Annotated in this window: 63 protein-coding genes (2 of these 63 only partly in view); 39 read left to right on the forward strand and 24 right to left on the reverse strand. The window is 63.8% G+C overall.

The features are described from left to right. A protein-coding gene (addB, locus tag EDE12_RS05285; RefSeq protein ID WP_026599455.1) for a double-strand break repair protein AddB crosses the window boundary here: on the reverse strand, window positions 1–2,258 show its 5' portion. It extends 859 nt beyond the left edge of the window; 2,258 of the gene's 3,117 nt are visible here — the first part of the coding sequence; its start codon is at window positions 2,256–2,258; its stop codon lies beyond the left edge, outside the window. Window positions 2,259–2,538: 280 nt separating this feature from the next. Between addB and EDE12_RS05290 the strand changes: the two genes are divergently transcribed. Together EDE12_RS05290 and EDE12_RS05295 are read left to right on the forward strand one after the other, a co-directional pair. Next, window positions 2,539–3,594, forward strand: a complete 1,056-nt coding sequence (locus EDE12_RS05290; protein WP_245275810.1) for an ATP-binding protein — start codon at window positions 2,539–2,541, stop codon at window positions 3,592–3,594. Next, window positions 3,591–4,277 carry a response regulator gene (locus EDE12_RS05295; RefSeq protein ID WP_024881179.1) on the forward strand — a complete coding sequence of 229 codons (687 nt, stop codon included), beginning with the start codon at window positions 3,591–3,593 and terminating at the stop codon, window positions 4,275–4,277. Before EDE12_RS05290 ends, EDE12_RS05295 begins: the two co-directional genes overlap by 4 nt. Here EDE12_RS05295 and fabI read toward each other — a convergent pair. The 3 genes from fabI to fabA all read right to left on the reverse strand — a co-directional run bounded on the left by fabI (window position 4,222) and on the right by fabA (window position 6,897). After that, window positions 4,222–5,043, reverse strand: a complete 822-nt coding sequence (gene fabI, locus EDE12_RS05300) for an enoyl-ACP reductase FabI (RefSeq protein ID WP_024881178.1) — start codon at window positions 5,041–5,043, stop codon at window positions 4,222–4,224. The genes EDE12_RS05295 and fabI overlap by 56 nt on opposite strands. Window positions 5,044–5,064: 21 nt before the next feature. Continuing rightward, window positions 5,065–6,288 (reverse strand): beta-ketoacyl-ACP synthase I, encoded by a 1,224-nt coding sequence (gene fabB / locus EDE12_RS05305; RefSeq protein ID WP_026599453.1) that lies wholly within the window; start codon window positions 6,286–6,288, stop codon window positions 5,065–5,067. A 93-nt stretch (window positions 6,289–6,381) separates the two neighbouring features. Continuing rightward, complete coding sequence (gene fabA / locus EDE12_RS05310) at window positions 6,382–6,897, reverse strand: 3-hydroxyacyl-[acyl-carrier-protein] dehydratase FabA (protein WP_018267877.1); 516 nt, start codon at window positions 6,895–6,897, stop codon at window positions 6,382–6,384. A 285-nt stretch (window positions 6,898–7,182) separates the two neighbouring features. On the opposite strand from fabA, the gene irrA reads away from it, so the two are divergent. Further along, on the forward strand, window positions 7,183–7,584 hold the full coding sequence (irrA, locus tag EDE12_RS05315) for an iron response transcriptional regulator IrrA (protein WP_051592680.1): 402 nt from the start codon (window positions 7,183–7,185) through the stop codon (window positions 7,582–7,584). Between the two features lie 296 nt (window positions 7,585–7,880). Here the strand turns inward: irrA and EDE12_RS05320 are convergent, their stop codons facing one another. Then, complete coding sequence (locus EDE12_RS05320; RefSeq protein ID WP_051592567.1) at window positions 7,881–8,429, reverse strand: SH3 domain-containing protein; 549 nt, start codon at window positions 8,427–8,429, stop codon at window positions 7,881–7,883. Between the two features lie 245 nt (window positions 8,430–8,674). Here EDE12_RS05320 and EDE12_RS05325 point away from each other — a divergent pair, with 245 nt between their 5' ends. From EDE12_RS05325 to EDE12_RS05335, 3 genes are all read left to right on the forward strand, one after another. Continuing rightward, entirely contained in the window at window positions 8,675–9,670 is a 996-nt protein-coding gene (locus EDE12_RS05325) for a D-glycerate dehydrogenase (RefSeq protein ID WP_018267880.1), read from the forward strand. 133 nt (window positions 9,671–9,803) lie between these two features. Then, complete coding sequence (locus tag EDE12_RS05330; protein WP_024881172.1) at window positions 9,804–10,265, forward strand: META domain-containing protein; 462 nt, start codon at window positions 9,804–9,806, stop codon at window positions 10,263–10,265. 26 nt (window positions 10,266–10,291) lie between these two features. Next, complete coding sequence (locus EDE12_RS05335; RefSeq protein WP_026599451.1) at window positions 10,292–11,455, forward strand: AAA family ATPase; 1,164 nt, start codon at window positions 10,292–10,294, stop codon at window positions 11,453–11,455. Between the two features lie 6 nt (window positions 11,456–11,461). Here EDE12_RS05335 and EDE12_RS05340 read toward each other — a convergent pair whose 3' ends face one another. The 4 genes from EDE12_RS05340 to EDE12_RS05355 all read right to left on the reverse strand — a co-directional run bounded on the left by EDE12_RS05340 (window position 11,462) and on the right by EDE12_RS05355 (window position 14,754). Then, window positions 11,462–12,793, reverse strand: a complete 1,332-nt coding sequence (locus tag EDE12_RS05340; RefSeq protein WP_026599450.1) for a DUF3422 domain-containing protein — start codon at window positions 12,791–12,793, stop codon at window positions 11,462–11,464. A gap of 148 nt (window positions 12,794–12,941) precedes the next feature. After that, complete coding sequence (locus EDE12_RS22075) at window positions 12,942–13,571, reverse strand: hypothetical protein (protein WP_198029888.1); 630 nt, start codon at window positions 13,569–13,571, stop codon at window positions 12,942–12,944. A gap of 51 nt (window positions 13,572–13,622) precedes the next feature. Then, the gene (locus EDE12_RS05350; protein ID WP_026599448.1) at window positions 13,623–14,060 is read right to left on the reverse strand and encodes a cyclic nucleotide-binding domain-containing protein; all 438 of its coding nucleotides are present in this window, start codon (window positions 14,058–14,060) and stop codon (window positions 13,623–13,625) included. Window positions 14,061–14,097: 37 nt separating this feature from the next. Then, complete coding sequence (locus EDE12_RS05355; protein WP_026599447.1) at window positions 14,098–14,754, reverse strand: response regulator transcription factor; 657 nt, start codon at window positions 14,752–14,754, stop codon at window positions 14,098–14,100. Window positions 14,755–14,839: 85 nt separating this feature from the next. Between EDE12_RS05355 and EDE12_RS05360 the strand changes: the two genes are divergently transcribed. Further along, the gene (locus EDE12_RS05360; protein ID WP_024881166.1) at window positions 14,840–15,388 is read left to right on the forward strand and encodes a L,D-transpeptidase family protein; all 549 of its coding nucleotides are present in this window, start codon (window positions 14,840–14,842) and stop codon (window positions 15,386–15,388) included. Here the strand turns inward: EDE12_RS05360 and EDE12_RS05365 are convergent. Both EDE12_RS05365 and EDE12_RS05370 read right to left on the reverse strand, forming a co-directional pair. Next, on the reverse strand, window positions 15,385–16,059 hold the full coding sequence (locus EDE12_RS05365) for a YggS family pyridoxal phosphate-dependent enzyme (protein WP_024881165.1): 675 nt from the start codon (window positions 16,057–16,059) through the stop codon (window positions 15,385–15,387). The two genes, EDE12_RS05360 and EDE12_RS05365, sit on opposite strands and share 4 nt — an antisense overlap. A 13-nt stretch (window positions 16,060–16,072) precedes the next feature. Beyond that, entirely contained in the window at window positions 16,073–16,369 is a 297-nt protein-coding gene (locus tag EDE12_RS05370; protein WP_134187997.1) for a hypothetical protein, read from the reverse strand. A gap of 124 nt (window positions 16,370–16,493) precedes the next feature. Here EDE12_RS05370 and leuS point away from each other — a divergent pair, with 124 nt between their 5' ends. From leuS to holA, 3 genes are all read left to right on the forward strand, one after another. After that, complete coding sequence (leuS, locus tag EDE12_RS05375; protein ID WP_024881163.1) at window positions 16,494–19,109, forward strand: leucine--tRNA ligase; 2,616 nt, start codon at window positions 16,494–16,496, stop codon at window positions 19,107–19,109. Window positions 19,110–19,278: 169 nt separating this feature from the next. Further along, window positions 19,279–19,785: an LPS assembly lipoprotein LptE gene (gene lptE, locus EDE12_RS05380; protein ID WP_026599446.1), complete on the forward strand. Its 507-nt coding sequence runs from the start codon at window positions 19,279–19,281 to the stop codon at window positions 19,783–19,785. Window positions 19,786–19,835: 50 nt separating this feature from the next. Further along, entirely contained in the window at window positions 19,836–20,864 is a 1,029-nt protein-coding gene (holA, locus tag EDE12_RS05385) for a DNA polymerase III subunit delta (RefSeq protein ID WP_024881161.1), read from the forward strand. A 120-nt stretch (window positions 20,865–20,984) separates the two neighbouring features. On the opposite strand, the gene EDE12_RS05390 is transcribed toward holA, so the two are convergent. The 9 genes from EDE12_RS05390 to groES form a co-directional block, all read right to left on the reverse strand. Then, window positions 20,985–22,382, reverse strand: a complete 1,398-nt coding sequence (locus tag EDE12_RS05390; RefSeq protein WP_024881160.1) for an NAD(P)(+) transhydrogenase (Re/Si-specific) subunit beta — start codon at window positions 22,380–22,382, stop codon at window positions 20,985–20,987. 3 nt (window positions 22,383–22,385) lie between these two features. Beyond that, entirely contained in the window at window positions 22,386–22,835 is a 450-nt protein-coding gene (locus tag EDE12_RS05395; RefSeq protein ID WP_024881159.1) for an NAD(P) transhydrogenase subunit alpha, read from the reverse strand. A gap of 45 nt (window positions 22,836–22,880) precedes the next feature. Further along, window positions 22,881–24,011: a Re/Si-specific NAD(P)(+) transhydrogenase subunit alpha gene (locus tag EDE12_RS05400; protein ID WP_024881158.1), complete on the reverse strand. Its 1,131-nt coding sequence runs from the start codon at window positions 24,009–24,011 to the stop codon at window positions 22,881–22,883. Window positions 24,012–24,135: 124 nt separating this feature from the next. Beyond that, window positions 24,136–24,333 carry an aa3-type cytochrome c oxidase subunit IV gene (locus tag EDE12_RS05405; protein ID WP_245267397.1) on the reverse strand — a complete coding sequence of 66 codons (198 nt, stop codon included), beginning with the start codon at window positions 24,331–24,333 and terminating at the stop codon, window positions 24,136–24,138. Between the two features lie 103 nt (window positions 24,334–24,436). After that, a complete protein-coding gene (locus tag EDE12_RS05410) occupies window positions 24,437–25,186 on the reverse strand; it encodes an ADYC domain-containing protein (RefSeq protein ID WP_026599445.1) in 750 nt (249 codons plus the stop codon). Window positions 25,187–25,331: 145 nt separating this feature from the next. Beyond that, the gene (locus tag EDE12_RS21755; protein WP_157198952.1) at window positions 25,332–25,499 is read right to left on the reverse strand and encodes a hypothetical protein; all 168 of its coding nucleotides are present in this window, start codon (window positions 25,497–25,499) and stop codon (window positions 25,332–25,334) included. A 71-nt stretch (window positions 25,500–25,570) separates the two neighbouring features. Further along, window positions 25,571–25,876, reverse strand: a complete 306-nt coding sequence (locus EDE12_RS05415) for a hypothetical protein (RefSeq protein WP_026599444.1) — start codon at window positions 25,874–25,876, stop codon at window positions 25,571–25,573. A gap of 188 nt (window positions 25,877–26,064) precedes the next feature. Continuing rightward, on the reverse strand, window positions 26,065–27,702 hold the full coding sequence (groL, locus tag EDE12_RS05420) for a chaperonin GroEL (RefSeq protein ID WP_026599443.1): 1,638 nt from the start codon (window positions 27,700–27,702) through the stop codon (window positions 26,065–26,067). Between the two features lie 47 nt (window positions 27,703–27,749). Further along, a complete protein-coding gene (groES, locus tag EDE12_RS05425; RefSeq protein WP_018267899.1) occupies window positions 27,750–28,037 on the reverse strand; it encodes a co-chaperone GroES in 288 nt (95 codons plus the stop codon). Window positions 28,038–28,362: 325 nt separating this feature from the next. Here groES and EDE12_RS05430 point away from each other — a divergent pair, with 325 nt between their 5' ends. Together EDE12_RS05430 and EDE12_RS05435 are read left to right on the forward strand one after the other, a co-directional pair. Beyond that, the gene (locus EDE12_RS05430) at window positions 28,363–28,782 is read left to right on the forward strand and encodes a group II truncated hemoglobin (protein WP_036291197.1); all 420 of its coding nucleotides are present in this window, start codon (window positions 28,363–28,365) and stop codon (window positions 28,780–28,782) included. After that, window positions 28,766–29,356 (forward strand): hypothetical protein, encoded by a 591-nt coding sequence (locus tag EDE12_RS05435; RefSeq protein WP_024881151.1) that lies wholly within the window; start codon window positions 28,766–28,768, stop codon window positions 29,354–29,356. Before EDE12_RS05430 ends, EDE12_RS05435 begins: the two co-directional genes overlap by 17 nt. 165 nt (window positions 29,357–29,521) lie before the next feature. Here the strand turns inward: EDE12_RS05435 and EDE12_RS05440 are convergent, their stop codons facing one another. From EDE12_RS05440 to EDE12_RS05450, 3 genes are all read right to left on the reverse strand, one after another. Then, window positions 29,522–30,280 carry a 4Fe4S-binding leucine-rich repeat protein gene (locus EDE12_RS05440; protein WP_026599440.1) on the reverse strand — a complete coding sequence of 253 codons (759 nt, stop codon included), beginning with the start codon at window positions 30,278–30,280 and terminating at the stop codon, window positions 29,522–29,524. A gap of 25 nt (window positions 30,281–30,305) precedes the next feature. Then, the gene (nifA, locus tag EDE12_RS05445) at window positions 30,306–32,069 is read right to left on the reverse strand and encodes a nif-specific transcriptional activator NifA (protein WP_026599439.1); all 1,764 of its coding nucleotides are present in this window, start codon (window positions 32,067–32,069) and stop codon (window positions 30,306–30,308) included. Window positions 32,070–32,208: 139 nt separating this feature from the next. Further along, on the reverse strand, window positions 32,209–32,688 hold the full coding sequence (locus tag EDE12_RS05450; RefSeq protein WP_024881148.1) for a hypothetical protein: 480 nt from the start codon (window positions 32,686–32,688) through the stop codon (window positions 32,209–32,211). Window positions 32,689–33,090: 402 nt separating this feature from the next. On the opposite strand from EDE12_RS05450, the gene nifB reads away from it, so the two are divergent. The 14 genes from nifB (at window position 33,091) to EDE12_RS05520 (ending at window position 41,075) form a co-directional block, all read left to right on the forward strand. Then, window positions 33,091–34,650 carry a nitrogenase cofactor biosynthesis protein NifB gene (gene nifB / locus EDE12_RS05455; RefSeq protein ID WP_024881147.1) on the forward strand — a complete coding sequence of 520 codons (1,560 nt, stop codon included), beginning with the start codon at window positions 33,091–33,093 and terminating at the stop codon, window positions 34,648–34,650. An 85-nt stretch (window positions 34,651–34,735) separates the two neighbouring features. Further along, on the forward strand, window positions 34,736–35,032 hold the full coding sequence (locus tag EDE12_RS05460) for a 4Fe-4S dicluster domain-containing protein (protein WP_348625823.1): 297 nt from the start codon (window positions 34,736–34,738) through the stop codon (window positions 35,030–35,032). Next, window positions 35,029–35,382: an iron-sulfur cluster assembly accessory protein gene (locus EDE12_RS05465; protein ID WP_024881146.1), complete on the forward strand. Its 354-nt coding sequence runs from the start codon at window positions 35,029–35,031 to the stop codon at window positions 35,380–35,382. The genes EDE12_RS05460 and EDE12_RS05465 overlap by 4 nt, the downstream gene beginning before the upstream one ends. Before the next feature lie 17 nt (window positions 35,383–35,399). After that, on the forward strand, window positions 35,400–35,942 hold the full coding sequence (locus tag EDE12_RS05470; RefSeq protein WP_024881145.1) for a hypothetical protein: 543 nt from the start codon (window positions 35,400–35,402) through the stop codon (window positions 35,940–35,942). Next, window positions 35,932–36,741: a 4Fe4S-binding leucine-rich repeat protein gene (locus EDE12_RS05475; protein ID WP_026599438.1), complete on the forward strand. Its 810-nt coding sequence runs from the start codon at window positions 35,932–35,934 to the stop codon at window positions 36,739–36,741. The genes EDE12_RS05470 and EDE12_RS05475 overlap by 11 nt, the downstream gene beginning before the upstream one ends. Beyond that, window positions 36,738–37,034 (forward strand): nitrogen fixation protein NifZ, encoded by a 297-nt coding sequence (locus EDE12_RS05480; protein WP_024881143.1) that lies wholly within the window; start codon window positions 36,738–36,740, stop codon window positions 37,032–37,034. Before EDE12_RS05475 ends, EDE12_RS05480 begins: the two co-directional genes overlap by 4 nt. Then, the gene (locus tag EDE12_RS05485; protein ID WP_024881142.1) at window positions 37,031–37,255 is read left to right on the forward strand and encodes a nitrogen fixation protein NifZ; all 225 of its coding nucleotides are present in this window, start codon (window positions 37,031–37,033) and stop codon (window positions 37,253–37,255) included. The genes EDE12_RS05480 and EDE12_RS05485 overlap by 4 nt, the downstream gene beginning before the upstream one ends. Window positions 37,256–37,339: 84 nt before the next feature. Continuing rightward, a complete protein-coding gene (gene nifT / locus EDE12_RS05490) occupies window positions 37,340–37,543 on the forward strand; it encodes a putative nitrogen fixation protein NifT (protein WP_026599437.1) in 204 nt (67 codons plus the stop codon). A gap of 3 nt (window positions 37,544–37,546) precedes the next feature. After that, on the forward strand, window positions 37,547–37,810 hold the full coding sequence (locus tag EDE12_RS05495; protein ID WP_024881140.1) for a hypothetical protein: 264 nt from the start codon (window positions 37,547–37,549) through the stop codon (window positions 37,808–37,810). 6 nt (window positions 37,811–37,816) lie between these two features. Next, a complete protein-coding gene (locus EDE12_RS05500; RefSeq protein WP_024881139.1) occupies window positions 37,817–38,968 on the forward strand; it encodes a DegT/DnrJ/EryC1/StrS family aminotransferase in 1,152 nt (383 codons plus the stop codon). A gap of 247 nt (window positions 38,969–39,215) precedes the next feature. After that, window positions 39,216–39,521, forward strand: coding sequence for a 2Fe-2S iron-sulfur cluster-binding protein (locus EDE12_RS05505; protein ID WP_024881138.1), 306 nt, complete (start codon window positions 39,216–39,218; stop codon window positions 39,519–39,521). 20 nt (window positions 39,522–39,541) lie between these two features. Beyond that, window positions 39,542–39,757, forward strand: a complete 216-nt coding sequence (locus EDE12_RS05510; protein ID WP_024881137.1) for a hypothetical protein — start codon at window positions 39,542–39,544, stop codon at window positions 39,755–39,757. A 79-nt stretch (window positions 39,758–39,836) separates the two neighbouring features. Beyond that, window positions 39,837–40,697: an SIR2 family protein gene (locus tag EDE12_RS05515; protein WP_245267395.1), complete on the forward strand. Its 861-nt coding sequence runs from the start codon at window positions 39,837–39,839 to the stop codon at window positions 40,695–40,697. Between the two features lie 45 nt (window positions 40,698–40,742). Continuing rightward, entirely contained in the window at window positions 40,743–41,075 is a 333-nt protein-coding gene (locus EDE12_RS05520; protein ID WP_024881135.1) for a (2Fe-2S) ferredoxin domain-containing protein, read from the forward strand. A 135-nt stretch (window positions 41,076–41,210) separates the two neighbouring features. On the opposite strand, the gene EDE12_RS05525 is transcribed toward EDE12_RS05520, so the two are convergent. Further along, window positions 41,211–41,636, reverse strand: coding sequence for a response regulator (locus tag EDE12_RS05525; RefSeq protein ID WP_024881134.1), 426 nt, complete (start codon window positions 41,634–41,636; stop codon window positions 41,211–41,213). A 408-nt stretch (window positions 41,637–42,044) separates the two neighbouring features. On the opposite strand from EDE12_RS05525, the gene nifH reads away from it, so the two are divergent. From nifH to nifS, 13 genes are all read left to right on the forward strand, one after another. Further along, complete coding sequence (gene nifH, locus EDE12_RS05530; RefSeq protein WP_024881133.1) at window positions 42,045–42,932, forward strand: nitrogenase iron protein; 888 nt, start codon at window positions 42,045–42,047, stop codon at window positions 42,930–42,932. An 81-nt stretch (window positions 42,933–43,013) separates the two neighbouring features. Further along, window positions 43,014–44,480: a nitrogenase molybdenum-iron protein alpha chain gene (nifD, locus tag EDE12_RS05535; protein ID WP_024881132.1), complete on the forward strand. Its 1,467-nt coding sequence runs from the start codon at window positions 43,014–43,016 to the stop codon at window positions 44,478–44,480. A 125-nt stretch (window positions 44,481–44,605) separates the two neighbouring features. Continuing rightward, window positions 44,606–46,165, forward strand: a complete 1,560-nt coding sequence (gene nifK / locus EDE12_RS05540; RefSeq protein WP_024881131.1) for a nitrogenase molybdenum-iron protein subunit beta — start codon at window positions 44,606–44,608, stop codon at window positions 46,163–46,165. Between the two features lie 129 nt (window positions 46,166–46,294). Then, on the forward strand, window positions 46,295–47,965 hold the full coding sequence (gene nifE, locus EDE12_RS05545; RefSeq protein ID WP_026599435.1) for a nitrogenase iron-molybdenum cofactor biosynthesis protein NifE: 1,671 nt from the start codon (window positions 46,295–46,297) through the stop codon (window positions 47,963–47,965). 9 nt (window positions 47,966–47,974) lie between these two features. Further along, the gene (gene nifN, locus EDE12_RS05550) at window positions 47,975–49,372 is read left to right on the forward strand and encodes a nitrogenase iron-molybdenum cofactor biosynthesis protein NifN (RefSeq protein WP_026599434.1); all 1,398 of its coding nucleotides are present in this window, start codon (window positions 47,975–47,977) and stop codon (window positions 49,370–49,372) included. A gap of 15 nt (window positions 49,373–49,387) precedes the next feature. Then, window positions 49,388–49,798, forward strand: coding sequence for a nitrogen fixation protein NifX (gene nifX / locus EDE12_RS05555; RefSeq protein ID WP_024881128.1), 411 nt, complete (start codon window positions 49,388–49,390; stop codon window positions 49,796–49,798). Continuing rightward, window positions 49,791–50,258: a NifX-associated nitrogen fixation protein gene (locus EDE12_RS05560; protein WP_024881127.1), complete on the forward strand. Its 468-nt coding sequence runs from the start codon at window positions 49,791–49,793 to the stop codon at window positions 50,256–50,258. The genes nifX and EDE12_RS05560 overlap by 8 nt, the downstream gene beginning before the upstream one ends. Window positions 50,259–50,277: 19 nt before the next feature. Next, window positions 50,278–50,478: a CCE_0567 family metalloprotein gene (locus tag EDE12_RS05565; protein ID WP_024881126.1), complete on the forward strand. Its 201-nt coding sequence runs from the start codon at window positions 50,278–50,280 to the stop codon at window positions 50,476–50,478. Continuing rightward, on the forward strand, window positions 50,478–50,798 hold the full coding sequence (gene fdxB / locus EDE12_RS05570; RefSeq protein WP_083967343.1) for a ferredoxin III, nif-specific: 321 nt from the start codon (window positions 50,478–50,480) through the stop codon (window positions 50,796–50,798). The genes EDE12_RS05565 and fdxB overlap by 1 nt, the downstream gene beginning before the upstream one ends. A 4-nt stretch (window positions 50,799–50,802) precedes the next feature. Then, window positions 50,803–51,480 carry a nitrogen fixation protein NifQ gene (locus tag EDE12_RS05575; protein ID WP_024881124.1) on the forward strand — a complete coding sequence of 226 codons (678 nt, stop codon included), beginning with the start codon at window positions 50,803–50,805 and terminating at the stop codon, window positions 51,478–51,480. A gap of 222 nt (window positions 51,481–51,702) precedes the next feature. Further along, the gene (locus tag EDE12_RS05580; RefSeq protein ID WP_024881123.1) at window positions 51,703–52,023 is read left to right on the forward strand and encodes an iron-sulfur cluster assembly accessory protein; all 321 of its coding nucleotides are present in this window, start codon (window positions 51,703–51,705) and stop codon (window positions 52,021–52,023) included. Window positions 52,024–52,045: 22 nt separating this feature from the next. After that, window positions 52,046–53,098 (forward strand): Fe-S cluster assembly protein NifU, encoded by a 1,053-nt coding sequence (gene nifU / locus EDE12_RS05585; protein WP_026599433.1) that lies wholly within the window; start codon window positions 52,046–52,048, stop codon window positions 53,096–53,098. 10 nt (window positions 53,099–53,108) lie between these two features. After that, window positions 53,109–53,954: the 5' portion of a cysteine desulfurase NifS gene (gene nifS / locus EDE12_RS05590; protein ID WP_024881121.1), read on the forward strand. It continues 357 nt past the right edge of the window; the window shows 846 of its 1,203 coding nt (coding positions 1–846); it begins with the start codon at window positions 53,109–53,111; its stop codon lies off the right edge, out of view.

Consider the following 53,954-nt stretch of genomic DNA (forward strand, 5'->3'; position numbering starts at 1 on the left):
CGCGGCAGCGGGCGCGAGATGGCGCGAATCTCTTGCGGGCGATCCAGTGCGGCGGCGAGCGCGCATTTTTCATCGCCGCGCGCCTTGCAGGCGGCAAAGGCCTCGCCAGAAAGCGCCGCCAATCGCGCGATGAGGCGCGACACCACGGTCGGCGCGCCGTCGCGCTTTTTCGCGCGGCTCACGACGACCTCCGGGGCGCCGAAGGCCATGGCGAAATCATGCGCCGTCTGGCCGATGCGGCGCTCCGGCGGCGAGAGGCCCAATTGCCGGCGCATGGCGCGATTGAGAAAGGCGCCGGATTCGGCCTGCGGCGGCCAGATCGTCTCGTCGAGCCCGGCGAGCAGGACGAGATCGGCGTCGAGCAGGCGCGCTTCCAGCAGGCCGAGAATTTTGAGACGCGGATGCGCGCGGCGCGGGCTGGGCGCGCTCGCCTCGAAGGTGAGGCGATCGAAGAAGGAGGCGTAGCCGCCGGCGTCGAAGACGAGCGCGCTGTCCGAGGCCTCGAGCGCGTCGAAGAGCTGCAGCAATTGCTCGACGCCCTCGCCCGCGGGCTCCTCGCCGGCGATTTTCTCCAGCGCCAGCGCATGGGCGCGCGCCCGCTCGCCGAGGCGCGCCTCCGGCGTGAGCGCGGCGAATGGGAGAAGCGCCTCGTCGAGGCGGGCGAGGAGGTCGTCGATCGCGCGCCAGTCTTCCTCGGAAATACGTTTCAGCGCCGGATGGGCGTGCGTCTCTTCGGCGAGCCGGCGCGCCGGCGCGGCCATGGCGGCGAAGGAGCCGCCGCTTTCGACATTGCGCAGCACGGCGATTTCGACCAGCGGAGCGAGGCGCTCGATCTCTGCGCGCTCGAGGCCGAGGCGCGTCAGCGGATGGGCGAGCAGCGCCGCCGCGTCTATGGCTGAGGCGCCGTCCTCCGCGGTGGCGGCGACGAGCCGCGCCAGCGCGCCGATCGGCGTCGCGCCGAGCGGGCGGCCGGCCGAATCGTCGACCTCCACGCCCCAGCGCGCCAGCTCGGCGCAGACGCGGCGGGCGATGTCGCGATCGGGCGTGATGAGCGCCGCCGTGCGGCCCGGCGTTTCCAGCGCCTCGCGCATGGAAAGGGCGAGGGCCAGCGCCTCCTCGCGCTCGTCCGCCGCCTCGACGAAGGAGACGCCGGCGAGCGCATCCCTGAAGCCCTCGGCCGCAGCGGCGCGGAACTCGCGCCAATAATCGGTGCAATCGGCGGGGCGCAGCGCCTCGGCCAGCAGCCGCACCCGCGCCTGTAGCACGGGCGGAGCGGAGCCGAGGGGGCGGACCTCCTCGCGCGTGACGCCCAGGGTGGAGAGGAGGCGCTTCAGCAAAGTCTGCGGATGGGTGAAGCTCGGCTCGTCGCGCTCATTCTCGCCATCGTCGCCGACGCGGCGCCAGGCGGCTTCGTCCAGCTCGAGATCGAGGCCGGGCAGAATCACCGCGCCGCGCTCCAGCCGGGCGATCGCCGCCAAAAGGCGCGCCGTCGCCGGATGCGCGCCGGTGGAGCCGAGCGCGATCACCGGGCCGCGCGCGCCGCCGCGCTCGAGATGCGCGATCTGCGCCTCGATCAGAGCCGTTTGCCGCGCGGCGCGGTCGATGAGGCCGCGGGCGGCGAGCATGTTCGGCCAATCCTCGAGCGCGATTTTCAGAAAATTGGCGGTGATCGCGAAGAAGCGGTCATAGGCCTCCTCCGCGAGACCGGCGAGCGCGCCGGCGCTGAGCTTCTCAATCGCGAATTCGTCGATGAGTCGCGCCAGCTCGCCGGAGAGCGCATAGGCGCTGGTCGGCGAGGGGGCGATCAGCAGCATTTCGCGCGGGTCGTGCTCGATCGCGCCGGTCGGGTCGATGGAGACGATCGCATGGCGCAGCGCGCGTGCCCATTGCAGCACAAGCTCGGCCAGAATCAGCCGACGGTCTAGCTCCTCTATCGCCGGCGCCAGCGCCAGTTCCAGAGCCGCCTCGCCGGAATCGAGATCGGCGTGGAACAGCGCCGAGGCCTCCTGCTCGTCGAGATCGCCGAGCGGCAATATGCGCGGCAGCAGCGCCGCCGGCGCCTCGATCGCGGTGGCGAATTGCGCCGCCAGCGCCCGCGCGGCGCGCTGAGTCGGCACATAGATCGTGGTGGCGGCCAGAGCCAGCGGGCCGCTCTCGCGCGAGAGGCCGGGGATGATCGCGCCATCCAGCAGCGCTCGCGTGAAGGCGCCGAGAAAGGAGGCGCCAGGAGCTATGGAAAATACGTAGCGAGGCGCCATTTTTTCTACTCGGCGGGTGAAAAGAAAGCACAAGCGGAGCAATTCACATCTGAATTCTGTGTATTGCGCGTGATTGCGGAATTGAAACCCGCTGGCAGAGGAGAATACTCCGGGGCGGCGACCGTGGCGATGGTTTGGCGGCGCGCCGGCTTTTTCGAGAGCGAATAGGTTTCGAGGGAACTCGCCGATGGACCGATCGTCGAGCGATTCGCACGCCGAGCTCCGAGAGACTTCTGCGTCGACGCGGCCTTCGCGCCGCGCCGCGGGGAGCGGGGACGATTTGCGCCATGCCGAGGCGGCGCGGCTGGAGGCCGTCCTCGCATGTCTGTCGGACGCTGTCTTGTCGATCGACCACAAGGGCGTGGTGGTCGGCGTCAATGGCGCCGCGGGCGCGCTGTTTCACTGCTCCGCCGAGGCGCTGCTCGGCCGGGAGGCCGCGCTTCTGCTGCCCCAGAGCCGTATCGTGGCGGGGGAGCGGCGGTCGGATGGTCTCGCTCGCCGCGACGACGGCTCGACCTTCCCGATCTCGCTCGCCGTCAATGAGACGCGCGGCCCCGTTCGCCAACGCATCGCCGTGATTCGCGATCTCACCGAGGAGCGCGCCGCCGAGGCGCTGCTCTGCGAGCTGCGCTCGGAGCTCGCCTATGCCGGGCGGCTCGCCGCAATGGGCGAACTGGCCGCCGCGCTTGCGCATGAGATCAACCAGCCCTTTTCCGCCATCGCCACCTATGTCCGCACCGCGCGCTGGCTGTTGCAGCGTAAACCCAAGCAGAGCGGCGAGGTCGAGGATATTCTCGACAAGGCCGGGGCGCAGGCGATGCGCGCCGGCGATATCGTGCGCCGCTTGCGCGAGTTCGTCACCCGCGGCGAATCGGTGAAGACGGTTCAGAGCCTCAGCGCTCTGGTCGAGGAGGCGAAATCGCTGGGCGTCGCCAGCGCTCGCCAGGTCGGCGCGCAGATCAGCGTCGCCGCCAAGGCCGAGAATGACGAGGTTCTCGCCGATCGCGTGCAGATCCAGCAGGTCATCGTCAATCTCATGCGCAACGCCGTCGAGGCGATGGAGGGCGCGCCGCGGCGCGAGCTGTCGCTCTCCACCTCCGCCGCCGACGGCTATGCGCGGCTCGACGTGGCCGACACTGGCCATGGTCTGAAGGACGGCGCCGGCGCGCTGTTTCAGCCCTTCCGCAGCAGCAAGGTGAGCGGAATGGGCATAGGGCTTTCGATTTCCCGCTCGATTGTCGAGGCGCATGGCGGACGCATTTGGGCCGAGCCCAATCCGCGCGGCGGCGCGATTTTCAGCTTCACACTTCCTCTCGCGGAAAGGGCCAGCCTATGAGACCAGCGCCGCTCGTGCACCTCGTGGACGATGATCCGGCGATCCGCGACGCGCTGACGCTGATGTTCCGCTCGCGAGGCTTTCGCTCGCGCGCCTATCGCGCGGCGGAGGAATGTCTCGCCGAGGCGGGGCCGAAGACAACGGGCTGCATCGTCGCCGATATGCGGCTGCCGGATATGTCCGGCGTCGAGCTGACGCGGCGCCTGCGCGCCTCCGGGGCGACGCCTCCCGTCGTCATCATCACCGCTTGCGCCGGGGCTTCTCTCGCGGTGGAGGCGATGGCGGCCGGCGCCAGCGATCTTTTGGAAAAGCCCTTCGACGACGAGGCGCTGCTCGCCTCCGTGCGGCGCGCGCTGGCGGCGCGGCGCGGCGAGGGCGACATCGACGCCGAGACTCGCGCCGCGCTCGCGCGATTCGGCGGGCTGAGCGAGGATGAGCGGCGCGTGCTGGCCGGCGTCGCCAAAGGCCGGCCGAGCCGCGACATAGCGGAAGGGCTCGGCCTCGAATTGCGCGCGGTGGAGCTGCACCGCGCCAATATCATGGCCAAGGCCAATATCGGCACGCTGGTCGAGCTGGCGCGGCTCTCGGTGATCGCCGCCAGCGTCAAGGCGAGCGAAGGGCGCGAGCCTAATCCGCCGATGCGGCGCCGCCGTTCAAATCTTCGGGGCGCGGCTGCAGCATGATGTTGTAGCCGGCGTCGACGACGTGAATCTCGCCGGTCACGCCGCCCGACAGCTCCGACAGGAAATAGAGCGCCGAGCCGCCGATCTCGTCCAGCGTGATCATGCGGCGCAAAGGCGCATGCGCCTTTTGGAAGGCGCCCATCGCGCGCGCGCCGGTGATGCCGGCGCCGGCCATGGTGCGGACAGGGCCGGGCGAGATGGCGTTCACGCGAATGCCGCGCGCGCCATAATCGGCCGCGAGATAGCGCACGGAGGAATCGAGCGCCGCCTTGGCGACGCCCATGACGTTATAATTGGGCATCACATGCGTGCCGCCGCCGAAGGAGACGGTCAGCATGGTCCCACCATTCTTCATCATCGCCGCGGCGCGTTTCGCCGCCTCGGTGAAGGAGAAGCAGGAGATGACCATGGTGCGGATGAAATTCTCGCGCGATGTGTCGGCGTAGAGGCCTTTCAGCTCGCTCTTGTCGGAATAGGCGAGCGAATGGACCAGAAAATCCAGCTCGCCCCATTCCTCCTGCAGCCGCGCGAAGACGGAATCGAGGGACGCGATATCTTCCACATCGCAGGGGATCACCAGATTGGAGCCGAGCTCCTCGGCGATCGGGCGGACGCGCTTGCCGAGCGCCTCGCCCTGATAGGTGAAGGCGAGCGAGGCGCCGTGCCGCGCCAGCGCTCGCGCTATGCCATAGGCGATGGAATGATCATTCGCGACTCCCATGACAAGGCCGCGTTTGCCCTGCATGAGGCCCGTTGAAACCGTCATCTTTGATTGGTCCTATTCTCGTCAGGCGTCGGGGTGCTTGAACACCAGCGACGCATTGGTGCCGCCGAAACCGAAGGAGTTGGAGAGCACGGCGCGCAGAGCGACATTGTCGCGCCGCTGGCGCAGGATCGGCATATCGGCGAATTCGGGATCGAGCTCCTCGATATTGGCGCTCTCGCAGATAAAGCCGTTCTGCATCATCAGCAGCGAATAGATCGCCTCCTGCACGCCGGTCGCGCCGAGCGAATGGCCGGTCAGCGATTTCGTCGCCGAGATCGGCGGGCATTTGTCGCCGCGGCCGAAGACCTCGCGGATCGCCTCGATCTCTTTCTGATCGCCGACGGGCGTCGAGGTGGCGTGCGGATTGATGTAGTCGATCGGCGTCTTCACGCCAGCGAGCGCCTGGCGCATGCAACGCATCGCGCCTTCGCCGGAAGGGGCGACCATGTCATGGCCGTCCGAGGTCGCGCCATAGCCGGCGATCTCGGCGTAGATTTTCGCGCCGCGCGCCTTGGCCCGCTCATATTCCTCCAGCACCAGCACGCCGGCGCCGCCGGCAATGACGAAGCCGTCGCGGTTCTTGTCATAGGCGCGCGAGGCCGTGGCCGGGCGGTCGTTATAGGAGGAGGACATGGCGCCCATGGCGTCGAACAGCACGGAGAGCTCCCATTCGAGCTCCTCGCAGCCGCCGGCGAACATAATGTCCTGCTTGCCCCATTGGATCATCTCATAGGCGTTGCCGACGCAATGATTCGACGTCGCGCAGGCCGAGGAGATGGAATAGTTCACGCCTTTGATCTTGAACCAGGTGGCGAGCGTCGCCGAGGCGGTGGAGGACATGGCCTTGGGCACGGCGAAGGGGCCGACCTTCTTGGGTCCCTTGGTGCGGGCGATATCGGCGGATTCGACGACCACTTTGGTCGAAGGGCCGCCCGAGCCCATGATGATGCCGGTGCGCTCATTGGAGATCTCGTCCGGCGCGAGGCCGGAGTCGAGGATCGCCTGATCCATGGCGACATGATTCCAGGCCGTGCCCATGGCGTGGAAGCGCATGGCGCGGCGGTCGAGGATCGTCGACGGGTCGAGAGTCGGCGCGCCATGCACCTGGCAGCGGAAGCCGAGCTCGGCATATTTGTCCGCCTTGACGATGCCCGACTTCGCCTCATGCAGAGAGGCGACGACTTCCTGCGTATTGTTGCCGATGGACGAAACGACGCCCATGCCGGTCACGACCACTCTTCTCATGTCCGAACTCCCTCGCGCCGGCGGGCTCTTTGTCTGTCCCGTCTGGATTTGGCGATTGTCTCGCGCGCCCTCGATCGGCGTTCCGTCAGGCCGTCACGCGGCTTCGGGCTTGGCGAGACCGACCTTCAGGTCTTTCGCTTCGTAAATACGTTCGCCGTCCACCTCCACCCAGCCGTCGGCGATGCCGAGGACGAGCTTGGATTTGAACACGCGCTTGAAATCGACGCCGTAGCGGACGAGCTTATTGTGCGGCCGCACCTGGCCGCTGAATTTCACCTCGCCGACGCCGAGCGCCATGCCGCGGCCGGGCAGATCCAGCCAGCCCAGAAAAAAGCCGGTGAGCTGCCACAGCGAATCGACTCCGAGGCACCCCGGCATCACCGGATTGCCCTTGAAATGGCAGTCGAAGAACCAGAGGCTCGGATTGATGTCGAGCTCGGCGCGCACATAGCCTTTGCCATGGGCGCCGCCCTCTTCGAAAATTTCCGTGATTCGGTCGAACATGAGCATGGGCGGCAGCGGAAGCTGGGCGTTGCCCGGGCCGAAAAGCTCTTCCCGCGCGCAGGCGAGCAGATCCTCATATCCGAAAGACGAGCGCCGTTCGCTCATGATGTTCCTTCTTGCGTCTCTGACGTGACGATTTCCGGCCGCGTCGTGGGCCGGAAGCCGCATTCGTTAACATAGGCGCCGGCCGGGTCAAAGGGGGCGCGCGGCTCCAAGAGCGCTTTCAAGAGCGCTTTCATCGGTCCACAGCGGCCCGCGGAGGAAAAGATTGTCTCTGCCGCCGAGCTTCCCTATTGTAACGAAAGAGACAAGATGCGGGGCGGGAAGCACGGGCGAATGACGGTCGAGCAATTCACGATCGAAACCTCCGAGCGGGCGCCGAGCGACGCCATGCGGCGGCTGCGCAGCCGCTTGATGGCGGCCGGCATGCGGCCGACGCGTCAGCGCGTGGCGCTGGGCGGGCTGCTGTTCGGCAAGGGCGATCGCCATGTGACGGCCGAGAAGCTCTTCGAGGAGGCGCTGGCCGCCGATCTGCCGGTCTCGCTCGCCACCGTCTACAACACGCTGCATCAATTCACCGATGTCGGCCTGCTGCGCGAGATCGCGGTGGACGGCGCGCGCGTCTATTTCGACACCAATGTGTCGGAGCATCATCATTTCCTGGTCGAGGGCGAGGGGCTCGTCGATATCCCCGGCGCCCATGTCGACGTCGCCAGCCTGCCGGCGCCGCCGCCGGGCATGAGAATCGCCCGCGTCGATGTGGTGGTCCGCCTGTGCAAGGACGAGGGCTGACGGTCGGATTCGCACATCGCGAGACGCTGCGGCCGTCATGGCCGGGCTCGTCCCGGCCATCCACGCCAATCAGCTGAGAAACCAAAGGAAAGCGGCCCGCCCTCGACGGATTTCATCCCACGTCGGGCGCCGCCGGAGCTTCGGCGTCACACCAAGCTTCTAAGACGCCTCGACGTGACGGCGTGGATGGCCGGGACAAGCCCGGCCATGACGTCGCGGTGGCGAGGAGGATGTGCGCCCCTCGTGGGGGAGGTAGAAATCGCCCATCCGAGTCGGCCTGATCGGAGCGACAAGCCTCACTCGATCTTCTCCCCCGGATAGACGCCCCAAAGGCCCTCCTGCTTCACATAAGCGTCGAAACCCTCACCAGAGACGCGGCACCAGGCTCCGTCGCAGCGGCGTAGGCTGGCGACGACGCCGGGCGAGAGTTTCGCCACCGCCGTCGCATGATCGCTGGCGTAGGCGAGGACCGGCTCTTTCTTCCAGGGTGCGACGAGGGCGGTGCGGCGGCCGGAGAGCAGCGAATGCAGCACCCAGCCCTCGGTTCCCTCCGAATCGCGAATTTTTCGCCAGGTCTCGAATTCGGCGGTGATTTCAACCGGCAGGCCGGCGCGCTCGAAGACCCAGAGCGTCGGATGCTCCTTGCTCGGTCCCTCGTGCAGATTGACGCGGTCCGATTTGAGGCTGACATAACGCGGCAAGGGAAGGCCGGACGCCGAGCCGACCTGCTGCTGCGCGTCGGCGCTCGCCGGCGCGATGGCGAGCAGCGTCAAGACGGCGAGCAGATCGACGGCGAGGCGGATCGCGGCGGCCGTGCGTCGGCTCAAAAGGGGCTTTGCGTCCATTTCTACTCTTCTCCCGGAGCGCGCCCTTCGCAGTTGCGAACGACGCCTCGTCTTGTCTTTGTCCCGCCATCTGCTAGGAAGTCCGATGGGAAAGGGGCGCGGGCGGCGAAAAGCTCTTTTCATCCATCGTCGTTAAGACCTGGTTGAAGAGACGTTGAAACCGCTCCGAAGGCTCGATCCGGCGGAACGTGCCTGCGGGCGCGCCGGAGAGCTTAGTCGCGCGAGGCGGGAGGACGAAGGGGAAGATGGCGAAAAAGAAGCCGCTCGTCGTGGTGACACGTCGGCTCCCCGAGGTGATCGAAACCCGCATGTGCGAGCTTTTCGACACGCGCCTCAATGTGAGCGACCGGCCGGCGACCCATGAGGAGCTCGTCGAGGCCGTCCGCACGGCGGATGTGCTGGTGCCGACGATCACCGACCGCATCGATTCCGGCCTCATCGGCCAGGCCGGCGACCAGTTGAAGCTCATCGCCAATTTCGGCAATGGCGTCGACCACATAGACGTCGCCTCGGCGCTGCGCCGCTCCATCACCGTCACCAATACGCCCGGCGTCCTCACCGAGGACACGGCCGATCTCACAATGGGCCTCATCCTGGCCGTGGCGCGCCGCCTCGTCGAGGGAGCCCGCACGATTCCGGACGGCTCCTGGGGCGGCTGGTCGCCCACTTGGATGCTCGGCCATCGCATCACCGGTAAGCGCCTCGGCATTGTCGGCATGGGCCGCATCGGCCAGGCGCTGGCCCGCCGCGCCAGCGCTTTCGGCCTCTCCATCCATTATCACAATCGCCGCCGCCTGCCGGTCGAGATCGAGGATCAGCTCGAGGCGACCTATTGGGAATCGCTGGACCAGATGCTGGCGCGCATCGACATTCTGTCGATCCACTGCCCGCATACGCCGGCGACCTATCATCTGCTCTCGGCCCGGCGGCTGAAGCAGCTGCGCCCGCACGCCATCATCGTGAACACCGCCCGCGGCGAGATCGTGGACGAGAATGCGCTGATCCGCATGCTGGAGGCGGAGGAGATTTCCGGCGCCGGCCTCGACGTCTTCGAGCATGAGCCGGCCGTCTCGCCCAAGCTCGTCAAGCTCGCCAAGGCCGGCAAGGTCACGCTGCTGCCGCATATGGGCTCGGCCACCAATGAGGGCCGCGTCGACATGGGCGAGAAAGTCATCATCAACATCAAGACTTTCATGGACGGGCACCGCCCGCCCGATCGCGTTCTGCCCAGCATGTTGTGAGGGCGCGTTTCCGCTTCTCGCCCGCGCGCGTCGGAGTTTTTCCGGCGCTTTTCCGTTCGGAAAAAAACCACAAGACGCGCGCCATTCTCCTGATGCGATTCGCTCGAGAGTCGCTCTCAACAAGGATCGAAGGATGAGACGATTTCTGACCGTGCTTCTGGTCGGCCTCGCCGCCTGCGGCCCCGCGCTGGCCAAGGGCAAGCCGGCGCAAAAGGAGAAGGATCAGCAGGAGGCGACCGCGCAGGAGCCGCCGCCGAACTACAAGCCGTTCCCGCATAATTATATTTTCAATCTCAAGGACATAAACGGCAAGGCGCCGCCGGCCGACATTTGGATTCGCATCGACACGACGATGCGCGGCACGGGTTTTTCGGGCTGCAAGTCATGGTCCGGCGTTTTCGTCGTCGGCGGCAATCGGCTCGGACCCAAGGCCATGCCCGCCGTCGCCGACGCCAAATGCGATCCGGCGCTGCAGGCGATCGAGCGCGATTTCTGGCAGGTGATGCTGTCCGGCCCCTTCTGGGACCTGCAGGGCTCCGACCTCATTCTCAAGGGCGCCAAGGGCGGCGTGCTGCGCTTTACGCGCTCGCTCTGACGAGCGGCTGACGTGAGGATCGCGCAATGCTCGAGATCCTCGCGGTCTCCGGCTATCGCTCGCTGAGGGATCTCACCCTTCCGCTCGCGCGGCTCAATGTCGTGACGGGCGCCAACGGTAGCGGAAAGTCCAGCCTCTACCGTGCTTTGCGCCTTCTCGCCGACACAGCCCGCGGCCGGCTGGTGAGTTCTCTGGCGCGGGAGGGCGGCATTCAGTCCACCCTCTGGGCCGGGCCGGAGCAGATCGGTCGGGCGGTGCGCGCCGGCAGCCATCCGGTGCAAGGGCTGGTGCGCAAGAGGTCGGTGCATTTGCGGCTCGGCTTCGGCGCCGCCGATCTCTCCTACGCCGTCGATCTCGGCTTCCCGCCGCCCGGCCTCAGCACATCGGCCTTTCTGCTCGATCCGGCGATCAAGCGCGAATGCGTCTGGTCCGGGCCTTTGTTCCGCCCTTCCGCCCTGCTGGTCGATCGCCATGGGCCGGGGCTGCGCGCCGTGGACGACAGCGGCGCTTGGCGCGTTATCCCGACGCCGATCGCGGATTTCGAGAGCATGATGACGGAATTTTCCGATCCGCGCGCCGCGCCGGAGATGATTTCCGTGCGCCGAAAGCTGCAGTCCTGGCGCTTCTATGATTGCCTGCGGACCGATGTTGAGGCGCCCTGCCGAAGGCCGCAGGTCGGCACGCATACGCCCATCCTCGCCGACGACGGCGCGGATATCGCCGCAGCGTTGCAGACCATTCTCGAAATCGGCGATGAGGCGGGGCTCGCGCGGGCCGTGGACGACGCTTTTCCCGGCGCCGCCATAGAAATCGAGACGCGCGACGGCTGGTTCGAGCTCTCCATGCGCCAGCATGGGCTGCTGCGGCCGTTGAAAGCGGCGGAGCTTTCCGATGGAACCTTGCGCTATCTGATGCTGGTGGCGGCGCTGCTGACGCCCCGCCCGCCCGAGTTGCTGGCGCTGGACGAGCCCGAGGCGAGCCTGCATCCCGATCTCATTCCCGCCCTGGCGCGGCTCATCGCCGCCGCGGCGCAGCGATCGCAAATCGTCGTGGTGACGCATTGCCGCGAGCTGGCCGATCTGCTCGTAAGCGAGCCGGACTCGCGCGCGATCGAGCTGACCAAGGATTTCGGCGAGACGCGCCTCGCCGGCGAGGCCTTCCGGCCGCGCTGGGAATGGCCGAAGCGTTGACGCGCGTCAGCTCACCTTCTCTTCTTCCTGCGCCTTGGCGGAGAGGCGCTTCACGCGCTGCCAGAAGGCCCAGGCGCCGAAAATGACGAAGGGCATGGCGGCGGCCGCCGCTTCCTCGCCGGTGAAGCCGAAGGGCAGGGCGCCGGCGTCCTTCATGCCCTTGAAGAAATAGAGCGAGAGGCCGGCGACATAATAACTGAGGGCCGCGATGGAGAGGCCGCCGACCAGCTTTTGCAGACGCATCTGCAAGCGCGCTCGGCGGTTCATATCGTCGAGCAGGTCGCGGTTCTGCTGCTCCATCTCGAAGGTGATGCCGGTGCGCATCAGATCGGTGGCGCGCTCCACCTGGCGGGCGAGGCGCGCCTGCCTCGTTTCAAAGGCGTTGCAGGTCTCGATCGCCGGATCGAGCCGCGCGCTGAAGAAGGCCGATATGGTCGTATATTGGCTCTCCTTCGCCTCCTGCAGGAGGTTGAGGCGGTTCTTGACGATGGCGTGATAGGCGCGGCTCGCGCCGAAGCGAAAGGCCGTGCGCGTCGACAGCGCCTCGCTCTGCGCCAGAAGATCGCTCAGGCGCTTCAGCAGCTCGCGGCTGGTGCGCATGTCCTGCGTCTGGCTCAGCGCCTGGGTGATGTCGGAGATCTCGCGCTCCATGGCGCGCAGCTCCGGCCCGGCGCTGCGCGCCTCCGGCAGGCCGAGCAGCGCCATCGTCCGATAGGTCTCGATCTCCAGCACACGCTGGATCAGCCGTCCCGTCTCCAGCGCGCCAATGGCGCTCTCCTTCACCAAAAGTCGCGTGAAGCCGAAAGGATCGACCGCGAAATCGGTCATCACATGGGCCGCGCCCTTGGCGGCGCGGATCACGCAGAGGCTCTGCGAGTTGAACAGCCCCACATAGGGCTCGTGCGAATGGCCGCTCTCGAGCGCGCAGAGATGGGTGGCGACGATCAGCCGGCCCGGCGCGCGAAAGGCGATTTCCCCGGTCCCGAGCGGATCGGGATGGGTGAAGGGCTCGCCGGAGTCCTTGTCTGTCGACCAAGTGTATGTGGTGAACTCCGTATGCTGCTCCCAGCGCAGCCGCCAATCGCCGATCGAGAGGCGCTGGAATTTGGCGTCTCCGGGGCGCGGAACCAGCATATGGGCGCGGCAGAGATCGGCGAGGGCGGCGCGGTCGGCGCGCGCCTCCTCCTCATTGGTGGCGAAGGCGAAATGATAGACGCGCTGCGGCAGCGTGATCGGCAGGAAAGGCCGCGCATGCAGCTCGGCGAGGACGGCGGCGCGGGCTTCGTGCTCGGCGAAGCGCCCGGCGACGGGCGCGTCGCTCTCCTGGTCTGACGCCATTTCTCTCTCTTTCGTTTCGTTTCGCTTTTCCTCGGCGGGCGCGGGCCTCGCCGAATCGCTTTCGAGAATAGCGAGGGAGCCTGCCGCGGGAATGCGACAAAACGAACGAAAAGGCGAGGCGTCGCCGCCTCGCCGTCAGCGGCGCCGGTCAGCGATGATGGAAGCCGCCGCCATGGAAGCCCCCGCCGAAGCCGCCATGATGGAAGCCGCCGCCGCCCCATCCGCCATGACCGAAGCCGCCATGACCAAAGCCGCCATGACCGAATCCGCCGTGGTGGAAGCCGCCATGGCCCCATCCGCCGCCCCATCCGCCGACATGATGGACGCCGCCGCCCCAGCCGCCGTAACGAGGGCGATAGCCCCAGCCGCCGCCATAGACGACCGGCCCGCCGCCCCATCCATAGCCGTAAGAGGGATAGCGATAGCCATAGCCATAGCCATAGCCGCCGTAGGGATAGGCGTAGTAGGGCGAATAGGCTCCGGCGGCGATGACGCCGGCGGCCGCCGAGGTGATCACCGCGGCCGCGGGATCATAGCCATAGCGGTAGTAGCGCAGCGCATGGTGCCGGCGAATCGGCCGACGATGATTCGCGTAGCGCACATAGTGACGATGCTGGCGGCTGCTGTAATGCGCCGCCTCGACTGCGGACGGCGGCGAGACGACCGATTTGCTCGCGACGCTGGTGACGCCGGCGAGCGCATCGTCCGGAGACAGCAGAACGAGGGAGATCGTCACGCCGATCGCGGCGAAAACGCCGGATTTCAACGGATTTTGCATTTTCTCCTCCTTACGACGACACACGAGACAGATTTTTTCGCAGCGGCCGGCTCAAGCCTCGAATTTCAGCTCCTGCGCCAGCTGCGTCAGGCGCGTGGCGACGCGGGCGCGCACGCGCGTCGCCGTGGTGGGGAACTCCTCCAATATGCGCAGGAAGAGCGCGCGGGTGATCTTGAGGATGGTCGCCGGCTCGCGCGCTATGGCCGTGACCGGGCGCGTCGTCTCGGTGATCAGCGCTGTCTCGCCGATCAGCGCGAAGGGCCGCAGCACTTTAGCGGCGGGGCGTCCGTCATCGTGCTTCTCCAGCGCGATGGAGCCATTGGTCAGAATATAGCCGCCGTCGGAAGGCTCGCCGCGGCGGAACAGCGCGTCGCCGGCGCGCAGCAATTTCGTCTCGGCGCTGAAGGTCAGAAGGCGCAGCGCCTCGACCTCGAAATCCTCGAACAGAGGAATGCGCCTCAGATTGGCGATATCGTCGTCGAGAGCCATGTCCCGGCTGCTTTCCTCGGGGCGTCTCGCCGCGCGGTCAGCGCGCGGGGGAGAAGACCAGCCGATAGCCGTTCTTTTCGGTGAGAAGAAGGCGGGCCTCGGCGGGGTCGGTTTCGATCTTGCGGCGCAGCCGGCTGACATGCGTCTCCAGCGTGCGCGTCGTCACTGTGGGATGATAGCCCCAAACCTCGCGCAGCAACATGTCTTTCGTCACTACCGCGCCGCGCGCCGCGGCGAGGCGCGTCAATATCTCGGCCTCCTTCTCGGTGAGCGGCAGGCGCCTTTGCGCGGCGTCGGTCAGCTCGAAGGCGCCGGGCCGGTAGCGGAAGTCGCCGATCGCGACAATGGGCGGCTCGCGCTCGTCCGTCGCCCGCAGCCGTGCGAGAAGATGGGCGAAACGAAACGGCCGCGCGATATAGTCGCAGGCGTCGGGGATGCTCGGCGCGCCGATGAGAAGCACCGGACCATGGAAGCGCTGGCTCGCCGCGCGGGCGAAGGCCTCGCCGATCTCTGCCTCGGCGAGCACTATGTCACAGCCGCCCTCGGCCAAGAGGCGCGTCGCCTCCTGCGCGGAAGCGGCGGGCGCGACCGCGAATTCGGGATAGCGGGCGAGCTGCTCCGTGAGAGAAGCGCGTAATCCCGCGCCGGCGAGGAGCAATATGTTGCGCTTGCGCGGCGTCGGCGCTTCCGTCATTGGCGCTTCCGGGACTGGGTTCTCGCGCCCATGATCGGCCAAGGACGAGCGCCATTCAAGGCGCGCGCGGCGACGGAGGAGGTTCATGACGCAGGGGGCTTCCCGCCATCACGGCGGCGTGTCGATGCTGAGGGTCGCGCGGCGGATCGGCGGCCGCCCACATGAGGGTCGGCTGATCGCCGGCGATCTCGTCCTTGCCTGCGCGCTCGGCCGCTCTGGGATTACGCGCCGCAAGCGCGAGGGCGATGGCGCGACGCCGGCCGGGAGCTTCACGCTGCTCTCTATCTATCTGCGACGCGGCCGGGCGGAAAAGCCCCGCTCCGTCGCAGCGCGTTTCGTTCGCCCGGACGATCTCTGGTGCGACGATGCGCGGTCCTTTCTCTATAATCGTCCCTTGCGCGGGAAAACGCCGCTCAGTCATGAGCGGCTCTGGCGGGCGGATCGGCTCTATGACGTCGTCGGCGTGCTCGACTACAATATCCGTCCGCGCGTGCTGGGGCGCGGCAGCGCCATTTTCTTCCATATAGCGACGCAGACGCTGGGGCCGACCGCGGGCTGCGTGGCGCTGCGGGCGCGCGATATGGCGCGGCTGCTGCCGCGTCTCGCCGCCGGCGTCCGCATTGTCGTCGATTAAGGCTTCGAATAGTCGCGCTCGCCCATAATGGCCGAGCCGATGCGGACATGCGTGGCGCCCAGCTGAATGGCGAGCTCGTAATCCGAGCTCATGCCCATGGAAAGCTCTTTCAGCCCGTTGCGGGCGGCGATCTCGGCGAGCAGGGCGAAATGCGGCGAGGCCTGCTCGCCGACCGGCGGAACGCACATCAGCCCGGCGATCTCCAGCCCATGCTTCTCGCGGCACTCCGCGATGAAGGCGTCGGCCTCCTGCGGCAAGACGCCGGCCTTTTGCGGCTCGGCGCCGGTGTTGACCTGCACGAGCAGGCGCAAGCGCTTGCCCTGGCGGCGCATTTCTTCGGCGAGGGCCTCGGCGATCTTGGGGCGGTCGACGCTTTCTATGACGTCGAAGGTCTCGACCGCCTCGCGCGTCTTATTGGATTGCAGCGGGCCGATGAGATGCAGCTCGACGCCGGAAAAGCGCTGGCGCAGCTCGCCCCATTTGGCGCGCGCCTCCTGCACTTTGTTCTCCCCATAGACGCGATGCCCGGCCTCGAGCAGCGGAACCGCCGCCTCGGCCGGAAAGGTCTTGGTGACGCAGACGAGGGTGATCTCGGCCGGATCGCGGCCGCAATCGCGGGCGCGAGTGGAGATGGCGTCCTTGGCGGCGTTCAGCCGATCGACGACGGTCATGGGAGTTTCGGCCTCAGCGGACGAATTTCAAAATAGTGAAAATAGCGCCGATGAGAACCAGATTGAAGCCGAACACCCACCGGAGAATATCCGTCTTGGACTGAGAGATTTCCAGCTTTAGCCGTCCTTCCACCTCGGCGAGGTCGCGCTTCAGCAATTCCATGTCGTGCCGAACATCCCCGACGTCCGCCTTTGTGGCCACGCTCTCGGAGAAAGCCGTCTCCAACGCCTCGGCGGAGGCGCGCGCCTGCTCGGGCGAGAAGCCGCCGCGGGTGAGACGGTCGATATAGGCGAGGGGGTTGAAGAGCACTTGCGCCGACATGGCCCGGATATAGCACGCGCCCTGCTTCCCGGCGAGAGGCGCCTTTGACAAGCCCCGCCCCGCCCGGCATTACAGGCGAAACTCCACAATTCGATCAGGACCGCTCGGACCCATGAGACCAGAACGCTACGACTTCGCCGCGGCCGAGCCCAAATGGCGAAAGATTTGGGACGAGCGGCAGGTTTTCACCTCCGGGGATGCGGCGAAGCCGAAATATTACGTGCTCGAAATGTTCCCCTATCCGTCGGGGCGCATTCATGTCGGCCATGTGCGCAACTACTCCATGGGCGACGTCATCGCCCGCTATAAGCGCGCCATGGGCTTCGACGTGCTGCATCCCATGGGTTGGGACGCTTTCGGCCTGCCGGCGGAGAACGCCGCCCAGCAGAGCGGCTCGCATCCGGCGACCTGGACCTACGCCAATATCGCCTCGATGCGGACGCAGCTCAAATCCATGGGGCTGTCGCTCGACTGGTCGCGCGAGATCGCCACTTGCGATCCGGCCTATTACAAGCATCAGCAGAAGCTGTTCCTGGATTTCCTCGCCGGCGGCCTCGTCGATCGCAAGCAGTCCAAGGTGAATTGGGATCCGGTCGACCATACGGTGCTCGCCAATGAGCAGGTGGTGGAGGGCCGTGGCTGGCGCTCTGGCGCGCTGGTGGAGCAGCGCGAGCTGACGCAATGGTTCCTGCGCATCGGCAAATACGCCGACGATCTTCTCACCTCGTTGGACACGCTCGATCGCTGGCCGGAGAAGGTGCGGCTGATGCAGCGCAATTGGATCGGCCGCTCGGAAGGGCTGCTGGCGCGCTTCGCCATCGCCGGCGATCCGACAGGCGAGATCGAGGTCTTCACCACGCGGCCGGACACTTTGTTCGGCGCGAAATTCGTCGCGCTGGCGCCGGACCATCCGGTTGCCCGCGCCGCGGCTTCCAGCGACCCGGCGCTCGCCGCCTTTGCGGAAGAGTGCCGCCATATCGGCACGTCGGTGGCGGCGATCGAGACCGCCGAGAAGAAGGGCTATGACACGGGCCTGCGCGTCGTGCATCCCTTCGATCCCTCTTGGGTGCTGCCCGTCTATGTCGCCAATTTCATCCTGATGGATTACGGCACGGGCGCGATCTTCGGTTGCCCGGCGCATGACCAGCGCGATCTCGATTTCGCCAATGCTTACGGCCTCGGCGCGACGCCGGTCGTCTGCCCGGAGGGCGTCGATCCTGCGACTCTCATCGTCAGTGAGACGGCTTTCGACGGCGAGGGGCGGCTCGTCAATTCGCGCTTCCTCGACGGGCTCACCGTCGCCGAGGCGAAGGAGGAGGTCGCCAAGCGCCTCGAGACCGCGCAGCTGCACGGCCGTCCGCAGGGCGAGCGCAAGATCAATTACAAGCTGCGCGATTGGGGCATTTCGCGGCAGCGCTATTGGGGCTGTCCGATCCCCATTATCCATTGCCCGGATTGCGGCGTCGTGCCCGTGCCGGACGCCGATCTTCCCGTGAAGCTGCCGGAGGATGTGACCTTCGACAAGCCGGGCAATCCGCTCGACCATCATCCGACATGGAAGAATGTCGCCTGTCCGAAATGCGGAGCCGCCGCGCGGCGCGAAACCGACACGATGGACACTTTCGTCGATTCGTCCTGGTATTACGCGCGCTTCACCGATCCGCACAATGAGTCGGCGCCCGCCGCGCCGGAGCAGCTCTCACGCTGGCTGCCGGTGGATCAATATATCGGCGGCATTGAGCACGCGATTCTGCATCTGCTCTATTCGCGCTTCTTCTCGCGCGCCATTCGCGACACCGGCCATGGCGGCGTCGCCGAGCCCTTCGCCGGCCTCTTCACCCAGGGCATGGTGGTGCATGAGACCTATCGCGCCGCCTCCGGCAAATGGGTCGCGCCCAGCGAGCTGCGTTTCGAGACCGGCGACAAGGGCCGTCGCGCCTTCCTCATCGAGGGGGGCGAGGAGGTCGCGATCGGCGCGATCGAGAAAATGTCCAAGTCGAAGCGCAATACGGTCGACCCAGACGACATTATCGCCAGCTATGGCGCCGACACCGCGCGGCTCTTCGTGCTCTCCGATTCGCCGCCCGACCGCGATGTCGTATGGACGGAGGAGGGCGTGCAGGGCGCCTGGCGCTTCGTGCAGCGCGTTTATCGCCTCGCTGGCGAGCTGGCCAATGCCGCGGCGCCCGTCGGCGCCAGCGCGCCGGCCGAGTTCGGCGCCGCGGCGCTCGATGTGCGCAAGGCGACGCATCGCACCATCGCCGCCGTCGGCGACAATATCGAGCGTCTGCGCTTCAACACGGCGATCGCCCGCATTCGCGAATACGCCAATGAGCTGACCGCCGCGCTCGACAAGGTGGAGACGGTTCCGGTCTCCGCCGATCTCGCCTTCGCTTTCCGCGAGGCGGCGGATGTGTTCGTGCAGCTGATCGCGCCGATGACGCCGCATGTGGCGGAAGAATGCTGGAGCGATCTCGGCCATTCCGAGATCGTCTCGCTGGCGCCCTGGCCTGAGGCCGATCCTACTCTCGTCGCGCAGGACATGATAAGCTTGCCGGTGCAGGTGAACGGCAAGAAGCGCGCGGAGATTCTCGTGGCCCATGACGCCGATGAGGCGACGATCCGCGAGGAGGCGCTGACGCAGGAGGCCGTGCTGCGCGCCATGGAAGGCAAGCCGTTGAAGAAATTCATTCTCGTTCCCAAGAGGATCGTCAATGTGGTCGTTTGAACGGCGACGTGCTCTCCTGTCCGGGGCCTCGGGTGAAGAGGCGTTTCCACCTCCCCCTGGAGGGGGGAGGTCGATCGCCGCAGGCGAGCGGGAGGGGGTGACGCCCGAGTCTCGGGAGCGACCCCACCCCGGACCGCTTCGCGGTCCGACCCTCCCCCTGAAGGGGAGGGTGTGGCGCGCCCTTTCCAGCGGTGGCCCGGCTGTCTTTGCCGCTCTGGCGCTCTCGGCCTGCACGGTGCAGCCGCTCTATGGCCCCATCGGAACCGACGCCCCGCTCACGGCGGAGCTGCAGGCGGTCGCGGTCGATCCCATTCCCGACCGCGTCGGGCATTACGTCCGCAACGAGCTGATCTTCGCCTTGAACGGCACGGGCTCGGAGGTTCCGCCGCGCTATCGGCTCAAGGTCGAGCTGAAGGAGCGCGTGCAGACGCCGATCCTTGACACTGTCACCGGCCGCGCGACATCGGCGACGGTGATCGTCGACGCCGAATATAGGCTCATCAACATCGCCGACGAGACTGTGATCACCAAAGGCGTCGCTTTCGGCGTCGCCAGCTACGACCGTTTCAGCAATCGTCTCGCCAATGTGCGCGCCGCGCGCGACGGCGAGATTCGCGACGCCAAGGTCATCTCCGATATGATCCGCACGCGGGTGTCGACGGCTTTGGCGAAGTGAGAGAGAATAGCGAGTAGAGCTATTCGCTAATCGCCGTTACCCGAGCGCCCATGACCGCCATCAAGACCCGCGACGCCGAGCGCTTCGTGAAGGCGCCGCCGGCCAATATCTTCCTGTTCCTGCTCCACGGCGCCGACGCCGGCCTCGTGCGCGAGCGTGCGCTCGCCATTGTGGCGCAGCGCGTCGACGATCGGCATGATCCGTTCCAATGCGTGGAGATGAGCGGCGACGCCGTGGCCGCCGATCCGCTGTCGCTGCTCGACGAGGCCAATACGATTCCGCTGTTCGGCGGCAGGCGTGCGATCATCGTCGAGACGGGCGGCAAATCCATTCTCTCGCCGCTCGAGCAATTGCTCGCCGCGCCGCCTGTGGATTGCGCCGTTGTGCTGACTGCCGGTGCGCTGAAGCGCGATGCGCCGCTGCGCAAGCTGATCGAGCCGTCCAAAATCGCCGCCGCTGTCGAATGCAATCCAGACGATGAGCAGGATCTGCATGCGCTGATCGACAATAGCCTGCGCGAGGCGGGTTTTTCCGTCACGTCGGAGGCGCGGCTGCTGTTGCAGGCGGCGCTCGGCGAGGATCGCCGCATGAGCCGTTCCGAGCTCGCCAAGCTGATGCTCTATAAGCATGGCGCGAGCGCGATCGAGGCCGGCGATGTCGAGGATATTGTCGCGCACGCCTCCAATATCGCCTCCGATCGCTTGGTGCTGGACGCTTTCTCGGGGCAGGCCGACGCCGCTGGCGAAGCCTTCGACAGAGCGGTCGCCGGCGGCGGCGACGCCGGGCAGCTATTGAATGGCGCGCTGCGCTACGCGATGGCGCTGCATCGCGCGCGGCTCACCGTGGATCGCGAGGGGCGGCCAGATTTCGGCATCACCATTTTGATGCGCAGCGGTTTCGGCTTCTCGCAGCGGCCGCAGCTCGAGCAGCATTTGCGCATCTGGTCCGCGGCGAAAGTGGCGGCGCTGCTGCCGGCCTTGCGCGACGCCAATCATCGCGCCCGCGCCAATGCCGCTCTGGCGGAGATGGAGGCGGGACGCGCGCTGTTGCGCATAGCGAGTCAGGCCGCGCGGCGCTGAGCGCCCCCTCCCGCACCCTCCCCCGCTTTCGCGGGAGAGGGAAGGCGGCTGGCGTTGCGCGAAACGCCGATGAAGCGCGGCGCCTGCTCCCTCTCCCGCGAAGCGGGGGAGGGGGCCGTCTCAATGCGCGAGCGCCTTGACGATCTGCTCCACGGTCTTCTTGGCGTCGCCGAACAGCATCATCGTATTGGGCCGGAAGAACAGCTCATTCTCGACGCCGGCATAGCCGGAGCCCATGCCACGCTTTAAAAACAGAACCGTCTTCGCCTTCTCGACATCGAGGATCGGCATGCCATAGATCGGCGATTGCGGATCGGTCTTGGCGGAAGGATTGGTCACGTCATTGGCGCCGATGACGAAGGCGACATCCGCCTGGGCGAATTCCGAATTTATGTCCTCGAGCTCGAAGACCTCGTCGTAAGGAACATTGGCCTCGGCCAGCAGCACATTCATATGGCCGGGCATGCGGCCGGCGACGGGATGAATGGCGTATTTCACCTCGACGCCTTCCTTTTTCAAAAGGTCCGCCATCTCGCGCAGCGCATGCTGCGCCTGCGCCACCGCCATGCCATAGCCCGGCACGATGATGATCTTGCCGGCGTTCTGCATGATGTAAGCGGCGTCCTCCGCCGAGCCCTGCTTGACCGGGCGCTTCTCCACCGCGCCTGTCGCCGCCACCGTCTCGCCGCCGAAGCCGCCGAGAATGACGGAGACGAAGGAGCGGTTCATCCCCTTGCACATTATGTAGGAGAGGATGGCTCCCGAGGAGCCGACCAGCGCGCCGGTGATGATGAGCGCGAGATTGCCGAGCGTGAAGCCGATGCCCGCCGCCGCCCATCCCGAATAGGAATTGAGCATGGACACGACGACCGGCATGTCGGCGCCGCCGATGGGGATGATGAGCGTCACGCCGAGCACGAAAGCGACGAGAATGATGAGAAACAGCCAGAAGCCGCTCTCCGTCGTCGCGAACAGGACGATGAAGCCGAGCAGCGCCAGCCCGAGCAGAATATTGATCGTGTGACGCTCGGCGAGCAGGAACGGCTTGCCGCTCATCTTTTCGGCGAGCTTCATATAAGCGATGATCGAGCCGGAGAATGTGATCGCGCCGATCGCCGCGCCGAGCGACATTTCGAAGAGGCTTCCCCCTTCGATGTGGCCGGGCGCGCCTATGCCGAAAGCCTGCGGCGCATTGAACGCCGCGCCCGCCACCAGAACCGCGGCGAGGCCGACGAAGGAATGGAACAAGGCGACGAGCTGCGGCATTTCCGTCATCAGCACGGTGCGCGCCTGCCACGCCCCGATTCCGCCGCCGATGGCGACGCCCGACACCATCAATAGAAATCCGCTGAAGCTCGGCGCGCGCAGCAGCAGCGTCGTCGCCACGGCGACGCCCATGCCAATCATGCCGTAGAGATTGCCCTGTCGCGACGTCGCCGGCGAGGACAGGCCGCGCAGCGCCAGAATGAACAAAATTCCGGCGGCGAGATAGAGAAGGACCGCGAGATTGCCGCTCATGGCTCAGCCCTTCTTCTTGTACATCGACAGCATACGTTCGGTGACCATGAAGCCGCCGAAAATATTCACGCTGACGAGGCCGAGCGCGACGAAGCCGAACCATTGCGCCCACCACGCGCCGCCGCTGGCGTCGGCCTTTGGGTCGACGCCGACTGCGAGCAGCGCGCCGACCACGATGACCGAGGAGACGGCGTTGGTGACGGACATCAGCGGCGTGTGCAGCGCGGGCGTCACCGACCAGACGACATAATAGCCGACGAAAACCGCCAGCGCGAAAATCGCGAGGCGGAAGACGACCGGATCGACGCCGCCGGTGAGCCCGTGCGAGGAGGCCGCCGCCGCCACTTGCGCCAGCTGATCGGAATAGGATTGCGCCTGATCGGCGAGCTGCCGCGTCGCTTCGGCTGCGCGGCGGGCCGTTTCGAGCATTTGCTGAGTCGTGTCGGATGCCATGTGCCAACGCCCTTTCTTCGCGCGGCCCTCGCGGGGCCGGCGTGATCAAGCCGCAAATCGCGAATCGATGACGGCGCCGTCGCGGGTGAGGGCCGTCGCCTTCACCAATTCGTCGTTCCAATCGATGGCGAGAGTCTTCGTCTCTTTGGAGATGAGAGTCTCGACGAAGGCGAGCAGGTTTTTTGCGTAGAGGCTGGAGGCCGTCGCCGGCAGGCGGCCGGCGAGATTGACCGCGCCGACGATCTTCACGCCATTGTCGATGATCGTGTCGCCGGGCTTGGTCAGCTCGCAATTGCCGCCACGCTCGGCCGCGAGATCAATGATGACCGAGCCCGCGCGCATCGATCGCGCCGCCGCCGCCGAAATGAGTCTCGGAGCCGGCCGGCCGGGGATCAGCGCCGTCGTGATCACAATGTCTTGCTTGGCGATATGCGCCGCGACCAGCTCCGCCTGCGCGGCTTGGTATTCCGGCGACATTTCCTTGGCGTAGCCGCCGGAGGTCTCGGCCTGGCGGAATTCGTCATTCTCGACCGCGATGAATTTCGCGCCGAGCGATTCCACCTGCTCCTTGGTGGCGGGCCGCACATCGGTGGCCGAGACGATGCCGCCGAGCCGGCGCGCCGTTGCGATCGCCTGCAGGCCGGCGACGCCGACGCCCATGATGAAAATTTTGGCGGCCGGGACCGTGCCTGCCGCCGTCATCATCATCGGAATGGCGCGGCTATATTCCGCCGCGGCGTCGATGACGGCGCGATAGCCAGCGATATTGGCCTGGGAGGAGAGGACGTCCATGACCTGCGCGCGAGTGATGCGCGGCATGAATTCCATGGCGAAGAGCGTTGCGCCGGTTTGCGCGAGCGTGGCCAGCTCTTTCTCATGTCCGAAAGGATCGGCGATGGCGACGATTGCGGCGCCGCGCGCTATGCCGGACAGCTCGCCCGGCGCCGGTCGGCGCACGCGCAGCACCACTTCGGCATTGTCGGAGGCGGCGGCTGCGCTCGGCGCTATGGCCGCGCCGGCGGCGGCGTAATCGGCGTCGGAAAAGCCGGATATGGCTCCGGCGCCCGATTGGACCACGACTTCTGCGCCGAGGTTCTTGAACTTTTTGACGGTTTCCGGCGTCGCAGCGACGCGCGTCTCGTTCTTGTCAGTCTCGGCTTGAACAGCAATGCGCATTGACGAAACTCCATTTTGCGGAGAATCGGTTTCGCGTGGCCGGATGGCCGCGCGGTTCGCATTCGGTCAGAAACTGTAGAGGGAACCCGTGGAGCGGCGCGTCGGCGATCGACGCGCCGGGTCTTTAGCGCGCGAGGAAGAAATACATCAGCGCCAGGGTCACGACGCTGGCCGCCGTTCCCACCTTCAGCAGCGTCAGAAAGCCGTTATAGGTGGCGAGATGCTCCGCAATGTCTGACGAAGTCTCGTGATGATCGGCCATTGCTCTCCCCTCGTGCTCTTGCGCTTGCGCCTCGCCCGTCGAGGGGCGAAGCAGAATCATGCTAGACGAGCGCGCGCCTTCCTGCAATGTCGCAATCGTCGCGGTCGCGGCCTGCGCAGCGGATGGGACGGCGACCGCGTCGGCGCGAGCGGCGCGGGGAGAATTAGGGCGGGGAGCGGACGAAGAGGATCGCGCCATTGGCGCGTGCGAATTCTTCCGTGCAAATGGCGCCGGTTCGCCCTTTCAGCCGCGGGCCGCTCGCCTCGAGCGCCGCGAGGCTCGTATTCTCCTTGACGCGGACATGGCGCACGCAGACGGCGCCCTCGGGCGAGAAGCCGGCCTCGAACTCATGCGCCGGATCATTGCCCGGCGATTGCACGCCGACGCGATCGTAAATGTCGATCCGCTGGCCGTTGCGCGTCGTGCCCTTGCCGTCGCCGGAATAATCGGCGCGCACCAGACGCACGCAAGCGTCATAGAGCGCCCGGGCCGCGGGCGCGCCTTCACGCATCTTCCAGGGATGATAGCCGAAGCGCACACATTTGCCCTGTGCGCCGCCTGTGCAGGTGAGCTCGAACACGCCCGGCTCGGCCGGCGCGATCGTGCCGTCGCCGCGCGCGCGGCCGGCGAGGGGAAAGCCCTGACGGCGGCCGTCCGGGCCGGGGTCGCACAGGTTCTTCCATTCTCCTTCGGGCGTCCGATAGGAGAAAGTGTGAAGCAGAACCTCGGAGGAGGGGGCCGCTGCGCGGGCATTGTCGCCGGGGTCCGGCTCTACCGCTTCGATACGGATTTTCGTCTCGCCGCCGGCGCTGGCGATCGTCAGCGTCGCCCCGACGAGATCGGGCGAATAGAGCACACGTCCGTCGGAGAGCGTCGCCTTGAATTGCGTTCCTTCGACGTAGAGCGAGACCATTTGCGCGGATTGCGCCGCTCGGAACCTGCGCGCTCGCCACGAGTGAGACCCATGCGCAGAGCGCGAGAGAAAAGAGATTGCGGCTCGCCATGCGCGCTCCTTCCGATGCGAAAGGCGGCCGAGTCTCGGCCGCCCGCTCTTTGCTTCACTTCTGCGGAAGCTCCAGCGCGACGCCGTGCAGGCTCGCGCCGTTCGCGCCGAGGCCATTCACGCCGATGGCGTTCAGGCTGACGCCATTCAGGCTGATTCCATTGGCGGCGATCTTGGCCGAAGCCGAACCCGCCACGGCGACCAGGACAAAAATCGAAATCATGCGCAGTAACATTTTGGACCCTTTCTATAAAGTCGCATTGAAATCATGCTCGAAGCGGGATGTGTCCCGCCTCAGCGCTCGGGAAGCTCGAGCGAGGAGGCGCGCAAGCCGGCGCCGACGCCGCTCGACCGAGCGCCTTCGATCGTCGCGCTATTGATGGTGAGCGCGTTCTCGACCAGCGCGTTGTCGACGAGCGCGTTCTGGGTCAGCGCGTTCTGCGTCAGCGCGTTCAAATGCAGTCCATTGATGATGATCGCGTTCTCGCTCAACGCATTGGGGGAGAGGCCATTCAGGGAGATTCCGTTGGAGGATGTCTCGGCGGAGGCGGAGCCGGCCGCCAGGATCAGCCCGAGGGCGAAAATCGAGCGCTTGAGCATTGTCTTGAACCTTCTCTGAGTGACGGCGGCGATCCGCCGCTTTCAAGTTCCGCATTCGCTGCGGAACGTCGTCTTTGTCGCTCTTTCGCGCTCCTGGCGGCGTGCGGCGGCGCACGCTGTGTTCGGGCAATGAAAAAGGCCCCGGATTTCTCCGGGGCCTTCTTTGTCTCTTCCGAGGGTGGCGAGGATCAGAAGTCCATGCCGCCCATGCCGCCGCCGGGCGGCAGAGCCGGGCCGCTGTCCTTCTTCGGCTGCTCGGTGATCGTCGCCTCCGTGGTGACGATGAGGCCGGCGATGGAAGCAGCATCCTGCAAGGCGGTGCGGACGACCTTGGTCGGGTCGATGATGCCGAGCTTGACGAGATCGCCATATTCGCCGGTCTGGGCGTCATAGCCGAAGCTGTAGTCCGTGGACTCGAGCAGCTTGCCGACCACGACCGCGCCGTCGCCGCCGGCATTGTCGACGATCTGACGAGCCGGAGCCTGGATCGCCTTGCGGACGATCGCGATGCCGGTCTGCTGGTCGGAATTGGCGACCTTGACATCGGAGAGAGCGGCGATGGCGCGCAGCAGCGCGACGCCGCCGCCGGGCGAGATGCCTTCCTGCACCGCGGCGCGGGTGGCGTTCAGCGCGTCGTCGACGCGGTCCTTCTTCTCCTTCACCTCGACCTCGGTCGCGCCGCCGACGCGGATCACCGCGACGCCGCCCGCGAGCTTGGCGAGACGCTCCTGGAGCTTCTCGCGGTCATAGTCCGAGGTGACTTCCTCGACCTGAGCCTTGATCTGAGCGACGCGAGCCTCGATGTCCTTCTTCTCGCCGGCGCCGTCGATGATCGTCGTATTCTCTTTGTCGATGCGAATACGCTTGGCCTTGCCGAGCAGCGGAAGCGTGACGTTCTCGAGCTTGATGCCGAGATCCTCGGAGACGACCTGGCCGCCCGTGAGGATGGCGATGTCCTCGAGCTGAGCCTTGCGACGATCGCCGAAGCCCGGAGCCTTCACGGCCGCGATCTTCAGGCCGCCGCGCAGCTTGTTGACGACGAGCGTGGCCAGAGCCTCGCCCTCGACGTCCTCGGCGATGATGAGCAGCGGCTTGCCGGTCTGCACAACGGCCTCGAGGACCGGCAGCAGCGGCTGCAGGCTCGACAGCTTCTTCTCGTGGATGAGGATGTAGGGGTCCTCAAGCTCCGCGACGAGACGCTCGGCGTTGGTGATGAAGTAGGGGGAGAGATAGCCGCGGTCGAACTGCAGGCCCTCGACGATGACGGTCTCGGAGTCGAGGCTCTTGGCCTCTTCCACCGTGATCACGCCCTCATTGCCGACCTTCTGCACCGCCTTGGCGATCTCCTGGCCGATGAAGCTGTCGCCATTGGCCGAGATGGTGCCGACCTGGGCGATCTCGTCGTTGGAGGTGACCTTCTTGGAGTTCTTCTTCAGATCGGCGACGACCGCCTCGACCGCGAGGTCGATGCCGCGCTTGAGATCCTGCGGGTTGAGGCCGGCCGCGACGGCCTTGGCGCCTTCCCTGGCGATGGCGGCGGCGAGCACGGTCGCCGTCGTGGTGCCGTCGCCGGCGGTGTCGTTCTGCTTGGAGGCGACCTCACGAACGAGCTGCGCGCCGAGATTCTCGAACTTGTCGGCGAGCTCGATCTCCTTGGCGACGGTGACGCCGTCCTTGGTGATGCGGGGAGCGCCGAAGCTCTTCTCGATGACGACGTTGCGGCCCTTGGGGCCGAGAGTGACCTTCACCGCATTGGCGAGGATTTCGACGCCGCGCAGGATACGGTCGCGCGCGTCGGAGGAAAAACGAATGTCCTTGGCTGCCATTTTCGTTCGGCTCCGTTGAAGAGAATAAGGTGCGAGGGTCTAGCGGCTCAGGCGATCACGCCCAGAATGTCGCTTTCCTTCATGATGAGGAGATCTTCGCCGTCGATCTTGACCTCGGTGCCGGACCATTTGCCGAACAGCACGCGGTCGCCTTCCTTCACGTCGAGGGCGACGAGCTTGCCGCTCTCGTCGCGGGCGCCGGGGCCGACGGCGATGATCTTGCCCTCGGCGGGCTTCTCTTTCGCGGTGTCCGGAATGATGATGCCGCCTTTGGTCTTGTCTTCGCCTTCGAGGCGCTTGACCACGACGCGGTCGTGGAGGGGACGGAACGCCATGTCGTCTTCCTTCGTTGCTGCCCGGCCGGAGCGCGCGGGCGAAAGATTGAATAAAATGCCTATTAGCACTCATGAGGGGTGAGTGCCAGCAGGCTGGCGATGACATAGGAAGCAGCCCCCGGCCCTGTCAAGGGCGAGCAGCGCCGAATTCGGGCGCCGGCCGCGCAAATGCATAAAATTGCGTCTTGCCGTGCCTCTTTATTCTCGTGACGCGGCCGAAATCGGGCGGCGCATTCGCGGTTTTGGGCAGGGGCGTCGCGCCGCCGAGCGCCCTGTGGTAGGCCCATGCTTCGGCATATGAATTGCTAGCTCGCGAGGCATGACAATGGACGCCGAGCAATCGACAAAAACCGCATTCGACGTCATCGGAGGCCAGGAGGCGGTCGACCGTCTGGTCGAGACGTTCTACCGCAATATGGACGAGCTGCCGCAGGCGCGGGGCATTCGCGCCATGCATGCGATCGATCTCGGCCCCACAAAGGCGGTTCTGAAGCTCTATCTGGCCGAATGGCTGGGCGGACCGAAGAGCTATTCGGAACAGCGGGGACATCCCCGGCTGCGCATGCGTCACATGGGCTTCGCGATCGGAGCCGCCGAGCGCGACGCGTGGATGGCCTGCATGACTGGCGCGCTCGATGAGGTGGTCGATGATGTGAGACTGCGTGACTCCCTGAAGCAGAACTTCGCCAAACTGGCGGATTGGCTACGTAACGATCCGGATAATCAACATGACAAGCATCACTGAAACGGCGTTTGCGACTTTGGACGAGCAGAAGCGGCTGCTCAGCCCGGTTCACAAGGGACCGACGGAGAAGGCCGGGCGCTTCGGCTTCCGCGGCAAGCTCGCCCTGAAATTCGCCCAACAGTTCGCCGATGAGGCGCGCCCGCCGGAGCTCTGCTCCGATCAGGTCATTGCGGTGGCGGAAGCCGGCAAGCCCACCTTCGACTTCTTCGCGCAGTGGCTCCTCTCCTTCGAGCATCTCGGATACGTCGCCGAAGTGCTGAAGGGGCTGCTCGCCCCGGATGGCAAATATTTCATCTTTGCCAACAATATCGACCTGCTCAGCAAATATCAGGTCGAGATCGACGGCATTAATTTCTACGTGCTGCCGATCGACGAATCGACGGTCTATAACGAGCTGCTCGAGCTGTTCTACATCGAGAAGAACGATCTCAAGAAGCTGTCGATCGGTGGCAAGATCGACGCCGTGGCCAACGCGGGCATAGCCTTCGATCAGACTTTCGAGAAGATCACCTTCGAGAAGGGCCTGGAAGTCATGGGCCCGGTGCGCAACCGCAACGAGAATCGTCCGGTCTGACACGACCTTACGCTCGCACACGACCACGCAATCCAGGGGCCGCACCGGCTCTGGATTGCTTTTTTATGTCTGGCGAGGCGCCGGCGGGGCCGAGAGAAAGCGTGCGCGTATTCCGACATGATTGTCAGAATACGCCCTGCCTGGTTCGTTGATCGACAGTGATGATCAATTGCCTTCCAGCCGCGCTTGCGCGCAGGCGCGGACCAGCTCGTCCTCGTCATCGAGGAAAGAGGGCAGCTGTTCCGCTGAGCAGCGTTCCGCGACAGTGAAGCGAATACGCAAATCCTCGTCCTTGCTCATGGCGGCGAGGCGATCTTCCGGCAGGCGCTCGGCGACGACGAGGCGCACGAGCGGCTCCGGATCCTTCACGAGAAGATGCAGCCGCTCCAACGGAATGCGGCGCGCGACCCAGCGGCGCACCTCCGGGTCCTCGTCATGGACGGCCATGCTCAGCAAATCCGGCGCGATGCGCCGCACGACATGGATGCGGACCAGATAATCCGGGTCCGAATACATTGCGACGAGCGCGGCGCCTTCGAGCCGATTGGCGGCCACGATGCGCACGCGTGGTTCTGGATCATGCGCGAGATGGGCGATGCGCGACGCCGGCAGGCGCGATGCGACCGTGGCCCGCACCTCCGGCTCTGGATCGTCGAGCAGCGGCGGCAGACGCAGCACCGAGGCGTAGCGCGCCGCACGGGCGCGCACCTCGAAATAGGCGTGATCGAGGTAGGAATCCGCGAGATGCGGATGTCCGCGGAAGAAGAGATCGACACGCTTGGCCCGGCGATCGCGCACACAGGCGGATCCCTTGCGGCAGAGCCCCTCGAGATTGAGCGCCACATGGGAGCATTCCCTGCAGCGGATGGGGCGACCGCGCCAGTCGAGCGGATCGTCGCTTATTCTTTCCGGTTCTGCGGCCATTGTGGAGCCGTCTTCTTTCCAGGAATCAAAACTTCTTTACAGGGATATCATATTTTTGCAGCGCATAGCCGATTTGTCTGGGGGTAAGCCCGAGCAGGCGAGCCGCTTTGGCTTTCACCCATCCGGCCTGTTCCATCGCCTCGATGAGCTTGTCGCGATCGGACCGATGATCCGTCTCGATGACCGTACAGTTCTCTGCGCCTGGACACGCCGCCGCGGGTTGCGCCGCGACGACAGGCGCGGGCTCTTCGACGACCGGCGGTCGCGCCACGGGAGGCCGCGCCGGCGGCGGCGGGGGCGCCTGCGGCTTGGAGACGATCGGCAGAGGCGTGAAGCTCGGCGGGTGCAATCCGCCGATCGTCGACTCGCGCGAGCCGTTCCACAGAACGGAGGAGAGGCAGCCGTCATTGCGGCAAGAGAAGTCTTTGTCCACGATCGAGTCGTTGCGCGCCAAAGTCGCTGTCCGATAAACGCAATTCTCGAGCTCGCGAATATTGCCCGGGAAATTGCATTCGCTGAGCACTTCCATCGCCGAATCGGAGAAGCTCAGATGGACATTCTGCTCATTGTTGAAGCGCCGCAGGAATTCATTGGCGAGCGGCGCCAGATCGCCTCTTCGGTCGCGCAGCGGCGGCAGGAAGATCGGAACGACGCTGATGCGGTAATAGAGATCCGCGCGGAACTCGCCCTTCTGCACCGCTTCCTCGAGATTGCGATTGGTGGCGCAGACGAAGCGCACGTCGACCTTCATCGTGCGGGTGCCGCCGACGCGCTCGAACTCGCCCTCTTGCAGCACGCGCAGCAGCTTGGCCTGGAAGGCGGGCGTGATGTCGCCGATCTCGTCCAGGAACAGCGTGCCGCCGTCCGCGAGCTCGAAACGCCCTTTGCGCAGGGCCGCCGCGCCGGTGAAGGCGCCGCGCTCATGGCCGAACAGCTCGGACTCTAGCACGCTCTCGGGCAGGGCCGCGCAGTTCAGCTTGACGAAAGGCTTGCTCTGCCGTGGCGAAAGATTGTGGAGCGCGGCCGCGAACAGCTCCTTGCCGGTGCCCGACTCGCCGCGCAGCAGCACGGTTGATTTGGCCTTGGCGACAATGCGGATCTTGTCGACGACCGCACGCACCGCCGGACTCTCGCCGACGATCCCTTTGATGCCGTCCAGCCGCGCCTCTATATGCGCCGAATGCGCCGCCGGCCGATCGCCCTTCTCCAGCCTGGCCTTCTCCTGCATCAGCCGCTCGCGGTCTCGCGCGATCAGCTTGTGCAGCCGCAAGGTCTGGCCGACCAGATTGGCGATCATTGTCAGGAATCGCACGTCGTGGTCGAAGCGAACGGAAGACCGATCGCTATAGACGCGATCGACCGTCAATGTGCCGACCACCGCGTCCGCCTCCTTGATCGGCACGCCGATCAGCGAGAAGGGCTGTCCGTCAGTCGGACCCCATTCGGAGAGATCCGTGCCTTCGAACAGAGGCGAGGCGGCGACATTCTCGACCACCAGCGGCATCTTGGTCGCGACGATCTGGCCGACCGCCCGCTCGGGAAGATGCTCGAAAAACTTCTTGGCGTTCCCTTCGCTCCATCCCGAGCCGACGACCACTTCCGGGTCGCCATGCGTGTCGAGCAGAGCGATGAGGCCGTGCCGCATGTCGAGAAAGCTCGACAGCAGCGCCAGCACGCCCGCCAGCGTCTTCTCGAGCCGGTTGGGCGAGGCCAGTAATTTCGAAATTTCGTAGATTCCGACGAGAGCAGATTCGCTCGGGTCGAACGCGCGAGCCTGAGCCGTGTTCATGCTGCTTCCAGCTTCGTATCCCATCGACGTGCCTGACGTTCCGCGGGAATTCGATAGTTCACCCTGGAATGTTTAGCAACTAACATGCCGTCGCCGTGGCAATTCTTCGCTCCGCTCCCGGCGGCGCGCCACCCCGGCTTCACGCAACCCCTTGCGCGAGCTCGTAGATTACCGTCCAGCCGACGTGGCCCGGCGGGTCCAGCACCTGCAAAATCCCGAGGTTTTCCATCGCTTCCGCCTTGTTGCCCCGCTTCAGCTGAATGAAGCTCAAAGCCTTTAAAGTGTACAATGCGAAGCGCTCGGCCGTGCCCGGCGCCGTTTCTTTCGGCGGCCAGCTATGCGGGTCGAGCGCCCAGCCAGCTTGCCGCGTCGCCTCGGCGAGGCCCTGATTGGCCACGGTCCAGGCGACTTCCAGATTCCCCATATAAGTATGAATCTTATAAAGGCAGTAATAGGCCGGCAGCTCATGGGGAGACAGCTCTAGCGCCTCACGGAACAATTCGTCCGCGCGCGCTCGATCGTTCCGATAGGCCAGGACGCCTTTTTGCAAGAGTTCATTGACGGCGGGCGAAAGCTCGCCGAAGTCGACGAGATCGTTTTCACGGGTGAGGTCGTTCATAACGCGCCCGCAAGCAAATCTCGCGCCAATAAAAGGCCGCCGGGCGCCGCGCGCGATCGAGGGACCGAGCGCAACGCCCGAAACGAGGGCGATCAAGGCCACATGGAGAGAGCGATATTGCGCCGTTTCCCTGGGCTCGCGCGGGTTTTGCGTCGAAGTGTCGCGTTCGCGACAGCTGGTTCTGACGCTTTCCGACATGTGTCGGTATTTGGACAGGTTCCAAACAAACGACAGTTTTCTCATAATTTCAGGTCTTTAGGTCATCAAATCAGCATGGCATGCTTGTTGCGAACCTCGTGCCCGGACACCGCTTCCGCGACAGCGCCGGTGCAATGGCAGACGGATATGTCGCGACTGCGTTCCGCAAGGGTTTGAAACTCTTCAAATCGTGAGGAACCGAACATGGAATCTCTATCTACTGAAACCGTCGACATCGGCGGGGCTGAATCGATCGACGACGTGATGCAGAAGGTCGCTGAGCACAAGGGCTGCGGCACCTCGGGCGGCAGCGGCAAGGCGAGCTGCGGCACGGCGGCTGGTGAAAACGACCTGCCGCAGGAAATCTGGGACAAGGTCAAGAACCATCCTTGCTACAGCGAGGAGGCGCATCACCACTACGCCCGCATGCACGTCGCTGTCGCTCCGGCGTGCAACATCCAGTGCAACTACTGCAATCGCAAATATGATTGCGCCAATGAGTCGCGCCCTGGCGTCGTCTCCGAGAAGCTGACGCCCGAGCAGGCCTCCAAGAAGGTTCTGGCCGTCGCGTCGACGATCCCGCAGATGACCGTTCTCGGCATCGCCGGCCCGGGCGACCCGCTCGCCAATCCGGAGAAGACCTTCAAGACCTTCGAGCTGATCGCCGCGACTGCGCCGGACATCAAGCTCTGCCTGTCGACGAATGGTCTGGCTCTGCCGGAGCATGTCGATACGATCGCCAAGTACAATGTCGATCACGTCACGATCACCATCAACATGGTCGATCCGGACGTCGGCGCGCAGATCTATCCCTGGATCTACTGGCAGCATAAGCGCATCTATGGCCGCGAGGCCGCCGAGATCCTGACGCAGCACCAGATGCGCGGCCTCGAGATGCTGACCGAGCGCGGCATTCTGTGCAAGGTCAACTCGGTCATGATCCCGGGCATCAACGACAAGCATCTCGTCGAGGTGAACAAGGCCGTGAAGTCGCGCGGGGCGTTCCTGCACAACATCATGCCGCTCATCTCCTCCCCCGAGCACGGCACCGTGTTCGGCCTCAACGGCCAGCGCGGCCCGACGGCTCAAGAGCTGAAGGCGCTGCAGGACAGCTGTGAAGGCGAGATGAACATGATGCGCCATTGCCGCCAGTGCCGCGCCGACGCGGTCGGGCTGCTCGGCGAGGATCGCAGCGCTGAGTTCACGACCGACAAGATCATGGCCATGGAAGTGACCTATGATCTCGAGAGCCGCAAGGCTTATCAGACGAAGGTCGAGGAAGAGCGTCTGAAGGTCGCCGCCGCCAAGAACGCCGAGCTGGCGACGCTCGCCGGCGAGGACAATGTCGACATCAAGATCCTGATCGCCGTGGCGACCAAGGGCTCTGGCCGCGTCAACGAGCACTTTGGCCACGCCAAGGAGTTCCAGATCTACGAGCTCAGCACCCATGGCGCGAAGTTCGTCGGTCATCGTCGTGTCGACCTGTATTGCCAGGGCGGCTATGGCGAGGAGGACAGCCTCGACACGATCATCCGCGCGATCAACGATTGCACGGCCGTGTTCGTCGCGAAGATCGGCGGTTGCCCGAAGAACGATCTGGTCAAGGCCGGCATCGATCCGGTCGATGAATTCGCCTTCGAGTTCATCGAGCAGTCGGCGATCACCTACTTCAAGCGCTATCTCGACAAGGTGAAGACCGGCGAGATCGAGCACAAGGAGCGTGGTGACGCGACTCTCCGTCAGGGCGCCTTCATCACGGCCTGACACGGAAGCGATCGGCATTCGCCACTAAAGAAGCGCGAGCCGCCGAGCGGCCCGCGCTTCAGTCAAGACCGCGGATGCGCGGAGAATTAGAGCTCGAGAGAATCGGCGATTCTTCAGCTCAGTGACGGCTCGATGGAGGAGCAAGCAAATGACCTACAAGATCGTTGCTTCGCAATGCACGTCCTGCTCGGCGTGCGAGGCGGAATGCCCCAATGTGGCGATCTCCGAGAAGAACGGAACCTTCGTCATCAATCCCAAGAAGTGCACCGAGTGCATCGGCTATTTCGATGTGCCGCAGTGCGTCGCGGTGTGCCCGGTCGATGACACCTGCGTCATCGACAACTCGCTCCCGCGGTATCAGGCGGCCGGGGGCGCGGCATGAATATTCAATTCACTCCCGCCGCGGAAAAATTCATCCGCCGCCTCGTCACGTTCGACGGCGGTCCGGGCTTCGGTCTGAGCCTCCACGTCTCTCCGGGCGGCTGCTCGGGCATGAGCGCGGAATTCTCGGTTCAGCCGGCTCCGCGTGAGGGCGAGCAGGCGTTCGACTTCCCGAGCTTCAAGCTGTTTCTGCCGGCGCAGAGCCGCCTGCTGCTCGATGGCGTGACGATCGACTTCAAAGAGACGGCCACCTCCACCGGCTTCTCCTTCATCGATCCCAAAGCGAAAGCCTGTGGGTGCTCCTCGACGACGCAGACCGTCGTCGAGCTGCCGGAGCTTCCCGTGGCGTGAGTGGATAGGAACGCTTCATGTTGAACGGAGATGGCGCTCTACGCAACGAGGCCTTCGATACGGGAGACGAGATTCTTTCTTCTCCCGTCTTCGGCGCCGGATTGCCGGCGGAAGCCGAGCGTCATCTCCGCGAAGCGGCGCTTTCCTACCATCTGGGCGATGTCGCAGAACAGCATTTGTTCGAGGCGCGTCGCGCGGCCCCGACCCATGTGGCGGTGCTGATCGGACTCTACCGGTTTTACTTCTACAAGAACCGTCTCGAGGACACGCTCGAGATCGCCAAGACGTGCCTCACTAGGGCGGCGATCGATAATTCCCTGCCGCTCGACTGGCGCGAGGTCCGAAAAGGCGACGCCGACTTCGCCAATTACGAGGCGGTGCTGCCACGCTTCTTCATGTTCGTGCTCAAAGGCTATGCGTATCTGCAGATGCGCATGGGCGAGCATGAGGAGGGGCGAGAGGCGGCGCAAAAGCTGCTCGAGCTAGACCCGACCGATAAGGTCGGCGCGACCTTGCTGCTCACCGTTCTCGCGCAACGGGAGGCCGAGGATGCCGACTGACGAGATCGACGAGGCCATCGACTGGCAAGGCGTTCCCGTCGATTGCGGGGCATGCCCCCATAAAGAGCTCTTGGCCGAGGAGCGTTGCAAGCCGCTCCGGGCCTGTGTCTTCGACCGCTATGCGCGTCGGATCGACCGTTTCTTCGATTGGAATCCGGAACTGGCGCGTCATTTTCTCGCGCATCCCTATTTCGAAGTGCGCGCCTGGGCCGCCAAAGCCGCCGAGATATTCCTCCTTCCGGCGCTTTTGGACGATCCCGAAGAAACCGTTCGCTGGAGCGCCGCGCGGCGCCTTCCTGATCGCTATCTCCTCAAGCTTCGCAATGATCCGCATCGCGAGGTGAGGATCAGAGTGGCGCATCGGCTCGACCCCGTCGATCTGCTGCCGATGATCGAGGATCGCGACTATTATGTCCGCCAGGTCGTCGCGCGTCGCATCTCGCCGGATTTGCTCGTTCTGATGATCGACGACGACGAGGTCGAGGTAAGACGCGTCGTCGCGCAGCGCATCGCGCCGCAAGCGCTGAAGCGGATGACGACGGACGCGGACGCGGCCGTTCGCTTCGAGGCGGCGCAGCGACTCGACGTCGCGCAGCTGCCGGATCTCATCAGCGATCCGGACTGGCGCGTGCGCTATGAGGTGGCGCAACGCGCAGCCCTCGCAGACATTCGACTGCTTCTCTCCGACGAGGACCCGATCGTGCGCGAGACCGCTGAAGCGCGGCTCGGCAAAACGCCCGATCCGTCCGGCCGGAAAGTTTTGGAGCGCAACCACAGCCACATCGAGGAACGGATATGAGCAACATCAACCGTGACGACGGCTCCGTCGAGCTGAACGATCCGCCCGCCTTCAACTATGGCGAAAAGGTCAAGTCGAAGAAGGTGGTGCGAAACGACGGCACCTTCCCGGGGAAGGACGTCGGCGAGATTCTCGTCAAAAAAGGCGAGATCGGCTATGTCTCGAGCATCGGCACGTTTTTGCAGCAATTCTACATCTACGGCGTCGAGTTCGTGGAGACCGGCTATAAGGTCGGCATGCGTAAAAAGGAGCTCGAGCCCGTCGAGGTCGCGACCCAAGAGGCGGCTCAATGATCAAATATGACTGGGGCATGCGGGTGCGCGCCACCGTTGATCTCTTCAACGACGGCTCTCATCCGGGGCATGAGCCCGATGCGCTGCTCGTCAAGGCGGGCGACCCCGGCGAGATCGTTCAGATCGGCCAACATGTCGAGAGCGACACGCCAGTCTATATCGTCGAGTTCGGCGAGAAGACCGTGATCGGCTGCCTCGAGGAGGAGATCGAGCCCGTTTGACGCGCTGATTTTCCACACGACTCGCGGTATGAACATTGCTAAACGACAAGGGTCAACCTAACAGCGAGGCGCAGTGTGAAAGTCATGATCCGCAGAGGCTCCGACGGCATTCTTTCGGCCTATGTGCCGAAGAAGGATCTCGAAGAGCCGATCGTCGAACAGGGGAGCCCTCAATTGTGGGGCGGCACAGTGACCCTCGCCAATGGTTGGGTGCTTCAGCTGCCGGAGATGGCGCCGGAAACGTCGCTTCCGATCACGGTCGAAGCCAAGAAAATAAGTGGAGACTGAAAAATGCCGATCGCGACCGAGCAACTCGAGGCGATCGACGCGACGCTCGCGACGGCGGCCGCCGATCAGGCGGCCGTTTCCGCTCTGAGACAAGTCGCACCCGGCCTCACGGCGATGAGATGCGACAAGGCGGATATTCAGGACGAGACGCCGTTTCGCACCTATGAGAACTGCGATTTGTTCCTGATCGACGCCCGCGACCATTGCGTCAAGATCACAGCGGATCCGACCGTCGCCACAGGATTGGTGGTTGCCCCGAAAAGGTGAGCGAGCATGCAGACGTCCCTTCTGCCGATGAATGATCCGGACCTCGCCCAGAGTGATCTGGATGCGGTCGTCGAGACGATCACTTCCCCGCGACTTTCCGCGGGACCCAAAGTCGAAGAATTCGAGGCGGAGTTCGCCGCATATCTCGGCCGCAAGCATGCGATCGCCGTGTCCAGTGGGACGATCGGCCTTTTGCTGACCTTGCGCGCCTATGGCATCGGCCCTGGCGACGAGGTTGTCGCCTCCGCTCATTCTTTCCGTGAGACGACGCATGCGATCGCGCTCTCGGGCGCGCGGCCGGTGTTCGCGGACATCGACTATTGGGCCGGCACTTTGGCGCCTGAAAAGGCGGAAGCGGTCATTACCGACAAGACCAAGGCGATCGTCGCCGGCAATTCCAACGGACATCCGGCGCCTTGGGAGCCGTTTCGCCAGCTCGCCGAAGCGAAAAAGCTGATCCTCATCGAAGATTCGACCGAGGCCATCGGCTCCATATACAAGGGCAAGCTGGTCGGCTCGTTCGGCGATTGCTCGGTGTTCGACTTTTCTCAGCCCGGCGTCATCGCCTGTGGCGAGGGAGGCATGATCGTCACCGATGACGACGACCGCGCCTCGGCGATCCGTAATCTTCGCAGCCGGCGGATCGCGGAACGGTCCTCGGTGGTGCTCGGCGCCTATCCTCCGATGCAGGCGGCGATGAGCGACATCACCGCGGCGCTCGGTCTCGCGCAGTTTCGACGCCTGGAGCTGCTGCTCGCGCGCCGCACCAGGGTCGAGCGCTGGTTCTACCAATATGTGAAGTCATTCGAAGGGATCAAAGATCCCTATATCGCGCCCGACGTCGAGGAGGTTCACTGGTTCCTCTATGTCGTGCATCTCGGCACGCGTTTCTCGCGCTCCAGCCGCGATCAGATCATCGAAGATTTGCAGACGGAGAAGATCGACGCCGCGGCCTATTCGCATCCGCTGCATTTGCAACGCTACTATTTCGATCTCGGCTATCGGCGCGGCAATTTCTTCGTGACCGAGAAAGTCGCGGATCGCGCCGTCGCGCTGCCGTTCCACGCTCATCTGACCGAAAGCCAGATCGCTTTCATCGTCGGCACGATGAAGGACGCTTCGATCAATATCGGCGCAGGAGCCGCTATTTATCTGTAAAAGTCGCGCCGGCCTCGAGCCGGCGCGTCCATTGCCGTGACGTCATTGTCCAGAAACGGACGAGACCTGATGCGCGAGTGGCCGAGAGTGGCCGAAACGCGCGAACGAAAACTCCCATCACACCAAAATGCTGCGCATTTTTGCCTGCGATGTGTCCTGTCGCGCGCGCAGCTGCACGAAATTTAGAGTGGTTCGAAACTTGCTGGAAAGAGGGCGTGAGGACCTTTGGCAAGGAGGAGTGAACGACATGCCGGTACTGACCATTCTGCCGTCGGGCAAAACCATCGAAGTTGAGCCGGGCAGCAGACTCCTGGACGCGATTCTCAAAGCGGAAGAGAAGATCCAAAGCAAATGCGGTGGCGAGGCCAAATGTGGCACCTGCCATCTTTTCGTCCAGGAAGGAAAGAAGAGCCTGTCGAAGACAACTCGCGCCGAAAACGAGCAGTTGGACACGATCGTCGGCGTGGGCTCGAAATCGCGTCTCGCTTGCCAAGCCAATTTCGGAACCGAGAACGTCACGGTCGAGCTGCTCGGCTTCGACTCGGGCCGCTGACAACTGGAGGGGGAATCAAGATGAGCGACGCAACTGTCATCATTCATGTCCGCTTTTTCAATGACGGCACCGTGCAAGAGATCGGTGAGCGTCCGGCGAGCCTTTCCAGCCAGGAGTGGTTCACCAAGCTGACGAACGCATACGCCATGGACTACATGGCGCTGTCGGGCGGTCGCGGCGCCTTCAAGCTGACGCCGGAAAAGCTGGACGTCGCCAAGAGCGCCACGCTTCAGTGACAGTACAGGCAATCCGGGTTCGACGAGAGGAGAAACACAAGTGCTGAGCGCAATCAAAACGGGGTTTGAGCGAGGCCTCGTGATACCCTATCTCGGACCCGGCGTGCTGACGCTGGCGACGGGCGGGAACCCTGTTCCCGCCTCCCCCGAAGAACTGGTCGTGCAGCTGACCAAGGCTGCGACCGTTCCGCACAAAATCCGCAATAATCTGACCGCTGCGGCCCAATACATCGAGAATTTCAAGCATCGCAAAACAATCTCCGCCGCGATGAAGAAAGCTTTCGAGGTGTCGCCCGATCCGAGCGTCCTGCACAATTGGATCGCCGAGCGGCCGCATCTGCCGCTGGTCGTCAATGCGTGGTACGATGATCTTCCGCAGAAGTCTCTCGCGGTGCGCAAGAGCTGGGGCGTTGTGCAAGGCGTGTCGCAAGCCGAACATTTCGGCTATTGGGTGAATTATTTCCGACCCGACTTGTCGCTCGTGCCAAATAAGGAATTCGTCCGAGACGGGTCTGGCGCAAAAGCTCCGGCGGAGGCTCCCGAAGAAACGTTGTCTTGGGAGACGCTGCTCTATCAGCCGATCGGCTCAGTCACACCGGCTGCGAATTTCGTCATCTCGGACTCCGACTATGTCGAGGTCCTGACAGAGATCGACATTCAGACGCCGATCCCGGAAGCGGTTCAATCGATCCGCAAGGGTCGCAGCTTTCTCTTCCTCGGGTGTCGCTTCGCCACGCAGCTCGAGCGCAATTTCGCTCGGCAGATCATGAAGCGTTCTTCGGATCAGCATTGGGCTGTGATCGAAGGCCCGTTGACGAAAAACGAAGCGAAGTTCCTCGCGGAGCAGAACATCACGCGCATCGAGACGCCGCTCGCCGAATTCGTCGCGAGCCTCACCGGGCAGCCGGTCGTCGTCTCGACCGCCGACGCAGCGGCTTGATCGGCGCCAGCGTCGTCGGAGATCAGTCAAATCCAGGACAGAAAAATGCTCGAAGAACTTCCGGTCGTGTTCAAATACCATGTGTTCACATGCTTTCAGCAACGTCCGCCGGGACATCCCCGCGGTAGCTGCACCACTTCCGGCGCGAAGCCGTTGTGGGATCGGCTGCAGGCCAAGCTCGGCGCTCAGCCTTTGCCCGATGTCTCGATGACGGCGACGGGATGCCTCGGCTTCTGCCGCGCCGGCCCGCTGATGGTCGTCTATCCGCAAGGCGTTTGGTATGCGCCGCGGACGGAGGCGGATATCGATGAAATCGTTCAGTCGCATTTCATCGACGGAAATCCTGTCGAGCGCTTGATTATCGTGCCGCAGCTCTAACGACGACGTAAAGAGAGTTCGAAAACGCCCGCGGTCTCCGCGGGCGCTTTTCGTTTGTGAGGCGCGCAAAATTGGAGCACCTAAAACAAAAAGGCCGGAGCAAGCGGCTCCGGCCTCGATCGCATTCGTCGAGTGTCAGAGAACAGTCAACGGAATGGCGACTCCTTGACGACGGCCCAGAAGAACGTCCACTTTCTGCCGCACGAACTCGACGGTCAGCGGCTTCACGATATAGCCGTGAGCGCCCGCGGCCTGGCTCTCTTTGCCGAAGCCGCTCTGAAGCGAGTCGACGATCACCAGCACCTTCACGCCGGATATGCGTTGCGGAATTTCCTTCAACATAGGAAGGCCCGCCGCCTTCACGACATTTTCCGCCAAAATCAAAAGATCGGGCTTCGCCGAGGCGGCCTTGTCGAAGGCGGCGTCGAGGCTTCCGACCTCATGGGTCTCGTATTCGTCGTGCAGCATGAACTGAAGCGCCGCCCGAATGATCTCGTCGTCGTCGACCACGAAAATGCGCTTGTTTTCGACCGCCCTGGACGTTTCGACGCCGATTTGCATCTCGCCTGCTCCGTAGTTTGACTGCCCGCTTTGTAAGCAATCGCTATGCCGTGCCAATGCCGACAATCCCGACGACGCTTGTCCGATTCTTACAATAGTTCCGAACGAGCCTGTCGCCTAAATGCCCTTCGTCCGATTCCGAGCATCACTGTCGGCTTTGACACACCCCCGCAGGCGCTCCGACCCGCAAAGCTAACTATTTGATTTACCGTAGTCTATTGACCTCTCCGAGGGGCTGGCACGCTGCTTGCGAGACAGGGCCCGCAAGGCGAGTGGCTGCGGATTGGGCGGCCCCGATCACAAAGGGGGCGATCAAGCAACCGGCGCCGGGCTCGGTCGGTAAAGACGACTTCGGCCTGCGCACCGTGCGCGCCGATCGCAATGAAACGGTATCTTAAGGAGACAGAAATGTCAGAACTTCGACAGATCGCGTTCTACGGCAAGGGCGGTATTGGCAAGTCCACGACCTCCCAGAACACTCTCGCGGCTCTCGCCCAGCAGGGCAAGAAAATCCTGATCGTCGGCTGCGATCCCAAGGCCGACTCGACCCGTCTGATCCTGCACGCCAAGGCTCAGGACACCATCCTCTCCCTGGCCGCCGAGGCCGGTTCGGTCGAGGATCTCGAGCTCGAAGACGTCATGAAGGTCGGCTTCGAAGACATTCGTTGCGTCGAGTCCGGTGGTCCGGAGCCGGGAGTTGGCTGCGCCGGCCGTGGCGTTATCACCTCGATCAACTTCCTCGAGGAGCAGGGCGCTTACGACGGCGTCGACTACGTTTCTTATGACGTGCTCGGCGACGTGGTCTGCGGCGGCTTTGCGATGCCGATCCGTGAGAACAAGGCTCAGGAGATCTACATCGTCATGTCCGGCGAGATGATGGCCATGTATGCTGGCAACAACATCTCCAAGGGCATTCTGAAGTATGCCAACTCCGGCGGCGTGCGCCTGGGCGGGCTGGTCTGCAACGAGCGCCAGACCGACAAGGAGTACGAGCTGGCCGAGTCCCTGGCCAAGAAGCTCGGCACTCAGCTGATCTACTTCGTGCCGCGCGACAATATCGTTCAGCACGCCGAGCTGCGCCGCATGACGGTCATCGAGTATGCGCCCGATTCCGTGCAGGCCGGTCACTATCGTTCGCTGGCCGAGAAGGTCCATGCCAACAAGGGCAATGGCATCATCCCGACCCCGATCACCATGGACGAGCTCGAAGATCTCCTCATGGAGCATGGCGTGATGAAGGCCGTCGACGAGTCGCAGGTCGGCAAGACCGCGGCTGATCTGGCCGCGATCGCGTAATTCGCCTGAAAGTCCAAGGCCCGGCCTCATACGGGGCCGGGCCGTTCTTTCAGACACGGTTAACTGGAAAGGGATGGCGTCATGAGCCTGGCTCAACCCGAATCGATCGAAGACCTCAAGGCGCGCAATAAAGCGCTGATCAAAGAGGTTCTCGAAGTTTATCCTGAAAAGACGGCCAAGCGCCGCGCGAAGCACCTCGGCACGTTCGAGGATGGCAAGCCGGATTGCGGCGTGAAGTCCAACATCAAGTCGATCCCCGGCGTGATGACGATCCGTGGCTGCGCTTACGCCGGTTCGAAGGGCGTCGTGTGGGGCCCGATCAAGGACATGATCCACATCAGCCACGGCCCGGTCGGCTGCGGTCAGTATTCCTGGGCGTCTCGTCGTAACTACTACATCGGCGTGACGGGCATCGACACCTTCGGCACGATGCAGTTCACCTCGGACTTCCAGGAAAAGGACATCGTGTTCGGCGGCGACAAGAAGCTCGCCAAGCTGATCGACGAAATCCAGGAGCTGTTCCCCCTCAACAAGGGCATCTCCGTTCAGTCCGAGTGCCCGATCGGCCTGATCGGCGACGATATCGAGGCGGTCTCCAAGGCGAAAACCAAGGAGTACAACGGCCATACGATCGTCCCGGTTCGCTGCGAAGGCTTCCGTGGCGTGTCGCAGTCGCTCGGCCATCATCTGGCCAACGATGCGATCCGCGACTGGGTGTTCGACAAGATGGAGGGCAAGCCCGCTCTCTTCGAATCGACGCCTTATGACGTTGCGATCATCGGCGACTACAACATCGGCGGCGACGCCTGGTCTTCGCGCATTCTGCTCGAGGAAATGGGCCTCCGCGTCGTTGCGCAGTGGTCGGGTGACGGCACGATCGCCGAGCTCGAGGCGACGCCTCGCGCGAAGCTCAACGTGCTGCACTGCTACCGCTCGATGAACTACATCTCCCGTCACATGGAAGAAAAGTACGGGGTTCCGTGGGTCGAGTACAACTTCTTTGGTCCGTCGAAGATCGAAGAGTCGCTGCGCAAGATCGCCAGCCACTTCGACGACAAGATCAAGGAAGGCGCTGAGCGCGTCATCGCCAAATATCGTCCGCTGATGGACGCGGTGATCGCCAAGTACCGTCCGCGCCTCGAAGGCAAGAAAGTCATGCTGTTCGTCGGCGGTCTCCGCCCGCGTCACGTGATCGGCGCCTACGAGGATCTCGGCATGGAGATCGTCGGCACTGGCTATGAGTTCGGCCACAACGACGACTATCAGCGCACGACTCACTATGTGAAGGACGGCACGCTGATCTATGACGACGTGACCGGCTACGAGTTCGAGAAGTTCGTCGAGAAGATCCAGCCCGACCTGGTCGGCTCTGGCATTAAGGAAAAGTACGTCTTCCAGAAGATGGGCGTTCCTTTCCGTCAGATGCACAGCTGGGACTACTCCGGCCCGTATCACGGCTATGACGGCTTCGCGATCTTCGCTCGCGACATGGACATGGCGATCAACTCGCCGGTCTGGAAATTCGCCAAGGCGCCCTGGGCGGCTTGATCGACTGAGTTGCAAACGCTCTCTTCGCGAACGGGGTATCCCCCCGTTCGCGTTGGAGAGACCGAGGCCGGGTCGCCGCCTCGGTCCGAGAGGGCGGGCGCTCGCGGACAACGAGGGGAATCGACATGCCACAGAATGCAGATAACGTCCTCGATCATTTCAACCTATTCCGCCAGCCGGAATACCTCGAGATGTTCGAGAAGAAGAAGAAAGAGTTCGAGAATCATCACCCCGACGCCGAAGTCGAGCGCGTCCGCGAGTGGGCCAAGACGAAAGAGTATCAGGAAAAGAACTTCGCTCGCGAAGCTCTGACCGTCAATCCGGCGAAGGCCTGCCAGCCGCTCGGCGCGGTGTTCGCCTCGCTCGGTTTCGAGCAGACGATCCCGTTCGTCCATGGTTCGCAGGGCTGCGTGGCCTATTATCGTTCGCACTTCTCGCGTCACTTCAAGGAGCCGACCTCTTGCGTCTCCTCCTCGATGACGGAAGATGCGGCGGTGTTCGGCGGCCTCAACAACATGATCGACGGCCTGGCCAACACCTACAATATGTATAAGCCGAAGATGATCTCCGTCTCCACCACCTGCATGGCGGAAGTCATCGGCGACGACCTGAACGCCTTCATCAAGACGTCGAAGGAAAAGGGCTCGGTCCCGGCCGATTACGACGTTCCGTTCGCTCACACCCCGGCCTTCGTCGGCAGCCACGTCACCGGCTACGACAATGTGATGAAGGGCATCGTCGAGCATTTCTGGAACGGCAAGGCGGGCACCGCTCCCAAGCTCGAGCGCGTTCCGAACAATTCGATCAACTTCATCGGCGGCTTTGACGGCTATGTGGTCGGCAATATCCGCGAAGTGAAGCGTATCTTCGAATCGATGGGCGTCGAATATACGATCCTCGGCGATCCGAGCGATGTGTGGGATACGCCGACCGACGGCGAGTTCCGCATGTATGACGGCGGGACGAAGCTCGAGGACGCGGCCAACGCGATCCATGCGAAGGCGACCTTCTCGATGCAGCACTTCTCGACCGAGAAGACGTTGCCGCTGATCGCCGCGAGCGGCCAGGAGACCTACTCCTTCCATCATCCGGTGGGTGTCCGCGCGACCGACGAATTCCTGATGAAGGTTTCGGAAGTCACCGGCAAGCCGATCTCGAAAGAGCTGACTCGCGAGCGTGGCCGTCTCGTCGACGCGATCGCCGACTCTTCCGCGCATCTGCACGGCAAGCGTTTCGCCATCTATGGCGATCCGGACCTCTGCTATGGCCTGGCCGCCTTCCTGATGGAGCTCGGCGCCGAGCCGATCACCGTGCTCGCCTCCAATGGCGGCAAGCTCTGGGAAGAGCAGATGAAGCAATTGTTCGCCAGCTCGCCGTTCGGCAAGAACTGCACTGCGTATGCCGGCAAGGATCTCTGGCATTTGCGTTCGCTGCTGTTCACGGAGCCGGTCGACTTCCTGATCGGCAACACCTACGGCAAGTATCTCGAGCGCGACACTGGCACGCCGCTGATCCGCATTGGCTTCCCGGTCTTCGATCGCCACCACTATCACCGCTATCCGGTGTGGGGTTATCAGGGCGGCCTGAACGTCCTGGTGTGGCTGCTCGACAAGGTGTTCGACGAGATCGACCGCAACACCAACGTCGTCGCGAAGTCGGACTACAGCTTCGACATCATTCGCTGACCTTCACGAGCTTCCGCCGGGTCGCAATCGACCCGGCGGAACAACAAGAGCCTGATCCGTCGGGTTGATCGCCGCGCCAGCGCAATGAGTGCGCCGAGTGGGAGGCGATGGCCATTGCAGGAGGCGCGGATGAGCACGCTGGCCGCAAAAGTTCAAGAAGTTTTCAACGAGCCCGGTTGCGACAAGAACAAGGGCAAATCCGAGAAAGAGCGAAAGAAAGGCTGCACGAAGCAATTGGCGCCAGGCGCCGCAGCCGGTGGATGCGCTTTCGATGGCGCCAAGATCGCTCTTCAGCCCATCACCGACGTCGCCCATCTCGTTCACGGTCCCATAGCCTGCGAAGGCAACTCCTGGGACAATCGCGGAGCCAAGACATCTGGCTCCAGCCTCTACCGCACCGGCTTCACGACGGATATCGGCGAGACCGACGTCGTCTTCGGCGGTGAGAAGCGCCTCTACAAGTCGATCAAAGAGATCATCGACAAATACGATCCGCCAGCGGTCTTCGTTTATCAGACCTGCGTTCCGGCGATGATCGGCGACGATATCGATGCGGTCTGCAAAGCTGCCGCGAAGAAATTCAACAAGCCCATTATCCCCGTGAACTCGCCCGGCTTCGTCGGGCCGAAGAATCTCGGCAACAAGCTCGCGGGCGAGGCGATTCTCGAACATGTGATCGGGACGCAGGAGCCGGAATATACGACGCCCTATGATATCAACATCATTGGCGAATATAATCTGGCGGGTGAGTTGTGGCAGGTGAAGCCTCTGCTCGACGAGCTCGGCATTCGCATCCTGTCCTGCATTTCCGGCGACGGCAAATATAACGAGGTCGCCTATTCCCATCGCGCCAAAGCGTCGATGATGGTTTGCTCGAAAGCCATGATCAACGTCGCTCGCAAGATGGAGGAACGCTACGACATCCCGTTCTTCGAGGGGTCGTTCTACGGCATCGGCGATATGAGCGATTCGCTTCGCGAGATCGCGCGGCTTCTCGTCGAGCGGGGCGCTCCGGCGGAGCTGAAGGATCGCACCGACGCAATCATCGAGCGCGAGGAAGCGCGCGCCTGGGCGCGCATCGCTCCCTATAAGGAGCGCCTCACTGGCAAGAAGGTTCTGCTCATCACGGGCGGCGTCAAATCCTGGTCCGTCGTCGCAGCGCTGCAAGAAGCCGGCATGGAGCTCGTCGGCACCAGCGTCAAGAAGTCCACCAAGGAGGACAAGGAGCGCATCAAGGAGCTGATGGGTCAGGACGCCCATATGATCGACGATATGACGCCGCGCGAAATGTATAAAATGCTCAAAGACGCGCAGGCGGATATCATGTTGTCGGGCGGCCGCTCGCAGTTCATCGCGCTCAAGGCCAAGATGCCCTGGCTCGATATCAACCAGGAGCGTCATCACGCCTATGCCGGCTATGAGGGCATGGTCGAGCTCGTTCATGAGATCGACAAGGCGCTGTTCAACCCCGTATGGGAGCAGGTTCGTCGTCCGCCGCCGTGGCAGGAAACGACCTGGGAAGAGCGAGCGAACGCCGCGATTGCCGCCGAAGCGGCCGAGCTCGCGGCTGATCCGGTCAAGGCCGAGCAGGTGCGTCGTGAGAAGCGTGTCTGCAAATGCCACAATGTGAATGTCGGCGCCCTCGAGGACGCGATCGTGGCGGGTTCGTTGACCACTGTCGATGCGCTGGCCGAGGCGACCCACGCAGGCACGGGTTGCGGCGGCTGCCGCGACACCATGGAACAGATGATCGAGGCAGCCAACGCCGGTGGCGCGGTTCCTGCATCGAAAGCGGCGTGAGGCGCTCCGATGGCTAGAGTCGAAGTTTCCAAAAAGGCCTGCGCGGTCAACCCGTTGAAGATGAGCCAGCCGATCGGCGGCGCGCTCGCCTTCATGGGCGTTCAGGGATGCATGCCGCTGCTGCATGGGTCACAGGGATGCACATCTTTTGGGCTTGTGCTGTTTGTTCGACATTTTCGTGAAGCCATTCCACTTCAGACGACCGCGATGAGCGAAGTCGCCACGGTGCTGGGTGGTTTGGAGAATGTCGAGGAGGCGGTCGTCAATATCGCGAAACGCGCCAAGCCCGAGATCATCGGGATTTGCTCGACCGGCGTGACCGAGACCAAAGGCGACGACGTAGACGGCTACATTCAGCTCATCCGCCAGCGTCATCCGGAGCTCGATCACATGGGCATCGTCTATGTGTCGACTCCCGACTTCAAGGACGCTTTCCAGGATGGTTGGGGCAAGACGGTCTCGAAGCTCATCGAGGCTTTCGTGCCGGCGAATGCAACTCCCATTCAGCGTGCGCCGCAGAGGGTGAATGTGTTGCCTGGGTGCCATCTAACGCCCGGCGATATCGACGAGCTGCGAGACATTATCGAAAGCTTTGGGCTCGAGCCGACCTTCTTGCCCGATCTCTCGGGATCGCTCGACGGGCATCTGCCCGAGGATTTCACGCCGACTACGCTCGGCGGCACGACTCGTGACGCTATGGCGCAGATGGGTTCCGCCGCTTGGACGATCGCGGTCGGAGAACAGATGCGCTTGGCGGCGACGACATTGGAGCGGCGCGCCGGGGTGCCCTTCGTTCTCTTCGATCGCCTCACCGGGCTCGCGCCCAATGATGAGCTTATCGAGTTTCTCTCACGCATCAGCGGCCGTCCTGTGCCGTTGAAGTTCAAGCGGCAGAGAGGGCAGCTCGTCGACGCCATGCTCGACGGACATTTCCATTTCGGCGCCAAGAAGGTGACCATCGGCGCCGAGCCGGATCTTCTCTTCGCGATCGGTTCATGGCTGATCGAGATGGGCGCGAATGTTACGGCCGCGGTGACGACGACCCATTCGGCCGTGCTCGAAAAGCTCGCGATCGATGAGGTTCTGATCGGCGATCTCGAAGATTTGGAAAATCGTTCGAAGGGCACCGATTTGATAATGACCCATTCGCATGGGCGTCAGGCGTCGGAACGTCTCGGCGTGCCGCTCTTCCGACTCGGCCTTCCGACTTTCGATCGTCTCGGCGCAGGTCACGAGCTGACGGTCGGCTATAGAGGGACGCGGACGCTGATCTTCAATATCGGCAATATGTTCATTTCGCAGGCGCATGAGCCCGGTCCGGACACTTGGCGCCGCGAAGATGAGAATGTCACGCATTTCGGGGGCGAGCCGGCTCCCGAGCTGGTTCAAATAACCGCGATGGCCTGACCACGAGGAGGCAGCATGAAAGTCGCATTCGCCACCCAAGACCTCGAACGCGTCGACGCCCATTTCGGTTGGGCGAAGAATATCGCGATCTACGAGCTGACGGCCGATGGATATAGCTTGGTCGAGACGATCCAGTTCCAGGGCGATCTGCAGGAAGACGGAAACGAAGACAAGCTTCAGCCGAAGCTCGAGGCGATCAAGGATTGCGCGATTCTCTACATTGCGGCGATCGGCGGCTCCGGCGCTGCGCGCGTGGTGGCGTCCGGCATTCACCCGATGAAGGTGGCGCAGCCCGAGAACATAGTCGATCTGCTGGAGAAGCTGAAGGTTGTCCTGCAGGGCGCGCCGCCGCCGTGGCTGCGCAAGGTGATTACGAAGGGCCAGGAACGTACCTTCGATTTCGAGGAAGAGGCTGCAAATGGCTGAGACGGAGACGATTACGGCGAGTGATGCGGCTGACAGCATCTTCGTCAAGGAACTCATCAAGCAGTGGCGCGCGCAGGACACGCACGGCACTTGGGAGAACAAGAAGGACCTCGATCTCATCAAGCCGTATATCGTCGACAAGGAAGCGCGTAAGGCGCTCCCGCTGATCGGCGATCCGGATCCCGAGATCCTCTGGCGCGTCGAGCTCTTCTACAATGCGGTCGCTCTGTCGATCGAGCGCGCCACTGGCGTGATGGTTCAGCCGATGATCAAGATGAGCCACGAAGGCTTTGGTCGTCAGGTTCTCATCGCTGGACGCCTCATCGTCGTCAATAAGCAGCTGCGCGACGTTCATCGTTTCGGCTTCGACAATCTCGACAAGCTGTCTGAGGAAGGCACCAAGCTCGTCAACTCCGGCGTCGAGATGGTCGAGAAGTTTCCGGAAGTCGCGCGTTACTGATTTCGAAGGAGAGTGGAAAATGAGCTCCGTCGACGAGCTGAAGGCCGAGATCAAGAAGCTCTCTGCCAAAGCGACAAATATGAAGATGAATCTGCACGACCTCTCGGAAGAGCTGCCGATCAATTGGGGCACGATTCTCACCGTCGCGCAGGAGGCCTATGAGGCGTATTCGGCTCTCGAGGCCGCGCGCCAGAAGCTCAAGGAATTGGAGACGGCGTGATGGGAGCGTTCAAAACGAGAGGCGGCGCCGATTGGACGCCGTCCTATCTGACAGATATCAACCCCGCGACCTGTATCGGCTGCGGACGTTGCTTCAAGGTCTGCCCGCAGGACGTGATGGCGCTTTATGGCGTCGATGCGGAGGGAACCATCCTCGGAATCGTCACTGACGGTGACGATGACGATGATTTCGACGGCGAGCTCAATCGGAAAATCATGAAGGTCGAAAGGGAGCAGGATTGCATCGGCTGCTCCGCGTGTTCCAAGGTGTGTCCGAAGGACTGCCAGACGCACGTCCCCGTGGACCAGCTGGCCGGCTGATCCGATGGCTTTTCTCTCCGAGGATCGTCGCACGGAGAGCAGGCTCGGGCAGCCCGGTCTGGATTCGACTGACATTTACGTGCGTTTGCGGTCGCGTCCGAGTGATTTCGGACGCGACGACCCGTTTACGGCCCATGTGTTCTGCTGCGTGTTGGCGCTGGGTCTGAGCGAGGCGGCAGGGCGGCCCGGTGGGCTCGCCCAGTCTCTCGCGCTCGGGCGGGAAGAGATGGCCCGGCTGATAGATCGTTGGGCGCCCGAGGCACGTTTGCTGCTGGATTTAGCGGCGGAGCCCGAGGCGATCGAGCTGGATGACGAAGAAGATCAAATTCGGCAATTATTGTTGCGATTTCGCGGCGACGCGTCGGAGGAGTCGGGCTGGCTCGCCTCGATCCTCACAAAACGGTCTATGTCCCCACGGCATTTGTGGCAGGACCTCGGGCTCGCGAAGAGGGACGAGCTCGGCCGTTTGATGCAGGAGCGCTTTCCGAGCCTCGCATCGCGTAATGTCAATCATATGAAATGGAAAAAGTTTTTTTATCGCTCCTTGTGCGAGATGGAAGGCTTTGTTCTTTGCGCGGCCCCGACATGCCGGGAATGCAGCGATTTCCATGACTGCTTCGGCGACGAGAGTGGCGAGAGCGCCTTAGCCCGCCTGTCTCATGGCAAGCCCTCGAATTCCTGATCGATCTCGAGATTTGGCGCCCTTTTTCAGCGACAAATGCCGCTGAAATCGCGGAATTTCATGCATTTCGAAGGACAATCGCCATCCGTGTCGGAACTCCGACATTGTGGGAATGCGAACAGCCGCGAGCCCTGCGAATCGACTGATTCAGGATGGTAAACCCGTGTGGCATAGCGGTTGCTTCCTCTATGACGGATAGTTTTCCGGGAAGAGGTTAAGCAAATGATCGAACTCACAGACAACGCGCTGAACGCGGTGCGTTCGGCAATTTCGGGCGCCGGGCAGGAGGTCGAGGGTCTGCGCATCATGGTCGAAGCGGGCGGCTGCGCGGGTTTCCAGTATACGATGGGCCTCGTCAATGAGAGCAACCCCGCGGATCATGTCTTCGAGCGCGACGGCGTGAAGGTTTTCGTGGAGGAGGGCTCGCTCGCTTATCTCGACGGCACGCGCGTCGATTTCGTCAGCGGTCTCGAGGGTGCGGGTTTCACCTTCGACAATCCCCAGGCCAAATCCAGCTGTTCCTGCGGCAAGTCGTTCGGTTGATCGTCTTCGGGGGAGAGCGGCGATGTGGGAATATTCCGACAAGGTCCAGGAGCATTTCTTCAACCCTAAGAACGCTGGCGTTCTCGACGGCGCCAATGCGGTCGGCGAGGTCGGCGCCCTTTCCTGCGGCGATGCGCTCAAGCTGATGCTCCATATCGACCCTGTGACGGAGATCGTTCTCGAAGCCAAATTCCAGACTTATGGCTGCGGCTCTTCGATCGCTTCCTCCTCGGCTCTGACCGAGCTCGTCATCGGCAAGACGCTGGAGCAGGCGCGGGCGGTCACCAATCGCGACATTGCGGATTTCCTCGGAGGGCTTCCGCCGGAGAAAATGCATTGCGCGGTGATGGGGCATGAAGCGCTTCAAGCGGCGATCGCCAATTTTCGCGGCGAGGTCTGGCGGCCGGAGCACGAAGAGGCGGCGCTCGTCTGCAAATGTCACGGCGTCGATGCGAGGGCGATCGAGCGCGCGATCCGCGACAATGGTCTGTCGACGGTCGAGCAGGTCGGCGCCTTCACCATGGCGGGCACCGGCTGCACGACCTGCTATGAGCAGATCGAAGATATTTTGCTTCGGGTAGCGACCGAGGCTGCGGCTGCGTCTGCCGCTTCAGCGGCTCCGCAGGTGGCGGAAATCGCACGTCCAGAGACGGTGGCGGCCGCTCCGGCTCCGGCTCCTGTCGCGCCGCGGCCGGGCTCGCTCAATCTTTTCAGCGCCGCCGTGCGGGCCGCGTCGACAGCGCCGGCTCCTGCGAAGCCGATCGTGCGGCCAGCTGCGGAATCTTCGCCGCTCTCCCCGGCCTCGCCGCTTCCGCCGCCTTCGGCCGGTATGACGAATCTGAAGAAGATTCGACTGATCGAGGAAACGATCGAAGACCTCCGCGTCTATCTGCGCAAGGACGGCGGCGACTGTGAGCTGATCGACGTCGACGGCTCCAACGTGCTGGTCAGTCTCACCGGCGCATGTGTGGGCTGTCAAATGGCGAGCGTCACTGTCTCGGGAATTCAGGAGCGGCTCATGGCCAAATTGGGCGTGCCGATTCGCGTGATCCCGGTCGGTCGCAACGCTCATTGAGGAGTGCGTCATGAAGGCGATTTATCTCGACAATAACGCGACGACCCGAACCGATCCGTCGGTGGTGGATGCGATGCTCCCCTTCTTCACGGAGCATTTCGGCAACGCCTCTTCGGCTCACTCTTTCGGGGCGGAGGTCGGGACCGCGGTGAAGGCCGCGCGGCAGCAGCTTCAGCAGCTGCTCGGCGCGACGCATGACCACGAGATCATCTACACCTCGGGCGGCACGGAGAGCGACAACGCAGCCATTCTATCGGCGCTCGAGGCGCTGCCGGATCGCAATGAGATCGTGACGTCCAAGGTCGAGCATCCCGCGATTCTGTCGCTCTGCGAGCATCTCGAGAAAACCGGCCGCGCCAAGGTTCATTTCATCGGCGTCGACGGTTCCGGCCAGCTCGATATCGAAGCCTATCGCGCCGCGTTGTCCGACAAGGTCGCCGTCGTGTCTCTGATGTGGGCGAATAATGAGACCGGGACGATTTTCCCGGTCGAAGGCCTCGCCGAGCTAGCTAAGGAGCATGGCGCTCTGTTCCATACAGACGCTGTGCAAGCTGTCGGCAAGACCCCGATCTCGCTCAAGGACAGCGCGATCGACATGTTGTCGCTGTCGGGCCACAAGCTACACGGTCCGAAGGGAATCGGTGCGCTCTATGTGAAGAAGGGCGCGCGTTTCAAGCCGCTGATCCGCGGCGGTCATCAAGAGCGAGCGCGTCGCGGCGGCACGGAGAATGTGCCAGCGATCATCGGCCTCGGCAAGGCGGCGGAGCTCGCGCTCCAGCACATGGCCGAGGAGCAGGGCCGCGTGAAAGAGCTGCGCGATCGGCTGGAGAAAGCGGTTCTGCAGCGCGTTCCCAAT

It is taken from the genome of Methylosinus sp. sav-2 (assembly GCF_004366495.1).
Lineage (GTDB): Bacteria > Pseudomonadota > Alphaproteobacteria > Rhizobiales > Beijerinckiaceae > Methylosinus.

Coding starts and splice junctions, on each gene's coding strand:
- nifU (WP_026599433.1), top strand. CDS start 52,046: ATGTGGGAATATTCCGACAAGGTCCAGGAGCATTTCTTCAACCCTAAG.
- EDE12_RS05430 (WP_036291197.1), top strand. CDS start 28,363: ATGGACGCCGAGCAATCGACAAAAACCGCATTCGACGTCATCGGAGGC.
- EDE12_RS05475 (WP_026599438.1), top strand. CDS start 35,932: ATGCCGACTGACGAGATCGACGAGGCCATCGACTGGCAAGGCGTTCCC.
- EDE12_RS05335 (WP_026599451.1), top strand. CDS start 10,292: ATGCTCGAGATCCTCGCGGTCTCCGGCTATCGCTCGCTGAGGGATCTC.
- nifT (WP_026599437.1), top strand. CDS start 37,340: ATGATCCGCAGAGGCTCCGACGGCATTCTTTCGGCCTATGTGCCGAAG.
- EDE12_RS05505 (WP_024881138.1), top strand. CDS start 39,216: ATGCCGGTACTGACCATTCTGCCGTCGGGCAAAACCATCGAAGTTGAG.
- EDE12_RS05350 (WP_026599448.1), bottom strand. CDS start 14,060: ATGGCTCTCGACGACGATATCGCCAATCTGAGGCGCATTCCTCTGTTC.
- EDE12_RS05410 (WP_026599445.1), bottom strand. CDS start 25,186: ATGGTCTCGCTCTACGTCGAAGGAACGCAATTCAAGGCGACGCTCTCC.
- nifD (WP_024881132.1), top strand. CDS start 43,014: ATGAGCCTGGCTCAACCCGAATCGATCGAAGACCTCAAGGCGCGCAAT.
- fabI (WP_024881178.1), bottom strand. CDS start 5,043: ATGACGGTTTCAACGGGCCTCATGCAGGGCAAACGCGGCCTTGTCATG.
- leuS (WP_024881163.1), top strand. CDS start 16,494: ATGAGACCAGAACGCTACGACTTCGCCGCGGCCGAGCCCAAATGGCGA.
- groL (WP_026599443.1), bottom strand. CDS start 27,702: ATGGCAGCCAAGGACATTCGTTTTTCCTCCGACGCGCGCGACCGTATC.
- EDE12_RS05435 (WP_024881151.1), top strand. CDS start 28,766: ATGACAAGCATCACTGAAACGGCGTTTGCGACTTTGGACGAGCAGAAG.
- nifN (WP_026599434.1), top strand. CDS start 47,975: ATGGCTAGAGTCGAAGTTTCCAAAAAGGCCTGCGCGGTCAACCCGTTG.
- groES (WP_018267899.1), bottom strand. CDS start 28,037: ATGGCGTTCCGTCCCCTCCACGACCGCGTCGTGGTCAAGCGCCTCGAA.
- EDE12_RS05465 (WP_024881146.1), top strand. CDS start 35,029: ATGAATATTCAATTCACTCCCGCCGCGGAAAAATTCATCCGCCGCCTC.
- EDE12_RS05295 (WP_024881179.1), top strand. CDS start 3,591: ATGAGACCAGCGCCGCTCGTGCACCTCGTGGACGATGATCCGGCGATC.
- nifE (WP_026599435.1), top strand. CDS start 46,295: ATGAGCACGCTGGCCGCAAAAGTTCAAGAAGTTTTCAACGAGCCCGGT.
- EDE12_RS05580 (WP_024881123.1), top strand. CDS start 51,703: ATGATCGAACTCACAGACAACGCGCTGAACGCGGTGCGTTCGGCAATT.
- nifX (WP_024881128.1), top strand. CDS start 49,388: ATGAAAGTCGCATTCGCCACCCAAGACCTCGAACGCGTCGACGCCCAT.
- EDE12_RS05470 (WP_024881145.1), top strand. CDS start 35,400: ATGTTGAACGGAGATGGCGCTCTACGCAACGAGGCCTTCGATACGGGA.
- EDE12_RS05330 (WP_024881172.1), top strand. CDS start 9,804: ATGAGACGATTTCTGACCGTGCTTCTGGTCGGCCTCGCCGCCTGCGGC.
- EDE12_RS05415 (WP_026599444.1), bottom strand. CDS start 25,876: ATGCTCAAGCGCTCGATTTTCGCCCTCGGGCTGATCCTGGCGGCCGGC.
- EDE12_RS05325 (WP_018267880.1), top strand. CDS start 8,675: ATGGCGAAAAAGAAGCCGCTCGTCGTGGTGACACGTCGGCTCCCCGAG.
- EDE12_RS05560 (WP_024881127.1), top strand. CDS start 49,791: ATGGCTGAGACGGAGACGATTACGGCGAGTGATGCGGCTGACAGCATC.
- fdxB (WP_083967343.1), top strand. CDS start 50,478: ATGGGAGCGTTCAAAACGAGAGGCGGCGCCGATTGGACGCCGTCCTAT.
- fabB (WP_026599453.1), bottom strand. CDS start 6,288: ATGAGAAGAGTGGTCGTGACCGGCATGGGCGTCGTTTCGTCCATCGGC.
- EDE12_RS05510 (WP_024881137.1), top strand. CDS start 39,542: ATGAGCGACGCAACTGTCATCATTCATGTCCGCTTTTTCAATGACGGC.
- fabA (WP_018267877.1), bottom strand. CDS start 6,897: ATGAGCGAACGGCGCTCGTCTTTCGGATATGAGGATCTGCTCGCCTGC.
- EDE12_RS05365 (WP_024881165.1), bottom strand. CDS start 16,059: ATGACCGTCGTCGATCGGCTGAACGCCGCCAAGGACGCCATCTCCACT.
- EDE12_RS05340 (WP_026599450.1), bottom strand. CDS start 12,793: ATGGCGTCAGACCAGGAGAGCGACGCGCCCGTCGCCGGGCGCTTCGCC.
- EDE12_RS05400 (WP_024881158.1), bottom strand. CDS start 24,011: ATGCGCATTGCTGTTCAAGCCGAGACTGACAAGAACGAGACGCGCGTC.
- nifB (WP_024881147.1), top strand. CDS start 33,091: ATGGAATCTCTATCTACTGAAACCGTCGACATCGGCGGGGCTGAATCG.
- irrA (WP_051592680.1), top strand. CDS start 7,183: ATGCGGCGGCTGCGCAGCCGCTTGATGGCGGCCGGCATGCGGCCGACG.
- EDE12_RS05485 (WP_024881142.1), top strand. CDS start 37,031: ATGATCAAATATGACTGGGGCATGCGGGTGCGCGCCACCGTTGATCTC.
- nifA (WP_026599439.1), bottom strand. CDS start 32,069: ATGAACACGGCTCAGGCTCGCGCGTTCGACCCGAGCGAATCTGCTCTC.
- EDE12_RS05440 (WP_026599440.1), bottom strand. CDS start 30,280: ATGGCCGCAGAACCGGAAAGAATAAGCGACGATCCGCTCGACTGGCGC.
- EDE12_RS05390 (WP_024881160.1), bottom strand. CDS start 22,382: ATGAGCGGCAATCTCGCGGTCCTTCTCTATCTCGCCGCCGGAATTTTG.
- EDE12_RS05575 (WP_024881124.1), top strand. CDS start 50,803: ATGGCTTTTCTCTCCGAGGATCGTCGCACGGAGAGCAGGCTCGGGCAG.
- EDE12_RS05450 (WP_024881148.1), bottom strand. CDS start 32,688: ATGAACGACCTCACCCGTGAAAACGATCTCGTCGACTTCGGCGAGCTT.
- EDE12_RS05360 (WP_024881166.1), top strand. CDS start 14,840: ATGACGCAGGGGGCTTCCCGCCATCACGGCGGCGTGTCGATGCTGAGG.
- nifH (WP_024881133.1), top strand. CDS start 42,045: ATGTCAGAACTTCGACAGATCGCGTTCTACGGCAAGGGCGGTATTGGC.
- EDE12_RS05565 (WP_024881126.1), top strand. CDS start 50,278: ATGAGCTCCGTCGACGAGCTGAAGGCCGAGATCAAGAAGCTCTCTGCC.
- EDE12_RS05320 (WP_051592567.1), bottom strand. CDS start 8,429: ATGGACGCAAAGCCCCTTTTGAGCCGACGCACGGCCGCCGCGATCCGC.
- EDE12_RS05405 (WP_245267397.1), bottom strand. CDS start 24,333: ATGATTCTGCTTCGCCCCTCGACGGGCGAGGCGCAAGCGCAAGAGCAC.
- EDE12_RS05480 (WP_024881143.1), top strand. CDS start 36,738: ATGAGCAACATCAACCGTGACGACGGCTCCGTCGAGCTGAACGATCCG.
- EDE12_RS05355 (WP_026599447.1), bottom strand. CDS start 14,754: ATGACGGAAGCGCCGACGCCGCGCAAGCGCAACATATTGCTCCTCGCC.
- nifK (WP_024881131.1), top strand. CDS start 44,606: ATGCCACAGAATGCAGATAACGTCCTCGATCATTTCAACCTATTCCGC.
- EDE12_RS05525 (WP_024881134.1), bottom strand. CDS start 41,636: ATGCAAATCGGCGTCGAAACGTCCAGGGCGGTCGAAAACAAGCGCATT.
- EDE12_RS21755 (WP_157198952.1), bottom strand. CDS start 25,499: ATGATTTCGATTTTTGTCCTGGTCGCCGTGGCGGGTTCGGCTTCGGCC.
- EDE12_RS05395 (WP_024881159.1), bottom strand. CDS start 22,835: ATGGCATCCGACACGACTCAGCAAATGCTCGAAACGGCCCGCCGCGCA.
- EDE12_RS05520 (WP_024881135.1), top strand. CDS start 40,743: ATGCTCGAAGAACTTCCGGTCGTGTTCAAATACCATGTGTTCACATGC.
- holA (WP_024881161.1), top strand. CDS start 19,836: ATGACCGCCATCAAGACCCGCGACGCCGAGCGCTTCGTGAAGGCGCCG.
- EDE12_RS05495 (WP_024881140.1), top strand. CDS start 37,547: ATGCCGATCGCGACCGAGCAACTCGAGGCGATCGACGCGACGCTCGCG.
- EDE12_RS22075 (WP_198029888.1), bottom strand. CDS start 13,571: ATGCAAAATCCGTTGAAATCCGGCGTTTTCGCCGCGATCGGCGTGACG.
- EDE12_RS05500 (WP_024881139.1), top strand. CDS start 37,817: ATGCAGACGTCCCTTCTGCCGATGAATGATCCGGACCTCGCCCAGAGT.